The organism is Fontibacillus forbon (assembly GCF_046559655.1).
Classification (GTDB): Bacteria; Bacillota; Bacilli; order Paenibacillales; family Paenibacillaceae; genus Fontibacillus.
On sequence record NZ_JBKGFV010000003.1, the window covers coordinates 1 to 56312 of the forward strand.

Annotated in this window: 67 protein-coding genes, 1 tRNA gene and 1 rRNA gene (2 of these 69 only partly in view); 52 read left to right on the forward strand and 17 right to left on the reverse strand. The window is 48.6% G+C overall.

Translation table 11 applies throughout. The annotated features are described in order from the left end of the window. The 3 genes from ACLB09_RS12010 to gyrA form a co-directional block, all read right to left on the reverse strand. Positions 1 to 330: ribosomal RNA gene (locus ACLB09_RS12010) — 16S ribosomal RNA — on the reverse strand; the annotation flags it as partial. Between the two features lie 300 nt (positions 331 to 630). After that, positions 631 to 1746 (reverse strand): HD-GYP domain-containing protein, encoded by a 1116-nt coding sequence (locus tag ACLB09_RS12015; RefSeq protein ID WP_410770079.1) that lies wholly within the window; start codon positions 1744 to 1746, stop codon positions 631 to 633. Between the two features lie 184 nt (positions 1747 to 1930). After that, entirely contained in the window at positions 1931 to 4474 is a 2544-nt protein-coding gene (gene gyrA / locus ACLB09_RS12020; RefSeq protein WP_410770080.1) for a DNA gyrase subunit A, read from the reverse strand. A gap of 372 nt (positions 4475 to 4846) precedes the next feature. Between gyrA and ACLB09_RS12025 the strand changes: the two genes are divergently transcribed. Continuing rightward, on the forward strand, positions 4847 to 5620 hold the full coding sequence (locus ACLB09_RS12025) for a YheC/YheD family protein (RefSeq protein ID WP_410770081.1): 774 nt from the start codon (positions 4847 to 4849) through the stop codon (positions 5618 to 5620). A 71-nt stretch (positions 5621 to 5691) separates the two neighbouring features. Here ACLB09_RS12025 and gyrB read toward each other — a convergent pair whose 3' ends face one another. The 10 genes from gyrB to gnd all read right to left on the reverse strand — a co-directional run bounded on the left by gyrB (position 5692) and on the right by gnd (position 17331). Next, positions 5692 to 7596 carry a DNA topoisomerase (ATP-hydrolyzing) subunit B gene (gene gyrB / locus ACLB09_RS12030; RefSeq protein WP_410770082.1) on the reverse strand — a complete coding sequence of 635 codons (1905 nt, stop codon included), beginning with the start codon at positions 7594 to 7596 and terminating at the stop codon, positions 5692 to 5694. Between the two features lie 43 nt (positions 7597 to 7639). Next, positions 7640 to 7888 carry an extracellular matrix regulator RemB gene (remB, locus tag ACLB09_RS12035; RefSeq protein ID WP_410770083.1) on the reverse strand — a complete coding sequence of 83 codons (249 nt, stop codon included), beginning with the start codon at positions 7886 to 7888 and terminating at the stop codon, positions 7640 to 7642. A gap of 14 nt (positions 7889 to 7902) precedes the next feature. After that, complete coding sequence (gene recF / locus ACLB09_RS12040; protein ID WP_410770084.1) at positions 7903 to 9015, reverse strand: DNA replication/repair protein RecF; 1113 nt, start codon at positions 9013 to 9015, stop codon at positions 7903 to 7905. A gap of 51 nt (positions 9016 to 9066) precedes the next feature. After that, positions 9067 to 9288 carry a S4 domain-containing protein YaaA gene (gene yaaA / locus ACLB09_RS12045; RefSeq protein WP_410770085.1) on the reverse strand — a complete coding sequence of 74 codons (222 nt, stop codon included), beginning with the start codon at positions 9286 to 9288 and terminating at the stop codon, positions 9067 to 9069. 13 nt (positions 9289 to 9301) lie between these two features. After that, a complete protein-coding gene (gene dnaN, locus ACLB09_RS12050) occupies positions 9302 to 10444 on the reverse strand; it encodes a DNA polymerase III subunit beta (RefSeq protein ID WP_410770086.1) in 1143 nt (380 codons plus the stop codon). A gap of 385 nt (positions 10445 to 10829) precedes the next feature. Next, positions 10830 to 12176 carry a chromosomal replication initiator protein DnaA gene (gene dnaA / locus ACLB09_RS12055; protein WP_410770087.1) on the reverse strand — a complete coding sequence of 449 codons (1347 nt, stop codon included), beginning with the start codon at positions 12174 to 12176 and terminating at the stop codon, positions 10830 to 10832. Positions 12177 to 12664: 488 nt separating this feature from the next. Then, a complete protein-coding gene (gene gntK / locus ACLB09_RS12060; protein WP_410770088.1) occupies positions 12665 to 14212 on the reverse strand; it encodes a gluconokinase in 1548 nt (515 codons plus the stop codon). A 36-nt stretch (positions 14213 to 14248) separates the two neighbouring features. Continuing rightward, entirely contained in the window at positions 14249 to 15607 is a 1359-nt protein-coding gene (locus ACLB09_RS12065; protein WP_410770089.1) for a GntP family permease, read from the reverse strand. Between the two features lie 123 nt (positions 15608 to 15730). Beyond that, positions 15731 to 16411 carry a GntR family transcriptional regulator gene (locus ACLB09_RS12070; RefSeq protein WP_410770090.1) on the reverse strand — a complete coding sequence of 227 codons (681 nt, stop codon included), beginning with the start codon at positions 16409 to 16411 and terminating at the stop codon, positions 15731 to 15733. Between the two features lie 20 nt (positions 16412 to 16431). After that, positions 16432 to 17331 carry a phosphogluconate dehydrogenase (NAD(+)-dependent, decarboxylating) gene (gene gnd / locus ACLB09_RS12075; protein ID WP_410770091.1) on the reverse strand — a complete coding sequence of 300 codons (900 nt, stop codon included), beginning with the start codon at positions 17329 to 17331 and terminating at the stop codon, positions 16432 to 16434. A 361-nt stretch (positions 17332 to 17692) separates the two neighbouring features. Here gnd and rpmH point away from each other — a divergent pair, with 361 nt between their 5' ends. The 12 genes from rpmH to ACLB09_RS12135 all read left to right on the forward strand — a co-directional run bounded on the left by rpmH (position 17693) and on the right by ACLB09_RS12135 (position 29795). Beyond that, a complete protein-coding gene (gene rpmH, locus ACLB09_RS12080; protein ID WP_044481584.1) occupies positions 17693 to 17827 on the forward strand; it encodes a 50S ribosomal protein L34 in 135 nt (44 codons plus the stop codon). A gap of 216 nt (positions 17828 to 18043) precedes the next feature. Beyond that, positions 18044 to 18394, forward strand: coding sequence for a ribonuclease P protein component (gene rnpA / locus ACLB09_RS12085; protein WP_410770092.1), 351 nt, complete (start codon positions 18044 to 18046; stop codon positions 18392 to 18394). A gap of 75 nt (positions 18395 to 18469) precedes the next feature. Then, positions 18470 to 19357: a YidC/Oxa1 family membrane protein insertase gene (locus tag ACLB09_RS12090; protein ID WP_410770093.1), complete on the forward strand. Its 888-nt coding sequence runs from the start codon at positions 18470 to 18472 to the stop codon at positions 19355 to 19357. Continuing rightward, a complete protein-coding gene (gene jag, locus ACLB09_RS12095) occupies positions 19354 to 20076 on the forward strand; it encodes an RNA-binding cell elongation regulator Jag/EloR (protein WP_410770094.1) in 723 nt (240 codons plus the stop codon). The genes ACLB09_RS12090 and jag overlap by 4 nt, the downstream gene beginning before the upstream one ends. A 731-nt stretch (positions 20077 to 20807) precedes the next feature. Then, positions 20808 to 22187 (forward strand): tRNA uridine-5-carboxymethylaminomethyl(34) synthesis GTPase MnmE, encoded by a 1380-nt coding sequence (gene mnmE, locus ACLB09_RS12100; protein ID WP_410770095.1) that lies wholly within the window; start codon positions 20808 to 20810, stop codon positions 22185 to 22187. Between the two features lie 192 nt (positions 22188 to 22379). After that, positions 22380 to 24266, forward strand: coding sequence for a tRNA uridine-5-carboxymethylaminomethyl(34) synthesis enzyme MnmG (gene mnmG, locus ACLB09_RS12105; RefSeq protein WP_410770096.1), 1887 nt, complete (start codon positions 22380 to 22382; stop codon positions 24264 to 24266). 6 nt (positions 24267 to 24272) lie between these two features. Continuing rightward, complete coding sequence (gene rsmG, locus ACLB09_RS12110) at positions 24273 to 24995, forward strand: 16S rRNA (guanine(527)-N(7))-methyltransferase RsmG (RefSeq protein ID WP_410770097.1); 723 nt, start codon at positions 24273 to 24275, stop codon at positions 24993 to 24995. A gap of 409 nt (positions 24996 to 25404) precedes the next feature. Beyond that, positions 25405 to 26223, forward strand: coding sequence for a nucleoid occlusion protein (gene noc / locus ACLB09_RS12115; protein ID WP_410770098.1), 819 nt, complete (start codon positions 25405 to 25407; stop codon positions 26221 to 26223). 172 nt (positions 26224 to 26395) lie between these two features. Beyond that, a complete protein-coding gene (locus ACLB09_RS12120; RefSeq protein WP_410770099.1) occupies positions 26396 to 27157 on the forward strand; it encodes a ParA family protein in 762 nt (253 codons plus the stop codon). Continuing rightward, positions 27150 to 27989, forward strand: coding sequence for a ParB/RepB/Spo0J family partition protein (locus ACLB09_RS12125; RefSeq protein WP_114498598.1), 840 nt, complete (start codon positions 27150 to 27152; stop codon positions 27987 to 27989). Before ACLB09_RS12120 ends, ACLB09_RS12125 begins: the two co-directional genes overlap by 8 nt. Before the next feature lie 131 nt (positions 27990 to 28120). After that, the gene (locus ACLB09_RS12130; protein ID WP_410770100.1) at positions 28121 to 29275 is read left to right on the forward strand and encodes an aminotransferase class V-fold PLP-dependent enzyme; all 1155 of its coding nucleotides are present in this window, start codon (positions 28121 to 28123) and stop codon (positions 29273 to 29275) included. 19 nt (positions 29276 to 29294) lie between these two features. Continuing rightward, complete coding sequence (locus ACLB09_RS12135) at positions 29295 to 29795, forward strand: DUF4446 family protein (protein WP_410770101.1); 501 nt, start codon at positions 29295 to 29297, stop codon at positions 29793 to 29795. On the opposite strand, the gene yyaC is transcribed toward ACLB09_RS12135, so the two are convergent. Beyond that, positions 29767 to 30381 (reverse strand): spore protease YyaC, encoded by a 615-nt coding sequence (gene yyaC / locus ACLB09_RS12140; RefSeq protein ID WP_410770102.1) that lies wholly within the window; start codon positions 30379 to 30381, stop codon positions 29767 to 29769. The genes ACLB09_RS12135 and yyaC overlap by 29 nt on opposite strands. A gap of 153 nt (positions 30382 to 30534) precedes the next feature. Between yyaC and ACLB09_RS12145 the strand changes: the two genes are divergently transcribed. The 9 genes from ACLB09_RS12145 to ACLB09_RS12185 all read left to right on the forward strand — a co-directional run bounded on the left by ACLB09_RS12145 (position 30535) and on the right by ACLB09_RS12185 (position 35374). Continuing rightward, positions 30535 to 30783 carry a DUF3343 domain-containing protein gene (locus tag ACLB09_RS12145; RefSeq protein WP_410770758.1) on the forward strand — a complete coding sequence of 83 codons (249 nt, stop codon included), beginning with the start codon at positions 30535 to 30537 and terminating at the stop codon, positions 30781 to 30783. Then, a complete protein-coding gene (locus ACLB09_RS12150) occupies positions 30780 to 31685 on the forward strand; it encodes a mechanosensitive ion channel family protein (RefSeq protein ID WP_410770103.1) in 906 nt (301 codons plus the stop codon). Before ACLB09_RS12145 ends, ACLB09_RS12150 begins: the two co-directional genes overlap by 4 nt. Before the next feature lie 17 nt (positions 31686 to 31702). Further along, entirely contained in the window at positions 31703 to 31939 is a 237-nt protein-coding gene (locus ACLB09_RS12155; protein ID WP_410770104.1) for a DUF951 domain-containing protein, read from the forward strand. Between the two features lie 138 nt (positions 31940 to 32077). Beyond that, positions 32078 to 32168, forward strand: a tRNA-Ser gene (locus tag ACLB09_RS12160). Between the two features lie 138 nt (positions 32169 to 32306). After that, complete coding sequence (locus tag ACLB09_RS12165) at positions 32307 to 33338, forward strand: tyrosine-type recombinase/integrase (protein WP_410770105.1); 1032 nt, start codon at positions 32307 to 32309, stop codon at positions 33336 to 33338. A 614-nt stretch (positions 33339 to 33952) separates the two neighbouring features. Next, the gene (locus tag ACLB09_RS12170; RefSeq protein WP_410770106.1) at positions 33953 to 34123 is read left to right on the forward strand and encodes a hypothetical protein; all 171 of its coding nucleotides are present in this window, start codon (positions 33953 to 33955) and stop codon (positions 34121 to 34123) included. Positions 34124 to 34186: 63 nt separating this feature from the next. Then, the gene (locus ACLB09_RS12175; protein WP_410770107.1) at positions 34187 to 34312 is read left to right on the forward strand and encodes a hypothetical protein; all 126 of its coding nucleotides are present in this window, start codon (positions 34187 to 34189) and stop codon (positions 34310 to 34312) included. Positions 34313 to 34444: 132 nt separating this feature from the next. Further along, on the forward strand, positions 34445 to 34780 hold the full coding sequence (locus ACLB09_RS12180; protein ID WP_410770108.1) for a hypothetical protein: 336 nt from the start codon (positions 34445 to 34447) through the stop codon (positions 34778 to 34780). 93 nt (positions 34781 to 34873) lie between these two features. After that, complete coding sequence (locus ACLB09_RS12185) at positions 34874 to 35374, forward strand: hypothetical protein (protein ID WP_410770109.1); 501 nt, start codon at positions 34874 to 34876, stop codon at positions 35372 to 35374. A gap of 200 nt (positions 35375 to 35574) precedes the next feature. On the opposite strand, the gene ACLB09_RS12190 is transcribed toward ACLB09_RS12185, so the two are convergent. Together ACLB09_RS12190 and ACLB09_RS12195 are read right to left on the reverse strand one after the other, a co-directional pair. Further along, positions 35575 to 36072 carry a DUF3102 domain-containing protein gene (locus ACLB09_RS12190; RefSeq protein WP_410770759.1) on the reverse strand — a complete coding sequence of 166 codons (498 nt, stop codon included), beginning with the start codon at positions 36070 to 36072 and terminating at the stop codon, positions 35575 to 35577. A gap of 73 nt (positions 36073 to 36145) precedes the next feature. Continuing rightward, a complete protein-coding gene (locus ACLB09_RS12195) occupies positions 36146 to 36379 on the reverse strand; it encodes a helix-turn-helix domain-containing protein (RefSeq protein ID WP_410770110.1) in 234 nt (77 codons plus the stop codon). A gap of 141 nt (positions 36380 to 36520) precedes the next feature. Here ACLB09_RS12195 and ACLB09_RS12200 point away from each other — a divergent pair, with 141 nt between their 5' ends. The 22 genes from ACLB09_RS12200 to ACLB09_RS12305 all read left to right on the forward strand — a co-directional run bounded on the left by ACLB09_RS12200 (position 36521) and on the right by ACLB09_RS12305 (position 47633). Next, complete coding sequence (locus ACLB09_RS12200; RefSeq protein ID WP_410770111.1) at positions 36521 to 36736, forward strand: hypothetical protein; 216 nt, start codon at positions 36521 to 36523, stop codon at positions 36734 to 36736. 18 nt (positions 36737 to 36754) lie between these two features. Beyond that, on the forward strand, positions 36755 to 37255 hold the full coding sequence (locus tag ACLB09_RS12205) for a hypothetical protein (RefSeq protein ID WP_410770112.1): 501 nt from the start codon (positions 36755 to 36757) through the stop codon (positions 37253 to 37255). Next, complete coding sequence (locus ACLB09_RS12210) at positions 37221 to 37352, forward strand: hypothetical protein (RefSeq protein ID WP_410770113.1); 132 nt, start codon at positions 37221 to 37223, stop codon at positions 37350 to 37352. Before ACLB09_RS12205 ends, ACLB09_RS12210 begins: the two co-directional genes overlap by 35 nt. Continuing rightward, the gene (locus ACLB09_RS12215; protein ID WP_410770114.1) at positions 37349 to 37537 is read left to right on the forward strand and encodes a hypothetical protein; all 189 of its coding nucleotides are present in this window, start codon (positions 37349 to 37351) and stop codon (positions 37535 to 37537) included. The genes ACLB09_RS12210 and ACLB09_RS12215 overlap by 4 nt, the downstream gene beginning before the upstream one ends. Beyond that, the gene (locus ACLB09_RS12220) at positions 37530 to 37886 is read left to right on the forward strand and encodes a hypothetical protein (RefSeq protein WP_410770115.1); all 357 of its coding nucleotides are present in this window, start codon (positions 37530 to 37532) and stop codon (positions 37884 to 37886) included. Before ACLB09_RS12215 ends, ACLB09_RS12220 begins: the two co-directional genes overlap by 8 nt. 946 nt (positions 37887 to 38832) lie before the next feature. Next, on the forward strand, positions 38833 to 39294 hold the full coding sequence (locus ACLB09_RS12225) for a hypothetical protein (RefSeq protein WP_410770116.1): 462 nt from the start codon (positions 38833 to 38835) through the stop codon (positions 39292 to 39294). 59 nt (positions 39295 to 39353) lie between these two features. Further along, the gene (locus ACLB09_RS12230) at positions 39354 to 39773 is read left to right on the forward strand and encodes a hypothetical protein (protein ID WP_410770117.1); all 420 of its coding nucleotides are present in this window, start codon (positions 39354 to 39356) and stop codon (positions 39771 to 39773) included. A gap of 264 nt (positions 39774 to 40037) precedes the next feature. Beyond that, positions 40038 to 40811 (forward strand): hypothetical protein, encoded by a 774-nt coding sequence (locus ACLB09_RS12235; RefSeq protein ID WP_410770118.1) that lies wholly within the window; start codon positions 40038 to 40040, stop codon positions 40809 to 40811. Between the two features lie 107 nt (positions 40812 to 40918). Then, entirely contained in the window at positions 40919 to 41140 is a 222-nt protein-coding gene (locus ACLB09_RS12240) for a helix-turn-helix domain-containing protein (protein WP_410770119.1), read from the forward strand. 91 nt (positions 41141 to 41231) lie between these two features. After that, positions 41232 to 41621 (forward strand): hypothetical protein, encoded by a 390-nt coding sequence (locus tag ACLB09_RS12245; protein ID WP_410770120.1) that lies wholly within the window; start codon positions 41232 to 41234, stop codon positions 41619 to 41621. A gap of 156 nt (positions 41622 to 41777) precedes the next feature. Continuing rightward, the gene (locus ACLB09_RS12250) at positions 41778 to 41948 is read left to right on the forward strand and encodes a hypothetical protein (RefSeq protein ID WP_410770121.1); all 171 of its coding nucleotides are present in this window, start codon (positions 41778 to 41780) and stop codon (positions 41946 to 41948) included. Between the two features lie 4 nt (positions 41949 to 41952). Continuing rightward, complete coding sequence (locus ACLB09_RS12255) at positions 41953 to 42336, forward strand: hypothetical protein (protein WP_410770122.1); 384 nt, start codon at positions 41953 to 41955, stop codon at positions 42334 to 42336. Positions 42337 to 42340: 4 nt separating this feature from the next. Next, positions 42341 to 42544: a cold-shock protein gene (locus ACLB09_RS12260; protein WP_410770123.1), complete on the forward strand. Its 204-nt coding sequence runs from the start codon at positions 42341 to 42343 to the stop codon at positions 42542 to 42544. Then, complete coding sequence (locus tag ACLB09_RS12265) at positions 42541 to 42834, forward strand: hypothetical protein (protein WP_410770124.1); 294 nt, start codon at positions 42541 to 42543, stop codon at positions 42832 to 42834. The genes ACLB09_RS12260 and ACLB09_RS12265 overlap by 4 nt, the downstream gene beginning before the upstream one ends. Further along, positions 42831 to 43292, forward strand: a complete 462-nt coding sequence (locus tag ACLB09_RS12270; RefSeq protein WP_410770125.1) for a hypothetical protein — start codon at positions 42831 to 42833, stop codon at positions 43290 to 43292. The genes ACLB09_RS12265 and ACLB09_RS12270 overlap by 4 nt, the downstream gene beginning before the upstream one ends. Then, complete coding sequence (locus ACLB09_RS12275; RefSeq protein WP_410770126.1) at positions 43279 to 43896, forward strand: hypothetical protein; 618 nt, start codon at positions 43279 to 43281, stop codon at positions 43894 to 43896. The genes ACLB09_RS12270 and ACLB09_RS12275 overlap by 14 nt, the downstream gene beginning before the upstream one ends. Then, positions 43896 to 44510, forward strand: a complete 615-nt coding sequence (locus ACLB09_RS12280) for a hypothetical protein (protein WP_410770127.1) — start codon at positions 43896 to 43898, stop codon at positions 44508 to 44510. Before ACLB09_RS12275 ends, ACLB09_RS12280 begins: the two co-directional genes overlap by 1 nt. Beyond that, positions 44507 to 44740 carry a hypothetical protein gene (locus ACLB09_RS12285; RefSeq protein ID WP_410770128.1) on the forward strand — a complete coding sequence of 78 codons (234 nt, stop codon included), beginning with the start codon at positions 44507 to 44509 and terminating at the stop codon, positions 44738 to 44740. The genes ACLB09_RS12280 and ACLB09_RS12285 overlap by 4 nt, the downstream gene beginning before the upstream one ends. Positions 44741 to 44771: 31 nt before the next feature. Then, entirely contained in the window at positions 44772 to 45185 is a 414-nt protein-coding gene (locus ACLB09_RS12290) for a hypothetical protein (RefSeq protein WP_410770129.1), read from the forward strand. Further along, positions 45175 to 46902: a hypothetical protein gene (locus ACLB09_RS12295; protein ID WP_410770130.1), complete on the forward strand. Its 1728-nt coding sequence runs from the start codon at positions 45175 to 45177 to the stop codon at positions 46900 to 46902. Before ACLB09_RS12290 ends, ACLB09_RS12295 begins: the two co-directional genes overlap by 11 nt. Positions 46903 to 46975: 73 nt before the next feature. Beyond that, positions 46976 to 47362 carry a phBC6A51 family helix-turn-helix protein gene (locus ACLB09_RS12300; protein WP_410770131.1) on the forward strand — a complete coding sequence of 129 codons (387 nt, stop codon included), beginning with the start codon at positions 46976 to 46978 and terminating at the stop codon, positions 47360 to 47362. Continuing rightward, positions 47346 to 47633: a phBC6A51 family helix-turn-helix protein gene (locus ACLB09_RS12305; protein ID WP_410770132.1), complete on the forward strand. Its 288-nt coding sequence runs from the start codon at positions 47346 to 47348 to the stop codon at positions 47631 to 47633. Before ACLB09_RS12300 ends, ACLB09_RS12305 begins: the two co-directional genes overlap by 17 nt. A 1038-nt stretch (positions 47634 to 48671) precedes the next feature. Here the strand turns inward: ACLB09_RS12305 and ACLB09_RS12310 are convergent. After that, entirely contained in the window at positions 48672 to 48869 is a 198-nt protein-coding gene (locus ACLB09_RS12310; RefSeq protein WP_114498605.1) for a YjzC family protein, read from the reverse strand. Positions 48870 to 48998: 129 nt separating this feature from the next. Here ACLB09_RS12310 and ACLB09_RS12315 point away from each other — a divergent pair, with 129 nt between their 5' ends. Continuing rightward, positions 48999 to 50510: an RCC1 domain-containing protein gene (locus ACLB09_RS12315; protein ID WP_410770133.1), complete on the forward strand. Its 1512-nt coding sequence runs from the start codon at positions 48999 to 49001 to the stop codon at positions 50508 to 50510. Between the two features lie 143 nt (positions 50511 to 50653). Beyond that, complete coding sequence (gene rpsF, locus ACLB09_RS12320) at positions 50654 to 50938, forward strand: 30S ribosomal protein S6 (protein WP_114498607.1); 285 nt, start codon at positions 50654 to 50656, stop codon at positions 50936 to 50938. A gap of 44 nt (positions 50939 to 50982) precedes the next feature. After that, positions 50983 to 51474, forward strand: a complete 492-nt coding sequence (ssb, locus tag ACLB09_RS12325; RefSeq protein ID WP_410770134.1) for a single-stranded DNA-binding protein — start codon at positions 50983 to 50985, stop codon at positions 51472 to 51474. A 21-nt stretch (positions 51475 to 51495) separates the two neighbouring features. Next, the gene (gene rpsR / locus ACLB09_RS12330) at positions 51496 to 51765 is read left to right on the forward strand and encodes a 30S ribosomal protein S18 (RefSeq protein ID WP_082207605.1); all 270 of its coding nucleotides are present in this window, start codon (positions 51496 to 51498) and stop codon (positions 51763 to 51765) included. A gap of 721 nt (positions 51766 to 52486) precedes the next feature. Next, positions 52487 to 54223 (forward strand): ABC transporter substrate-binding protein, encoded by a 1737-nt coding sequence (locus tag ACLB09_RS12335; protein ID WP_410770135.1) that lies wholly within the window; start codon positions 52487 to 52489, stop codon positions 54221 to 54223. 122 nt (positions 54224 to 54345) lie between these two features. Further along, positions 54346 to 55317 carry an ABC transporter permease gene (locus ACLB09_RS12340; protein ID WP_410770136.1) on the forward strand — a complete coding sequence of 324 codons (972 nt, stop codon included), beginning with the start codon at positions 54346 to 54348 and terminating at the stop codon, positions 55315 to 55317. Between the two features lie 5 nt (positions 55318 to 55322). Then, positions 55323 to 56312: the 5' portion of an ABC transporter permease gene (locus tag ACLB09_RS12345; protein WP_410770760.1), read on the forward strand. The gene runs 21 nt beyond the window's last position; only the first 990 of its 1011 coding nucleotides appear in the window; its start codon is at positions 55323 to 55325; its stop codon lies off the right edge, out of view. Next, positions 56300 to 56312, forward strand: partial view of an ABC transporter ATP-binding protein gene (locus ACLB09_RS12350; RefSeq protein WP_410770137.1) — the start only. The gene runs 1016 nt beyond the window's last position; the window shows 13 of its 1029 coding nt (coding positions 1–13); its start codon is at positions 56300 to 56302; its stop codon lies beyond the right edge, outside the window. The genes ACLB09_RS12345 and ACLB09_RS12350 overlap by 34 nt, the downstream gene beginning before the upstream one ends.

The window sequence follows — 56312 nt, forward strand, 5'->3', positions numbered from 1 at the left end:
CCCAGTGTGGCCGTTCACCCTCTCAGGTCGGCTACGCATCGTCGCCTTGGTGAGCCGTTACCCCACCAACTAGCTAATGCGCCGCAGGCCCATCCGTAAGTGACAGATTGCTCCGCCTTTCATTATCCCGCCATGCGGCAAAATAAATTATCCGGTATTAGCTACCGTTTCCGGTAGTTATCCCAGTCTTACGGGCAGGTTGCCTACGTGTTACTCACCCGTCCGCCGCTAACCAACGGATTCCCGAAGGAATCCGTTAGTCCGCTCGACTTGCATGTATTAGGCACGCCGCCAGCGTTCGTCCTGAGCCAGGATCAAACTCTCCAATAAAGATGGAAGGATCTACTCTCCTGAAAGGGAGTGGCTTTCCATCAAAGTGTTTGACTTGCTCATTTTGAAACTGACGAGAAAATTAATTCTCATTTTAATACTCACTCGTTGTTCAGTTTTCAAAGATCAACTTCATTTTCGGGTTGCCGTTGTTTCAGCGGCAACTCTTATAATATATCACTTACTGCGGAATCTTGCAAGTCTTTTTTCAAAAAACTTTTTCATCAAGATTTTAAATCTCGAACTGCCTTCCGCAGCAGCGAATATTAATATACCCCATAACCAACCTAAAAAGCAACCCTAGGAAAGAACTTCCTCAATATGCAGATGTCTTGCCTGCACGAGATTGACGATTTCACCCTGTACTGAAACCATGGGACGCGTTGGATACTGACGGTCGGAAAAGACGATTTCTCCCACGCTATCGTTGCTGAGACGTACCCGCATGCCATTGTGAAACTGGGTCACTTTTTCCACAAACGTTTGGACAATCCCCGGATCAAGCTTGCCGAAGGCTTCCGATTTGATTTGCTCAAGAACCAGATAAGGAGACTGTGCCTTGCGATATCTCCGGTTTAAAGTCATTGCATGAAAAATATCGGCAACAGCTACAATTTTAGCATAGACATGAATTTTGTCTCCGCTTAGGCGGAATGGATAGCCTGTACCGTCCATTTTTTCATGATGCTGCAGTGCCGTAAGTCTTACACCCTCATTAATGGCTGAAGTTTTACGGAGTTGCTGATAACCGTAAGTGGTATGCATCCGCATTTCTTCCGACTCATCATCCGTCAAAAGGCCCGGTTTGTAGAGGATTCCCGGATCTATTTTTGTATTGCCGATATCGTGAAGCAAGCCCGCAAACGCCACCTGCATCCAGTCTTTTTGCGGCAGGCCGTACCACTTTGCAATCTGATAGGAAGTTAGTGAAGACAAAATAGCATTATGGAACAAATAATCATATTCATTCATATTACGGGGAACGAAAGTGAGTATATTAAAGTGTTTCAACTGCTTGATCAATGCTTCTAATTGATGGCGCAGTTCATAGATCGGGAGTTCGGAAGCCAGAACCGATTGGAATGCGCTTTTCGTCAAATGCAGCATCCGGTCATACTCTTTGTAAAGAGGGCCGGCAGGCGATTGTTCGCTTTCATATTGAATCACTACTGCAGCAGCCGCATTAACGCCCCGTCCCGACTTTCCGGCAGATTCGAGGGCATCTACGGATTCCTCCCGCCCTTTGGATTGCGTCTCCTCGATTTCTACCTGTTGGACCATAAATGCGCGTAATATATCTAAATCTCTGGGCAGCAACACTTTTCCTTTATGCAGCAAAAGACTGCCCAAGGGAGTATGTACATGATTGACAATTTTCAACCCGGGTTTAAGTTCCAATACAGGGACACTAGCCATAATTCACTCTCGCTCCTCAATCTTCCAATGTTTAGGGTAGGTGCCCTATCTAGTGAAATAGTACTACATAATGTCATTATATTACGAGACCACCTGCCCAACAATCCTTTTTGCAACCCATAATATATTGAATTTTAAAAAAACCGGACCTCCTAAAAAGGAAGTCCGGTTTAATCGTGTTTTCTTATTCTTCTAAACCCTCAGGTCCTTGTTCTGCCACTTCTTGCGCATTCGTATCACTGCCCTCGGAGGAGGCTTGTACTACCTCTCCGTCTCCATCCAGTGATTCTTCTTCCGGTTCTTCCTCCGTCTTATCCGAGCGGCAAACCGTAGCTACAGAATCATCCTCACGGATATTAATCAGTTTTACGCCCTGCGTATTCCGGCCCATGGTCGAAATACCCTCCATGCTCGTCCGGATCAGGGTACCGCTAGAAGTAATGATCATAAGATCCTCTTCGTCTTTAACGACTTTCAGACCGACTACAGGGCCGTTCTTTTCCGTTACATTGATCGTCTTAATCCCTTTACCGCCCCGGCTTTGGATCCGGTATTCCGAGGCCGGTGTCCGTTTGCCGTAACCGTTGGTCGTAACAATGAGAATATCCTGTTCAGGTACAATGACATCCATACCGATCAATTGATCCTCATCGTCCAGCGTAATGCCTTTGACCCCGGTAGCCGCTCTACCCATGGAACGTACGTCGCTCTCAGGGAAGCGGATGGACATGCCTTGGGCCGTCCCCATAATGACCTCTTGATGGCCATCCGTGAGTTTGACATCGATCAGGATATCATCCTCGCGCAGATTTACGGCGATCAGCCCACCCTTACGGATATTGATGTAGTCTTCGATCGGCGTTTTCTTCACGACCCCTGAACGGGTAGCAAAGAACAGATACTTATCTTCATCGAAACGCTCGACCGGAATGACCGCATTGACGGTTTCCCCTTGCTCAATCTGAATCAGATTGATAATCGGAGTCCCCCGCGCTGTCCGGCCAAGCTCAGGAATCTCATAAGCTTTAAGCCGGTAGGCTTTACCGCGGTCGGTAAAGAACATGAGGTAGTGGTGCGAGTTCGTTACGAACAGATGCTCCACGAAATCATTGTCCTTGGTATCCATCCCGACAACGCCCCGTCCCCCGCGTTTTTGGCTGCGGTAAGTGGTCAAAGGCAAGCGCTTGATGTATCCGGTATGAGTGATCGTAATAACGACCTCTTCCTGCGGAATCAAGTCTTCGTCCAGAATGGCTTCTTCTCCGACCATAATTTCGGTCCGACGCTCATCGGAGAACCGGTCACGGATCTCTTGAAGCTCCTCGCTGATGATTTGCAGAACGAGTGCTTCATTAGCCAAAATCTCACGGTATTCCGCGATCTTTTGCATCAGCTCCTGGTACTCGTTCTCAATCTTCTCGCGTTCCAAACCGGTCAGACGTTGCAGACGCATGTCCAGAATCGCCTGGGCTTGCTCTTGGCTCAGCCCGAAGCGTTCCATCAACCCGGTCCGGGCGCTGTCCGTCGTTTGCGATCCGCGAATAAGCGCGATTACTTCGTCCAGATGATCGAGCGCAATACGCAATCCTTCCAGGATATGTGCGCGGGCTTCCGCTTTTTTCAATTCAAATTCCGTCCGGCGACGAATAACTTCAATCTGGTGCTGCAAATAATGATGAAGAACTTCCTTGATCGTCAGAATCTTCGGCTCATTATTAACGATCGCCAGCATATTGATGCCGAACGTGCTTTGCAGCGCCGTATGCTTAAACAAATTGTTCAGCACGATGTTAGGGTTCACGTCCCGGCGCAGTTCGATCACTACGCGCATACCGTTCCGGTCGGATTCGTCCCGCAAATCCGTAATGCCGTCGATTCTTTTCTCGCGGACCAGTTCGGCGATCTTTTCCACCAAACGCGCTTTGTTGACCTGATAAGGGAGCTCGTCCACAATAATCCGGGCCTTGTTGTTATTCTCCTCGATCGTCGTTTTAGCACGCATTGTAATGGAGCCGCGCCCTGTCGTATAAGCTTGACGTATTCCCGAACGCCCGATGATGTAACCCGCCGTAGGGAAATCCGGGCCTTTGATATATTCCATCAAATCCAGCGAATCCAGATCAGGATTGGCAATCAAAGCCTGAACCCCGTCAATGACTTCGCCCAAATTATGCGGCGGAATATTGGTCGCCATCCCGACCGCGATCCCTGAAACCCCGTTGACCAGCAGATTTGGATAACGTGCCGGAAGTACAATAGGTTCCTTCTCTTCGCCGTCGTAGTTCGGCATGAAATCTACCGTTTCTTTATTGATATCGCGCAGCATTTCCATAGCAATCTTGGAAAGGCGTGCTTCCGTATAACGCATCGCTGCGGCGAAATCGCCGTCAATCGACCCGAAATTACCATGACCGTCGACAAGCATATAACGCATGGAAAAATCCTGTGCCATCCGCACCATCGTTTCATAAACCGCAGAATCACCATGAGGGTGATACTTACCGATGACTTCGCCGACGATTCTCGCCGATTTCTTAAACGGCTTATCAGGATGCATGCCAAGCTCGTTCATAGCGTACAAAATACGCCGATGCACGGGCTTCAGTCCATCCCTTACGTCTGGCAAAGCACGGCTGACAATAATACTCATGGCGTAATCCATAAAGGATTCGCGCATTTCCACATTAATGTCCCGGTCTATAATTTGCGAAAATTTTTCTTCCGCCATGCTGGACCTCCTTCAATAATCTATCCAAGTGCCTATGTAAACGGGATAGAATTCTGAAAAAACCAAGTTGATTCCCCGAAAAACCGCTATGATTCATTATATTACTTTCACAAATCATGCACAATTAAACATATGGGTTTCGGTCCCCATTTACAGCAGGCACAAAATAAAATGGGGATGTGTCCATTCCCATTGCATCCACTCTTCATACACTACAAATATAGGCATTTTGAGAGGTTGTTCCAAAAAAGATTCAAAAAACTTATAAAATCCCCATATCTTATAATTATACCATTGTTTATCTCTTCTGTCCTATGTTTTTCATGCCTGAAACAATAGCAGCCCGGGGTGATGGAAAGGAAGGATTCTCAGTTGGCGATTCAGCGCATTGCGAGCAAATGGGAAAAAACGGTCATTCTAAAACAAAAGGAGCTGATCCGCACCTACATTCCCGAAACGCGAAAATATACGTTCGAACATTTGAAAGATATGATTGATAATCACGGACTGGTCTACGTCAAACCGGACCGGGGAACATACGGTAACGGGGTCATGAGCATTGAGCCTTGGAACGATGAATTAGAACCGGAAAGCCCAGTTCAATATAAGCTCCGCTTCGGAATTCAAAGTGAACTGTATTCTACGCTAGAAGACCTGCACGCGGCCATATTGGAGAGGATCGGCAAGAAATTTTTCCTGATTCAAAAAGGAATCCATCTGCTGACCTTTCGCCGCCGCAAATTCGATATTCGCGCACTAGTACAGAAGACGCCGCAAAAAACTTGGGAAACGACAGGCTTTATCGGTCGCGTGGCCGCACAGCAAAAAATCATTACCAACTATCACGGCGGCGGCTCGGTCATGCCCATCGAAGATTTGCTCAGCCCGTATCTTGAACCCAAAGAATATCTGCAGATGTATAAAGAGATGAAGCAGGTAGGCGTTCTCGCAGCGTCCCAGCTAACCCGAAAGTTTCCCAACCTCAAAGAAATCGGTCTTGATATCGCTATAGACGAGCAGTTTAATATCTGGATTTTGGAAGTAAACACCCTTCCCGCGCTTTTTCCCTTTAAGAAACTGCAAAACAAGGATATTTATAAAAAAATCCACCGTTACGCGGTCGCCTACGGCAGATTAAAGAAATAGACGAAGGACCGCATCATTCGCAGATCAAAAAAACCCCGCCATTCGGCGAGGTTTTCTTAATAGTCTTTGATTTAGATATCCAAATTTTTTACGGTTCTGGCATGCTCGTGAATAAAGTCGCGCCGCGGCTCAACATTATCACCCATCAACGTATCGAAAATCGCATCCGCCTGAATGGCGTCGGAAATCGATACCTGCTGCATGGTCCGGCTTTCGGGATCCATCGTGGTCTCCCATAGCTGATCGGGATTCATTTCCCCGAGACCTTTATACCGCTGTACGTTGAATTTGGCGTTTTCTCCGAATTCGGCGATAATTTCGTCGCGCTCTTTCTCGGAACCGGCGTATCGAACCACCTTGTTCCGCTCCACTTTAAAGAGCGGCGGCTGAGCGATGTAGATGTATCCGGCTTCGATGATCTTCCGCATGTAGCGGAAGAAGAACGTCAGCAACAGAGTACGAATGTGCGCGCCGTCGACGTCGGCATCGGTCATAATAATGACCTTATGATAACGGGCTTTGGCAATGTCAAACTCTTCACCGATCCCGGTGCCGAGCGCGGTAACGATCGCCCGGATTTCCGCGTTGCCGAGAATCCGGTCCAAGCGCGCCTTTTCCACGTTCAGGATTTTACCCCGCAGCGGCAAAATCGCCTGGAAGTGACGATCCCGGCCCTGCTTGGCCGATCCGCCTGCGGAGTCGCCTTCGACGATGTACAGCTCACTTATGGATGCATCCTTGGAGGAGCAATCCGCCAGCTTGCCCGGCAAGGCGCTGACTTCCAGCGCACTCTTACGACGGGTCAACTCGCGTGCTTTACGCGCCGCTTCCCGTGCACGGGAGGCTTGCAACCCTTTCTCCAATACCCGACGGGCAACCGAAGGATTTTCCTCCATGAATTCCTGGAGCTTCTCCGCGAATAAGGATTCCACGATCCCGCGCACTTCGCTGTTGCCGAGCTTCGTCTTCGTTTGTCCTTCAAACTGCGGCTCAGGAATTTTGACGGAAATGATCGCAGTCAAGCCTTCACGCACATCATCTCCGGTCAGATTGGAGTCGTTTTCTTTAATCAAGCCGTTCTTGCGCGCATAATCGTTAATAATCCGCGTCAATGCGCTCTTGAAGCCGGACTCATGAGAGCCGCCTTCATGCGTGTTGATGTTATTGGCAAACGAAAAAATGTTTTCCGTATAGCTGTCGTTGTATTGCAGCGCAATTTCAACCTGAATCATTTCGCGTGCGCCTTCCACATAGATCGGCGTTTCATGAAGAACTTCCTTGTTCTGATTCAGGAATTTGACGTATTCCATGATGCCGCCCTCGTAATGGAACGAGTCGGAGGCACCTGTCCGTTCATCGGTCAAAGATATATTGATCCCCTTGTTCAAAAACGCCAACTCACGAATCCGGGTCAACAGGATATTGTAATCAAAAACGGTCGTTTCCGTAAAAATCTCCGGATCCGGATGAAATGTTGTCTTTGTTCCGGTGATGTCGGAATCGCCTACTTGCTTAACGTCATATTGCGGAGCCCCGCGATGGTACTCTTGCTGATAAGTGTGGCCATCCCGGTTAACCTGAACGACGACTTTTTCGGAGAGGGCGTTAACAACCGATACGCCTACCCCGTGCAGACCCCCGGACACTTTGTATCCGCCACCGCCGAATTTCCCCCCGGCATGAAGCACGGTCATAACGACTTCCAGGGTCGATTTTTTTAGTTTCGTATTTTCGCCGACCGGAATTCCGCGTCCGTTGTCAACGACGGTTACACTGTTATCTTCGTGGACGGTAACATCAATTTTGTTCGCATAGCCGGCCAAAGCTTCGTCAATACTGTTGTCGACGACTTCCCAGACCAAATGGTGCAGACCACGGGCACTGGTGGAACCGATGTACATCCCGGGGCGTTTGCGAACCGCCTCTAAACCTTCCAGTACCTGTATCTGACTCTCATCATACGATTGCTCGTTCATAGACAATGCCTTCACCTACTTCTATAGATTCTATGACAATGGATTACACCATAGATTGAATGTTCGTCTTCTTCTTCAGCGTCGCGGAGGAAATCGGCGAATAGTACACCGTATTCTTGGTCACTACAATCGATTTCGGCTCTTCTTCTCCGATCCGCATCACTTGCTTTTCTTTGATAGCGTGACTTACGAATTGCTTGGAAATTTTGGACGATTTCTCAATCGAAATATCGAAAATCGCCACAAGTTCCGAAGAGAGAATCACCTTCTCCCCGCCCAAATGAATGTACATCGCCTTCCCCCGTTCTACTTCTGGACTCGTCCTTCTTGAACATGAAAAATGCTGGCGTCCTGAAGACGGCTGGCATTAAGACTTTCAATCCCCGTAGCCGTGATGAACGTCTGCACTTTGCTTTGAAACGTTTCGATCAATTGAGTCTGGCGGTACGGATCCAATTCGGACAATACGTCATCAAGAAGCAAAATGGGATATTCCCCGATCTCCTCGTGGATCAGCTCGATTTCCGCCAGTTTAAGTGATAACGCCGTTGTCCGCTGTTGGCCCTGGGAACCGAAACTTTGCGCTTCATTCCCGTTGATATGAAAAGCCAAATCATCGCGATGAGGGCCCGAAAGGGTCATCCCGCGGCGGATTTCCTGATCTTTCGTTTGTGATAACTTTATCATAAATTGCTCCAATAAGACAGCTTCATCTTCTTCGTCGGCCTCGCCGAAGGACGGAAGATAGGATAATTTCAGGTTTTCGCCGCCTCCGGTGATGCCTTCATGAATCTGCTGGGTCCATTTTTGCAGTTTTCTTATAAATTGTTTCCTTTTCTTGATGATTTTAACACCGTGCTCTACGAGTTGCGCATTCCAGACCTCCAGCATCGTCCCGCTGTCCTTGCTTGTGCCCCAGGCTTGTTTGAGCAGGTTGTTACGCTGGACCAACACCTTTTGATACTGCTGAAGGTGAAACAGGTAGCTTGGCTGTACCTGGCCGATTTCCATATCAAGAAAACGCCGCCGGACTCCCGGCGTGCCTTTGACGATCTCCAAATCCTCGGGTGCGAACATGACGGCATTCAACACTCCGACAAAATCGCTCAGCTTCCGCTGCTCCAGACCGTTCAACTTCGCCCGCTTTCCTTGGTGGGAAAAACGCAGCTCAAGACCGACGGATCCGTACTTTCGTTCCACCTCTGCGGCCACCGTGGCATGATCGCTGCCGAAGGAAATCAATTCCTTATCCTTGGACGTACGGTGAGACTTGGTCAGCGCAAGCACCAGCAACGCCTCCAGCAGATTCGTCTTGCCTTGAGCATTTCGCCCGATCATCAGATTAACGCTCCCGAAGGAATCCAGCGACAGTGTTTCATAATTCCGGTAGTTCATGAGTGATAATGATTTAACAAACACGTTATCCCAGGCCCTCCTCGTTTCCCCCCGTCGTCCAGGTTCAGGGAGCCTTTACTCCTCGCCGCGCTCTACTTGAAAAGAACCGCAATCGGCCACTTCAATCAGGTCCCCGGGATACAGCTTCCGTCCCCGGCGTTCTTCCGGCTCCTGATTGACCTTTACGGCTCCCTCTTGCAGCAAAGCTTTGGCCATGCCTCCCGTAGAAACGCAATCGGCCAACTTCAAAAATTGATCCAGTTTAATATATTCACTGGAAATTCTAACGGTTTTCATAAATCTACCTCGCTTAGTTAGTTGTTCTGTAAGGCAGAATCAGGTAGAGGCTTTGCGTGTCGTCGATCGGCTTGATGATAATCGGGCTCATCGCTCCGGTAAAGCCGATGTGTAACTGCTCGCTCTCCACCACTTTTAATACATCGAGCATATATTTTGAGTTAAACGAAATCCGCAGCGGATCGCCCGTAAATTGAGCCAATTCCAGTTGCTCGGTAACTTTTCCCAATTCGGACGAACTGGATGAAATTTCGATCGTTCCGTCTTCCATGGTCTGCAAACGCACGATATTCGTCTTTTCCTCACGGGACAGCAAATAAGCGCGGTCAATCGATTCGCTTAATTTTTTCGTGTCCAAAACAAGTTCTGTTTTGTAGCTTGTCGGAATAATCTTGGAAGTATCCGGATAAGTCCCGTCCAAAATCCGGGAATAGAACAACACCCGGTCAATTTTAAACAATACCTGATTATCCGCCACGACAATATCCACTCGCGTGTTTTGGTCGGGAATGATTTTACTAAGCTCGTTCAGCGTTTTGCCGGAAATAACAATATTGCTAAAGCGTACGCCTTCGGCATCGTCAAGTTCAGCTATGCGGCTTGCCAGACGATGGCGGTCGGTCGCGACGAATTTGAATTGGTTATCGTTCAAATTCCATAATACCCCCGTTAAAATAGGCGAGTTTTCATTGGAGGATATGGAGAACGCCGTTTGTTTCACCATATTTTTCAGCAGATCGCCTGGAATGGAAATGACCTGGTTCTCTTCAATGCTTGGAAGCACCGGGAATTCCTCCGGATCCAAGCCGACCATCTGGATATCGGTAGAGCCGGAACGGATTTGCGTTTTGAACCCGTCCAGCACCTCCATCTCGATTTCGTTGGAAGGGAGCTTTTTGATAATTTCCACAAAAAATTTCGCCGGGAGCACAACGCTACCAGGGCGTTCTACTTGCACGATTTGTTTGTCTTGATCCTCAGCAGGAATAAACGCTTGAATGGAAATGTCGGTATCGCTTGCGGTCAGCGTCATCCCCTGAAAGTTAACTTCCAGCTTGATCCCCGTCAAAATAGGGATGGTAGTCCGGCTGGAGATGGCCTTGGCCACATATTGGATGGATTCGTTCAAATCATGCTTTAAAACGCGGATTTTCATAAATTCAACTCCTAAAAGTTTTATGAAGCATAGCCTCTATGCTTGGTTATGAAGCCTTCGCTTCTTAGTTATCTCTTCGTAAATAAACTCACTTCGAAATTCGAAAAATGTCATAATTCATCTCAAACTGCATAAACTTGATTTTAGCAACCAAATGCATTCGGGCGTTCCTCGTACCTATCTATTGTAACCGCAAATGAACCGTTAAGCATGCCCTGAATTTCGATTTTTTTCCAAGGCGGCATAGCCGCTATTTAGGATGATGTATATCTTTAAAATATATAGAAGAAGTAGTAGGGGCCCTGAATATGTGGATAACGCACCGTAATATATGAAATGAAGCCTATCCACATGTGAATATAATGTGCATAGGCTTATAGCTTATTCAGGATGAGTTTTTAATTTTCTCCGTGATATTGTTGATAACTTTATAGAGATCCTGGTCGGCTTTGAGCTGCTGGGTTATTTTTTCGTGGGCATGAATGACTGTGGTATGGTCACGGCCTCCGAAGGCATCCCCGATCTTGGGCAGCGAGAAATCGGTCAGCTCCCGCGATAAATACATGGCGATTTGGCGGGGGAAGGCGATGGCCTTCGTGCGCTTGCGCGCTTTGAAATCCTCAAGCCTCAGATTATAGTACTCTCCGACCTTTTGCTGGATGTCCTGAATGGTGATCATCTTGGGACGGCTGGAAGGAATGATGTCCTTCAGCGCTTCGGCGGCCAGATGCGTCGTAATATCCTGGTTAATGAGGGAGGAATAAGCGACGACACGGATAAGGGCGCCCTCAAGCTCCCGGATGTTGGTATCGATTTGGTTGGCGATATACATCATCGCTTCGTTCGGGATGTCCAGGTTCTCCGCTTTGGCCTTCTTGCGGAGGATGGCGATCCGGGTTTCCAGATCCGGAGGTTGAATGTCCGTGATCAAGCCCCACTCAAACCGCGACCTGAGCCGTTCTTCCAGCGTCGGTATTTCTTTTGGCGGCCGGTCACTGGAAATGATGATTTGCTTGCGTTCCTCATGAAGCGCGTTAAACGTATGGAAAAATTCTTCCTGGGTCGACTCCTTGCCGGCGATAAACTGAATGTCGTCAATCAGCAGGATGTCGATGTTCCGGTATTTGTTGCGGAAGCTTTCCGCCCGGTTGTCCCGGATCGAATTGATGAATTCGTTCGTGAATTTCTCGGAAGAAATGTAGACGACCTTGCTGCTGGGGCTATGTTCCAGGATGTAATGGCCGATGGCGTGCATCAAGTGCGTTTTGCCGAGACCGACGCCTCCGTACAGGAATAGCGGATTATAGGCCCGGGCCGGTGCTTCAGCTACAGCGAGTGAGGCTGCGTGAGCAAACCGGTTGCCTGAACCGATGACGAACGTATCGAACGTATATTTCGGGTTAAGCATATTGGAAACGCTTTCCTCTGCTTGGACGGGTGCAGGGGGCTCCTTATATACCTGAGTCTGTTCAGGCACGGAGGATTCCTCAATCACGAAGGAAACGTCGACTTGTTTGCCCAGATACTCATAAACGGTGGTGGCTACCAGTTTCGTATAACGGCTTTCCAACCATTCTACGGCAAACGTGGTCGGTGCGGAAATGACGATCGAGCGATCGCTTAGCGAAACGATTTTGGTCGCTTTAAACCAGGTATCGAAACTGGGTTTGCTGAGTTTGGTGTTGATGATGGATAAAATATGCTGCCATATATCGGAGGTATGGCTATCCACAGCGGTCACTCCTTTTAAATCTTCCAATTGTGGCATGAGCCATACAGAAAGGGGTCGAAAAAACATAAATAATGGGGAAAATTATCCCCATAAGTCAGAAAAGTGGAATCATTATAAACAAGAATAAATTCGAATTGTTCACAATGTTATCCACAGGCTGTTAATAATTTTGATGTTAAACTTAGATATTCACAACAAAAGCAATATAATCATAGCAAAAGAAGCCTTATTTTTCAATGCACTGCATGATTTTATCCACAAATTCAATAACTTGTGTATAATTTTAACCCACACCACTACATATTGTTTATAATATGTTTAAAATTCGACAGGATCCGAGATTTTATTGAAAAAATTATGCACAGGATGTTATATGTCCAAAAGTTGGCTTGCGAAGAATTTGTGAATATCGAAAAAGAGGGCTGCCCGGTTAAGCAACACAATATTGCTTATGGGCAGCCCTCTTCATATAGAAAAATCAGTGGCGGTTACTCCGCGGGCAAATTCCGCTGGAATTTGGCAATCGCTTCATAGTCTTCCTCCAGCTTGCGGGAAATGCGGATGTAAATGGGGAGGAGTTCTTTATAAATGGCAGCATGCTCTTTGATAGGGGTGTGTTCAAACGTGCCGCCGACCATGCTTGAAACTACGTCAAAAGAGTCGATTTTGCCGAGCGCATATAATCCGAGTACGACGGCGCCGAGACAGGAGCTCTCGAAACTTTCGGGAATTACGACCTCTTGATCGAAAATGTCCGCCAGCATCTGCCGCCACAGCGGAGAACGCGCGAATCCGCCTGTGGCCTGGATTTTTTGGGGCCGGCCGATCTGTTCTTCCATAGCAAGCAGTACGGTATATAAGTTATAAATGACGCCTTCCAGCACGGAGCGTATCATGTGTTCCTTCTGGTGATGCAGGGTCAGGCCGAAAAAGGAGCCACGGGCGTTCGGATTCCACAAGGGAGCCCGCTCTCCGGCCAAATAGGGGTGAAATAAGAGTCCATCCGAACCGGGGCGTACCTTTTCACCGATTTTGGTCAAAACGTCGTAGGGGCTAATCCCAAGGCGCTTAGCCGTTTCGACTTCCGAAGCGGCGAATTCGTCGCGTACCCAACGGAAAATAACGCCGCCATTGTTGACCGGACCGCCGATGACCCAATGCTTCTCCGTCAGCGCGTAGCAGAAGATACGGCCTTTCGGGTCGGTTTTCGGACGGTCGACCACCGTGCGGATCGCTCCGCTCGTTCCGATCGTGACCGCTACGACCCCCGGATCAATGGCGTTGACGCCAAGATTGGAAAGTACGCCGTCGCTGGCGCCGATGACGAACGGGGTGGAGGCACGAAGCCCCATTTGATCCGCATATTTGCCGGAGAGTCCCTTCATAATATGCGTGGTTGGCACCAGGGTGGATAACTGGTCCGGCGTTATGCCGGCGATCTTCAGCGCATCTTCGTCCCAGTCGAGGTTCTCCAGGTTCATCAGGCCGGTACAAGAAGCGATGGAATGATCCACGACGTATTCTCCGAACAATTTGGCAAAGACGTATTCTTTAATAGAAATAAACTTACTCGCTTTATTAAAAACTTCGGGCATATCATGGCGTAGCCAAAGCAACTTGGACAGGGGGGACATCGGGTGGATCGGGGTGCCGGTGCGCAAATAAATTTCATGTCCGCCCAGCTCATTTTTCAATTTTTCCGACCATTCCACGCTTCGATTGTCCGCCCAGGTAAGACACCGCATCAAAGGCTTCCCGTCCCGGTCGATGGGGATGACGCTATGCATCGCCGTACTGAAGGAGACGAGCATGATGTGGTCCGGAGCAACCTTGCTCTGATCCATCACGTGGCGGACGGCGGCCAGCATCGCGACGAAAATCTCTTCCGGATCCTGTTCAGCTACATCAGCCGTAGGGGTATATAACGGATAACCCTCGTTTGCCGTCGCAACAATGTTGCCGTTCTCTTCAAACAATACGGCCTTGGTACTGGTCGTTCCTATATCAATTCCGATCATATAAGAAATTTGTTCCATCAGATTAACCTTCTCTCCCTGAAAATTTCTGTTTGATTAAAAGACACTGATGAGAAGTATCAGCGCCAAGCCTACGACGGATAGGATCGTTTCCATCACCGTCCAGGACTTTAATGTTTGCGGGACCGTCATATTGAAAAATTCTTTTACCATCCAGAACCCGGCATCGTTCACGTGAGACAAAACAATGGAACCCGCTCCGGTAGCGAGTACGACGAGCTCTACGTTGGCGCCGGGAGTGAGGGCCAGCACGGGCGCTACGATGCCGGCAGCGGTCGTCATGGCGACGGTAGCCGAACCGGTGGCGACCCGAATCAAGGCGGCGACGAACCAGGCAAACAGGATGACGTTGACATGGGCGCCAGTGGCGATCTCCGCAATTGCGCCGCCTACGCCGCTGTTAATCAATACTTGTTTGAAGGCGCCGCCCGCTCCAATGATCAGAACGATCGTGGCGATCGGTGCGAGACATTCGCTCGTAAAGCGGGAAATTTCATGTTTCGTAAACCCTCTCGAGAAACCGAGGGAGAAGAAAGAGAAGACAACGGCTATTAACAAAGCCATAATTTCATGGCCGATAAATTCGCAGAACAGCGTAACGTTACTGGTAGCCTGCGGATCGATAATGTCGGCGATCGAGCCGATCAGCATCAAAATGACCGGCAGCAAAATCGTAAACAGCGTAATCCCGAATCCCGGCAGCTTCCGCGTACCTTTTACCGCAAATTGATCCGCAAGTTCAGCCGGCGGTTCCAGAACGATGCGCTTGCCGATAAATTTGCCGAAGAGGGGACCGGCGATGATGGCGACAATAATTCCTACTATAAGAGAATATAAAATCGTTCGCCCCAGATTTGCCCCATAGGCTTCAATGGCGATCATCGGAGCCGGATGCGGCGGAACAAGACCGTGCACCGTGGACAAACCGGCCAGAATCGGAATGCCGATTTGCAGCAGCGACATTTTTGTTTTTCTCGCGACGGTAAAGACAATAGGGATGAGCAGAATCACTCCGACTTCAAAAAAGACGGGAATCCCGACGATAAAGCCGACGATCATCATGGCCCAATGGACCCTTTTTTCTCCAAAACGATCGACAAGCGTGTTGGCAATCTGCTCCGCGCCGCCGGATTCGGCCATCATCTTGCCGAGCATGGTGCCCAGCCCGATGACGATCGCTATCGTGCCGAGGGTTCCTCCCAGTCCGCTCGTGATCGAGTTGACCACGTCCAGCGGCTGCATGCCGGCCAGCAGGCCAAGAAGCAATGCGGATATTAACAAGGTAACGAACGGATTCCATTTATATTTGGAAATCAGAACGATAAGAAAAACGATGGTCACCAGGGTCCAAAATAACAAGGTGGCGTTGTGGCTCATGTTGAATAACGTGCTCATGGTGCTCCTCCTTTTATTTACCCCGTGTAACAGGGCTGCAAGCGAAGATGAAGGTTTCTTGGACTACTTAACCTTAGTATGAAGCAAGGATTGAAAATTCATGAATGCGGTTGTCAATGAGCTTTAGATGGATTCCTTCATACTCGTATGCAACGTATTGCGGGAATCCGCGAAATATTCTTCAATTCTTGTCGAGATGACGGCGGGTTCTCTGGACTCCAGCCCTTTAAGCAGTTTGCGGTGTTTATCCACCACATAATTGATTTTGTCTTCTCCTTGAGATAAAACATCTTCCGTAGTAATCAGCATGACGGTCATTACGATTTGCCGGATGCTGGTCCATAAATGCAAAATGCGCGTGTGATTGGCGGAAGTGATAATTAACTCGTGAAAAGACAGGTCTTGATAAGCAAATTCCACGACATCGCCGTACTTGGCGGCCAATTCCATCTTGTCGACGATTTGCTGAAGGCTAGACAGCAACGGAGCCGGATCTTTCTCGGCCAGACGCTGCCAGGCAAAGCTCTCTATGAGATAGCGAACATCATATAATTCTTCAATCTCTTTCAATTGAAGGCCGTTTACGACGGCGCCCATCCGCTGCAAAGTAATTAGAGCTTCGCCGGATAGCGTTTTCAACGCTTCGCGAACCGGGGAACGGCTCGTTCCGAAATCCGCGGCAATGCGGTTCTCGGACAGAATTTCCCCCGGCTTGATGGTGCCGTTAATAATTTGAAGGCGCAGCTCGCAGGCGATGGATTCGCCCAAGGAACTGCCCTTCAGCCAGGAAGCAGGAAACTTCATATATAGTTGACTCTCCTATCTTATTTTGCGGATTCGACCGCGTGGCCGCCGAATTCGTTGCGCAAGGCGGCAACCACCTTGCCGTGGAATGTATCGGATTCTAGGGAACGGTAGCGCATGAACAGGGACAATGCGATCACCGGGGCGCTCGCTTGCAGATCCAGTGCGGTTTCGACAGTCCATTTTCCTTCGCCGGAAGATTTCATGACGCCGCGAATTCCTTCCAGTTTAGGGTCTTTGGAGAACGCATTCTCCGTCAGTTCCATCAGCCAGCCGCGAATTACGGAACCGTTGGACCAAACGCGGGCCACGTCTTCGAAATTGTAATCGAACGGACTTTTGTCCAGCAATTCGAAACCTTCCGCGATCGCTTGCATCATGCCGTATTCAATCCCGTTATGCACCATTTTCAGAAAATGGCCGCTACCGTGTTTCCCTGCGTACAAATATCCGCGGTCGACAGCGATATCTTTAAAAATCGGCTCGATTCCGCGGAATACTTCTTCATTACCGCCGATCATAAAGCAGCCGCCATGATTGGCGCCTTCAACGCCTCCGGAAGTACCGACATCGAAGAAATGAATGTCGTGGCCGGAACATTTTTCGGCCAGGGCAAGCGAATCTTTATAGTGCGAATTGCCGCCGTCAATGATGATGTCGCCTGGGGCAAGTAGCGGAAGCAGTGTATCTACTACCGATTGAACCGCGGGACCGGCAGGAACCATCACCCAAACAATGCGCGGTGTCTCCAGGGAGTGGACAAGCTGCTCCAGACTGGAGGCAGGAATGGCCCCTTCTTTCGCGGTATTCTGAACGGCTTCGCTGTTCATATCGAAGGCCACCACTTCATGGCGATGCTGGAGCAAATTGTGCACGAGGTTGTAACCCATCTTACCAAGTCCGATCATGCCTAATTTCATAAAAAACACCCTTTCATAAACAAGTATACTTGTATACAACTTCTACATTATTCATATTACCCTGTTGTCCGGCCACTGTAAACCTTAGTGAAAGCGATTTCTAATTGAAAACATAAGGAAACTGTCAGATTCAATTTACTTTTCCACATGTGTATAACTTTTATGCGAGGCGGGAAAGACAGAGCGGGCTGTGGAAAACTTTTTTGAAATTTTGTACACAGTGAGGGAGGGGGTGAAAAAAGAAATGCCGGGCTCGGTTGACTTTTCATGGGGGTTATGGTTAAATGTAAAAAGGCATTTTCTGTGGATATGAAAATGGTAAATATACAGTGATCGATTCCTGTTAAGGGGGTGCAATAAATTGAAACCGACTTTTAAACCAAATGTGAGCAAACGTAGTAAGGTTCATGGTTTCCGTAAAAGAATGAGCACGAAAAACGGCCGCAAGGTTCTGGCTGCTCGCCGTCAAAAAGGTAGAAAAGTATTGAGTGCTTAATGACTGTATGAAGACCACTACGGTGGTCTTTTTTTACATTATATTAAGATACCCTATAGATGATATTTCACGGTCCCCACAAAGTATAAGGAAGAAATACGGGTGTACAAGCCCGACTTTGTGGGGCTATTTTGCATCGTTTATGCCTTTTGGGATTGGTCTATAATTACAATAGTACTTTTACCCTTCAGGAGCTCAAATCGAGGAGAAAAGCTCGTGCATAGAAAGCTTAGATTAAGAAATCGCGCAGACTTCAGCCGGGTTTACCGCTACGGGAAGTCTTTCGCCAACCGCCAACTCGTCGTTTACTATTCGGCCAAGCCCGAGATAGAGCGTTTCCGTCTCGGTGTTTCCGCCAGCAAAAAGATCGGCAACGCCGTCGTCCGCAACCGGATGCGCCGGATGCTGAAGGAGATCGTTCGTCTGCATGAATCCGAAATCCGGGATCATCTGGATTTGATTCTGATCGTTCGTAACGGAGCGGTTGGAATGGAGTATAAGGAATTGGAGAAAAGTGTGCTCCACGTGTTGCGCAAAGCCTCGCTGCTCAAGCCTTCCGGACGGTAAGCATGCTGGTTTCTTTGTCCATATAAATATGGTATGATTTACAATGATGGATAGGTTTAAGAGAGGGGTTTTGAAGTGTCGCGTATTACGAATAACAAAAGGAAATGGCTTCTCCTCATCCTCGCAATCGGCCTGATGACTTTGCTGGCCGGGTGCGGTACGCAAAGCGCCAATTTTTCAAGCACTACCGAGGACATGGCGAAGAGCGGTTCCTGGTGGACGGCGAACGTCGTTTATTATTTCTCGCTTGCTTTGGATACGTTTGCGGACTGGTTTGGCGGAGCATATGGACTGGCCATTCTCGTCATGGTGCTGATCGTTCGGACGTTGATTTTACCGCTTACCTTGAAGCAGGTCAAGAGTTCGAAGGCCATGCAGGCGATTCAGCCGGAAATTCAGAAAATTCGTGAGCAGTATAAGGACAACCCGGAGAAACAACAGCAAGAAACAATGAAGCTGTTCCAGGAAAACAAGGTAAATCCGATGGCCGGCTGTTTCCCGTTAATCATTCAGATGCCGGTGTTCATCGCTCTATATAATTCGATTTATCACAACTCGGCGATCCGGGACCATTCCTTCTTATGGCTCCAGCTCGGTGAACCGGATAAATGGTACATCTTGCCGATTGTCGCTGCATTGACCACGTTCATTCAGACGAAGATGATGTCGAACATGAACCCAAGCAGCATGCAGGGTCCGATGCAGTTTATGATGTTTGTCTACCCGATTCTGATTTTTGTCATGGCGATGAATTTTGCCGCCGCGCTTCCGTTGTACTGGATTTTCAGTAACTTGTACACGATTGCGCAAAACTACTTTATTTACCGTAAAAAAGATCCCGTCCTTGTTACTAATACCATCGCAACAAGCTCAGGCTCCTCCGGAAAATCGAAAAAGGGCGGTTCGAATCTAAAAGCCGGTCATCCCGGCAAAGGTGCCAAGGAGGCCAAAAAATCGAAATGAAGAGTATAGTGACGTCAGGAAAAACCGTTGAAGAAGCTGTAAAACAAGGATTGGCCAAGCTCGGCACCACCGAGGACCAAGTCGCCGTGAATGTGTTGGAGCAGCCATCAAAAGGATTCCTGGGGCTGATTGGGGTGAAGGAGGCCAAAGTCGAATTGACTTTGTTGTCCGAATCCAAGCCATCCGCTCCGCCGCAAGGAATCTCTTCGGAAGAACGTACGCCTGTGATCCGGAAGGAGAACGGGGGTAATGTTCATGCCGGACAGGATCCTTATGAAGTGGCGGCGTCATTTATCAGGGACGTCGGTGAGAATATGGGCCTCCAAGTAGACGTGGAGATTGTCCATCAGAAAGACAACACCGTACTGAACATTTCAGGCAGTGATCTTGGCGTACTGATCGGCCGTCGCGGACAAACCCTCGACTCGCTTCAGTACTTGGCGAACATTATCGCTAACCGTTATTCCGAGAACTTTATCCGCATTATTCTGGATGCTGAGAATTTCCGGGAACGGCGGAGAAAGACGCTGGAAGACCTGGCAGTAAGATTAGCCGGACGGGTCATTCGTACCCGCAAGGAAGTTGCTCTTGAACCGATGTCGCCGCAGGAGCGCAAAGTGATTCATTCCAAACTTCAGGATCATCCGGAGGTCAAGACCTACAGTAAAGGCGAAGAGCCTAACCGGAGGGTCATTATTACACTGAAGCAGAGCAAATGATGCATGAGACGCAATGACGTTTTGCCTTGGCAAATGTCATTGCTTTTCTTTTATTGTCTTGGGGATCTCAACTGGGATCCCTCCCAAACCGGTGACTCAACCCTCCCAAACCCTCCCTTACCGTAAGGGAGGGCCCCCCGAGAGCCTGCTGCCCTAGGGGATCACCCGCAAACTGCGGGAACGTGGGAGAACAAGAGGCACTCCTTTGCCGCTGTCCCCTTCGGGGATGCGCTTTTGTTGGGCGCGTGGCACGCTTTTCCCCCTTCGGGTACGTCTTACTTTTGGCGCTCCCGGGCTACCTGGCTTGGTGGAGGCACTGCTGCTTTCGGACGCACCCGGGCGGCTTGGCGGAAGGAGTCGCTTGTCGCCCCTTTGGGGCACGCTATACGTAAGCGCGCCTGCATGGGAGCGGGGGGATCCTCTGTGGTTTTTGACTGCTACATGGGCTAAAGAGGCGCTGTTCCCTTCGGGAATGCGCTGGACGGTGGCGCAAAGAGGGCGCAGTCCCCTTCGAGGATGCGCTAGCTAGGTTCTACACATGGTGAAATCGTTAGCTTAGCAAGGCCGTTTGAATTCGGAGAAGCGTTAGCGTTCGCCTTTGCAGCCGGATTATGACCATTTTAGAATTTATAAGATCAAATAATCCGGCTGCAACAGCGATCGGAGAATCAAACGGGTTGCGGAGCGGCCGAAGATTCACCTATAACTTTTAATATTCGAGGTGACAATATATGCTTAGCGACACGATCGCCGCGATTTCAACCGCGGTAGGGGAGAGTGGGATCGCCGTCATCCGGGTCAGCGGACCCGAGGCAATTGCCGAAGTGGGGCGCTTGTTCCGCTCCAAGATGGCTTTGCCGGAGGCGGAGAGCCACACGGTACATTACGGATTTATCATCGACCCGCAATCGGGCGAGAAGTTGGAGGAAGTCCTCGTCTCGTTGTTCCGGGCGCCCCGGTCGTTTACCATGGAAGATGTGGTGGAAATCAGCACCCACGGGGGCATTATTTCGGTGAAGCGCGTGATGGATTTACTGCTGCAACAGCGGGATATCCGGCTGGCGGAGCCTGGGGAGTTCACGAAGCGCGCTTTTTTGAATGGGCGGATCGACTTGTCCCAGGCCGAAGCGGTCATCGATTTGATCCGGTCGAAATCGGACCGGGCGTTCTCGGTGGCGTTGAAGCAAGTGGAAGGCGAGTTGTCGCGCAAAATTAACGTGCTGCGTCATACCTTAGTAGAAACGTTGGCGCATATCGAGGTAAATATCGACTATCCGGAGCATGATGTGGAGTCGATGACCACGGAGTTTATAAAAACCAAATGCGCAGAAGTGACGGAAGGGATCGATGGATTGCTCAAAACGGCCAACCAGGGGAAGATCCTGCGCGAAGGGATTACGACAGCCATCGTAGGGCGGCCAAATGTCGGCAAATCCTCGCTGCTGAATGCGCTGGCCCGTGAAAATAAAGCGATCGTAACCGATATTCCGGGGACGACTCGCGATGTCATCGAGGAATACGTTACGATTAACAATATTCCTTTGAAGCTGCTGGATACGGCCGGGATCCGAGAGACGATGGATGTCGTCGAACAGATCGGGGTGGAACGTTCCAAAGCGGCCGTATTGGAAGCGGATTTGATTTTGTTGGTGCTGAATAGCGCAGAGCCGCTACACGAAGATGAATTAAAATTGATGGAGCAACTGAGCGGGCGGCCTACCTTGGTGCTTTTGAATAAAATCGATCTCCCACAGCAATTGGACAGAGCCAAGGTAAGTCATTATTTCCCGGAAAATGCCGTAGTTGAGCTGTCCGTGAAAACCCAGGAGGGCTTAGATCATCTGGAAGAGGCAATATCCCGGTTGTTCTTTGGCGGGAAGCTGGAATCGGGCGATTTAACGTATGTCAGCAATGTGCGGCATATTGCCCTGCTTAAGAAGGCGAAGCAGTCTTTGGCGGAAGCATATGAAGCTGCGGATAGCGGAATACCAATTGATATCATGCAAATTGATGTAAGGCTGGCCTGGGAACAGCTAGGTGAAGTTATTGGAGATTCGGCGCCGGATGCGTTGATTGACCAAATCTTTTCCCAATTCTGCTTGGGGAAATAAAAATTGCGGTTGAGAGTCTCACGGACCGGAGATCATGGTATTATGATGGAGACCAGAACCATGGTTTAAATTTTAATTATACGTGTGCGGACACTACACATAGAGTTCACCACTTTTATTGGCATTTACACCGATACGGGTTTGAGAAAAACTCAGGTGGGATCGCCTAATCATTTTTAGGAGGGAAATCGGATGGGTTATGTTGCCGGAAACTATGACGTTATCGTCGTCGGCGCAGGCCATGCGGGTTGTGAATCGGCGCTTGCCGCAGCCCGGATGGGCTGCAGCACGCTGATGATTACGATCAATCTGGATATGGTTGCCTTTATGCCGTGCAATCCGTCGATCGGCGGTCCGGCAAAAGGACATGTAGTGCGCGAAGTGGACGCCCTGGGCGGCGAGATGGGCCGTAATATCGATAAAACGTTCATCCAAATGCGGATGCTGAATACCGGAAAAGGACCGGCTGTTCATGCGCTACGGGCGCAAGCGGATAAATTCTCCTATCAGCATACGATGAAGGAAACGATGGAGAAGGAACCGAAATTGACGATGCGTCAGGGTCTGGTGGAGGAATTGATCGTCGAAGACGGAAAATGCGTCGGCGTCATTACTCAGACTGGGGCGGAATACCGGGCGAATGCGGTCGTGCTCACGACCGGTACTTATTTGCGCGGGAAGATCATCATGGGTGAGCTGATGTATGAAAGCGGCCCGAACAATCAACAGCCTGCGGTAAAACTGTCGCAAAATCTGAAGGAGCTGGGGTTTGATCTGGTCCGGTTCAAGACGGGAACGCCGCCTCGGGTGCATAAGGACAGCATTGATTTTTCTCAGACGGAAATTCAACCCGGGGACGAGAAGCCGAAGTTTTTCTCCTATGAGACGAAGGGATCTGACAACGAGCAATTGCCTTGCTGGTTGACCTATACTTCTACTGAAACTCATGATATCATCAATGCCAATTTGCATCGGGCACCGATGTTTTCGGGGGTCATTGAGGGAACCGGACCGCGCTACTGTCCTTCTATCGAGGACAAAATCGTTCGTTTTGCCGACAAGCCGAAGCATCAGATTTTCCTTGAACCGGAAGGCAAGAACACGGCGGAGTACTATGTTCAAGGGTTCTCCACGAGTATGCCGGAAGATGTTCAATTGCAAATGCTGCGCTCCATCCCGGGCCTGCAAAATGCCGAAATGATGCGGAATGGCTATGCGATCGAATATGACGCGGTCGTACCGACCCAGCTGTGGCCTTCGCTGGAAACAAAACGGCTTCCGGGCCTGTTTACGGCCGGCCAAATCAACGGAACTTCCGGTTACGAGGAAGCGGCAGGTCAAGGGATTATGGCCGGAATCAATGCGGCACGCAAGGTTCAAGGTAAAGAAGCGGTGATTCTCGACCGTTCCCAAGGTTATATTGGCGTTCTGATCGATGATTTGGTGACCAAAGGGACGAATGAGCCGTACCGGCTGCTGACTTCCCGTGCGGAATATCGTTTGCTTCTGCGTCATGACAATGCCGATTTGCGGTTGACGCCAATCGGGCATGAGATCGGGCTTATTCCTCAAGAGCGGTACGAAGCTTTCCTTGATAAAAAGGAGAAGGTGGAGTCTGAAATTCAACGGCTTCGGGAAACCAAAGTGCGTCCGACCGAAATCAATACCATGCTGGAATCGATCGGTTCTGCACCGATTCAAGACGGAAGCAACCTGTTGACAATTTTGCGGCGTCCTGAAGTAACTTATGCACATGTGGGTAACTTGTATCCGGCCGATCGTGCACTTGATGACGAAATGAAGGAGCAGGTCGAGATTCAAATCAAATATGCAGGCTATATCGAAAAGCAATTGCTGCACGTTGAACGCTTACAAAAAATGGAAAAGAAGAAAATTCCCGAAAATATTAAGTATGAAGATATTCAGGGGTTGGCCATTGAAGCTCGTCAAAAGCTCACAAAAATTCGTCCGATTTCAATTGGCCAGGCTTCACGTATTTCCGGGGTAACTCCTGCTGATATTTCCATTTTATTGGTATATCTTGAACATTATAACCGGGTAACTGCGGCGGGAGGGTAATCGATCTTGGATCAGATAGAAACTCAATTTCGTGAATTGTTAAGCGAACGGGGAATTGAATTAACTCCTGAGCAATTGCAACAGTTTGAAGTATATTACCAGGAACTCGTTGAGTGGAATGAAAAAATGAACCTAACGGGAATTACGGAACGAGAACAGGTGTACATCAAACATTTCTATGATTCCGTAACGCTTTCCTTCTATATTAATATAGAGGAGATTGACAGCTTGGCCGATATTGGTTCAGGTGCAGGGTTTCCCGGTATTCCGCTTAAAATTTGTTTCCCGCATTTGAAGCTGACGATTGTGGACTCCTTGAATAAACGAATTCACTTCTTACAGAATGTAGTAGACAAGTTGGGATTGGATCAAGTGAACTTGCTCCATGGGCGTGCGGAGGATATGGCACGAAATGAGAACTTACGCGATTCATATGATTTGGTAACGGCTCGTGCTGTTGCTCGGATGGCTGTACTGAATGAGTTTTGTCTTCCGTTCACCAAACCAGGTGGAACTTTTGCCGCAATGAAAGGCAGCGATCCTGGGGAAGAAATATCTGAGTCCTCTAAAAGCTTAACAGAACTTAAAGGAAAACTTCATCAGATCCATCATTTTTCATTACCGATGGAAAATTCGGATCGCCATATTATACTGGTGAAAAAGACCGGTCCAACACCAAAAAAATATCCGCGTAAAGCGGGAACACCACTAAAGTCGCCTATTTTGTAACATGCTATTACAAATAAGTTCCTTAACAAATTGTTCCACGTGAAACAACTTTGTTAAGGGGCTTTTTTTATTTATCTGCAAATCCTTAATAGATAATATCAAAATTCGTATTTAAGAGAATAGGATTATGGAGGAAAAAGTGGTAGAATAGAGTTATCGCTAATTAAATGTCGGGGCAATCGCTTCAACGATGGCTTATCCTAATATTTGCTAGCCTAAAGGTGAGAGTTAATCTTTTGCACAACCGCTGTCTGGAGATTTTATTGCTTTATGATAACGGTTAAAACATAGGGAGTCTTGCCTTAAGCTGGGGTTTTACAGCCCGAGTGCATCACATTTTTTATTTGGAAGAAAATGTGTTTATAAGGTATACCCTATGTCACTATGAAATTAGGTGGTAATCTGCGGAATGAAAGAACAATTTTCTAAATTGTTTGGTTTAACCGAACGATCGAACGGTGATGAAGTGAAACAAATCCCGGTAGGGGATATTGTCGGCAGCCCTTATCAGCCCCGTACTATATTTGATGATGAGAAAATCGATGAACTATGCCAAACGATACGTACTCATGGCGTCATTCAGCCGATTGTAGTCCGCTTCCGGAATGAGAAGTATGAGATCATTGCCGGGGAACGGCGCTGGCGGGCAGTCAAAAAGTTGGGCATGGAAACCATTCCGGCTATTCTACGGGATTTTAACGACTCCCAGGCTGCCTCGATTGCTTTAATCGAGAACTTGCAGCGTGAAGGCCTTACGGCGATTGAGGAAGCGTTGGCTTATCAAAACCTCATCGACTTGCACCAGTTGACGCAAGAAAGTCTGGCTCAAAGATTGGGGAAGAGCCAATCTACGATTGCAAACAAAATCAGACTTTTGCATTTACCTGAGACTGTAAAAACGGCACTCATGGAACGGAAGATAACGGAACGTCATGCTAGGGCATTACTTTCTCTGGATTCCGAAGAGCTTCAACTTAAAGTATTGGAAGAAGTCATCTCCAAGGAATTGAATGTTAAACAGACGGAAGCGAGAATTGCTTTCTACAAAGAAGTAGCTAAAAACAAAAAGGCATCCAAACGGATCTCTTTCACCAAAGATGTTAGACTTGCCTTAAATACCATTCGTCAATCGATAGACATGGTTTCGGGTTCCGGCCTTGCGATCAAGACTGCGGAAAAGGATCATGAGGATCATTACGAAATCGTTATCCAAATTCCAAAAAGATAAAGAAGTTTCATGCCACTGACCATATCTGGAACAGCCGAGGTCAGTTTCTTTTTGGGTGCTTCATGATAAGTCGCCAGGAACGTTGTGGTCTTTTTGTAGCATCAACTTGGTGGACGCTTGCATAATTTAAAATCTACAAGAAGATTCTTCTATTATATTGAGGTGAAATGGATTGTCTAAAATAATTGCCATAGCTAACCAAAAAGGGGGCGTCGGCAAAACGACGACTTCCGTTAATTTGGGAGCTGGACTTGCATCTATCGGTAAGAGAGTACTTCTTATCGACATTGATCCGCAAGGAAATACAACCAGTGGGGTAGGGATAAACAAGGCTGATGTAGCCAACTGTATTTATGATGTTTTAATCAATGAAGTGGATCCCAAAGAGGCGATTGCACCAACAGATATAGAGGGCTTGGACATTATTCCGGCCACCATCCAGCTGGCAGGTGCGGAAATCGAACTGGTTCCGACCATCTCACGGGAAGTCCGTTTAAAGAAATCTTTGCACCAAGTTAAGCACTTATATGATTATATTTTGATAGATTGCCCGCCGTCGCTCGGAATATTAACGATTAATTCCCTGACGGCTGCGGATTCCGTACTTATTCCGATTCAGTGCGAATATTATGCGTTGGAGGGCTTGAGTCAATTACTCAATACGGTACGCCTTGTCCAAAAACATCTCAATACTTCTTTGCAAATCGAAGGGGTACTATTGACCATGTTTGATGCCCGTACAAATTTGGGGATTCAGGTCATTGAGGAAGTGAAGAAGTACTTCCAGCAAAAAGTGTATAAAACCGTTATTCCACGGAATGTCAGACTTAGCGAAGCACCGTCTCACGGTCAGTCGATCATTACATATGATCCAAAATCGAAGGGCGCTGAAGTGTATTTAGAGTTGGCAAAGGAAGTGGTTTCCTATGAATAAACGTTTGGGAAAGGGCTTGGATGCTTTGATTCCGTCGCTTTCTGTTCAAGACGACGACAAGGTCATTGAAATTCCTCTGAAGCAGCTTCGTGCCAATCCTTACCAGCCGAGAAAAACATTTGACGAAGATGCCATTCGTGAACTGGCGGAATCGATTCGTCAGCACGGAGTCATTCAACCGATTATTGTACGCAGTGTTTTAAAGGGATATGAAATTATCGCCGGGGAACGTCGTTTCCGTGCTTCACAATTTTGCGGAAATTCCACAATTCCTGCAGTAGTGAGATCATTCTCCGATCAGCAGGTCATGGAAATTGCTCTCATTGAAAATTTGCAGCGGGAAAATTTGAATGCGATGGAAATCGCTGTAGCTTATCAAGGCTTGATGGATCAATTCCAATTAACCCAAGAAGAGCTTTCCCTGAAAGTAGGAAAATCGAGATCCCATATTGCTAACTTCTTAAGATTGTTGTCACTCCCTGAAGAAGTTAAAGAATATGTTTCACGTGGAACATTATCAATGGGTCATGCAAGAGCACTGGTTGGTCTCAAGGATGCTGGAAAGATTAAGCAATTGGCAAAGCAGTGCATTGATCATGAATGGAGCGTCCGGGATTTAGAGGATGCAGTCCAACAACTGGATCGGAATAAGCAAGACAAAGTAAAACCCGTAAATAAGAAACGTGATCCTTATATGGACGAAGTTGAAGAAAACTTGCGCGAACGTTACAAGACAACGGTCAAGATTAAGGCGAATAAAGAAAAAGGCAAAATCGAAATTAATTTTTATAGTAAACAGGATTTGCAACGATTGCTCGATTTGTTGAATTGACAATGACATGTGACATACTCGGCTTTCCTGGAGTCAATGAAAGGCTAGTGCCTTTTATTAGGGAGAAGGGTATGTCATTGTAGTCTAGATGGGGAATTTAGGTTGCCGGCAGGAGAAAGAGGGTAATCAATATGAAACAGCAGTCAGCGATCTATTTGGATCACGCCGCAACTTCGTGGCCAAAACCGGGGAGTGTAGGAGAGGCCATGTTGGAAATACTAAATGGACCTTCAGCTAACTCGGGACGAGGGAGCTATGGAATGGCATTACAAGCCGGAAGGAAAATATTTCAAACTCGAATGTTGCTAGCTCGCCTTTTTCATATTGAAAATCCTAACGATATTGTCTTCACTTCGAATACGACGGAAGCGCTCAATTTGGCAATCAAAGGCATCTTGAAACCTGGAGATCATGTAATTGCCACAATGGTGGAGCATAATTCCGTTAGACGCCCGCTAGAGTACTTGAAGAGAACCCGGGGGATCGCCGTAGATTATCTCACCTTGAATCAGCAAGGCGAAATCGACCTGGCGGAGCTTGGAAGGAATTTTCGTCCGGAAACAAAATTGGTCGTATGTGCCCACAGCTCAAATTTGCTTGGAAGCATACTTGCCGTTGATGAAATAAGCCGGATTGCGCATAAACATGGGGCGTTATTGTTAGTTGATGCGGCACAAACCGCAGGAGGATATCCTATTGATGTCCAGTCAATGGGGATTGATCTTCTGGCGTTCCCCGGTCATAAGGGGCTATTGGGCCCGCAAGGAACCGGTGGCTTATACATTCATCCTAATGTTGATTTGGATCCATTGCATCATGGAGGCACAGGCAGTCAGTCTGAAGCCTTGGAAATGCCGCAAGTACGGCCTGACCGCTATGAAGCTGGAACGTTAAATGCCGTGGGCATAGCTGGTTTGGGGGCAGGAGTCAAACATGTACTGGAACTGGGCGTAGAACAAATTTATAATCATGAATGGCAGTTGACGCAACAAATCATGGCTCGTTTAGGAGACATAAATGGAATTTCACTACTGGGCCCCGAGCTTGGCGATCCAAGAACCGGAATCGTTGCGTTTACCGTTCAAAATTTTGATGCATCGGATGTTGCCTTTCAGTTGGACCGTAAATTTGGAATTGCCGTGAGAGCGGGATACCACTGCACCCCTCTGGGACATATAACGGCTGGAACAACAGCGGGTGGAGCTGTGCGTGCAAGCGTGGGATTTACGACGACGACGGGGGACATCGAGGCACTCGTTTCGGCCATACAATTCATCACAAAGTGACACATAGGGGAGAGCAGGCATGCAGGAGTGGAATGAACTCATCTTAGATCAGTTGGTCTGGATTATAGGTGGATTGGCGGTTCTTGTTTTATGGCTGCTAATCTGGAATTTTGTGCAGGGTGGGAAATTGAGGAAATTGCGCAAAAAATACGAATTGATGATGGCTGGAACCGGCGTTGATGATTTGGAAGGCTTGCTGATTGATTTGAAAAACGGACAAGGCAAAATAGAAGATATCCAGTCCGAGCAACAGCAGCAGATTGCTAAAATCAATGCCTTGATGCCCAAGCAAAAGGCGAAGGTTGGAATTAAACGATATAATGCTTTTGGTGAACGCGGAAATGAACTGAGTTTCTCCGTGGCCTTCGTGGACGATCAGAAGGATGGCGTCGTCATAACCGGATTATACAGCCGCGACGGATCCTACGTTTATGCCAAGTCTCTGACCAGAGGTGAGTCAACGCATGCACTTTCACCGGAGGAGATCGAAGCTATTTCTCTCGCCGGACTAGGGGAATAAAGCCTTTATTCCACTCTTTGATCGCTGTGTGAACGCTACTGGAAATTATTTCCGATAACCGCATGACGAGACTGAGCCTGGTGTTTTGCAGTACGAAGTATTCCATAAAGCCGCCGACATTGACGATTCCAGTGACATGGATATCGCCGACCGGCGGTAGTTCTTTATTTACGCCCGCACCCGGACGAAGAGGCCCTTGCACGACCTGAATGGAACCTACGCTTGCAGTTTGACCAAGGCAAGCATCGATTCCTATAATGAAAGGATTCGTGAAAGAGTTATTGATTTTTTCCAGCGTATCTTTTAAATTCATGGCATGAACCGGTTCTTCAAGTGTTCCGTAGAGGTGAAAATGCCCGAAATGATTCAGCTTGGAAAGTGCCGTTCCGACAAGCGGGCCGAGGCAGTCACCGGTGGAACGGTCGGTACCGATGCATACGATCACCATATCCTGGCCGGGGGACACCTTGGCAAAATGCAAGAGCAGGCGATGAATGATGGCAGAATGAATGCCTGGCTCGGTATGTGGTATTTTCAAATAGGGGATATCTTGTTGTCCCGGTACTGTAGGCTGTATTTGCGACATATAATCTTCCTTTCCTGAATGAAGAAGTGATTATTTTGGGTCGATGGGTTAAACTTTGAAATACTAGTAGTTAGTATATGGAAATTAATGAATTTATATACTCGGACTAAAGTCGCACAGAAGGGGGGAATCGGATTGGACGATTGGCTGGTCATGGCATTTGATTCGACGCAACAGGCGCTGAGAGCTGAAATGCTACTGGAATATGCGGAAGTGGAGATCGATTTGTGTCCGACCCCCAAGGAAATTACGGCAGGTTGCGCCTTATCCATTCAATTTCCGCAGGAATCTCTTGAGCAAGTAAGAGAGATTGTTATCGGTGAGACCGTGGAGATCCGGGGTATTTTTTCCCGCGTAGACGGAGGCTATGATAGCATCGGGTTGGAGGAGGAGACGAGATGAGAGGTTGGCTGATTGAGCAGGGCACAGAGGACGCTATTGAAGCTGCGATTACCTGGAAAGATAAAATGTGGGACTGGTTTACGAATATGGATATGTGGGAACGGTTGATGTTCTCCGGTCTTCGGATTATTCTTATTTTTTTGTTGACGAGATTATTTGTAAAGGTTGTCTTCCGGATTATTGACCGGTCCCTGGAGCGACGGGAAAAGGGGCGTCTGCAAGTGAATCCCCGCAGATTCGTCACGGTAGGGGAATTGCTGAAAAATGTAACTTCGATTACGAGTAACTTTATTATGATCATGCTAATTTTGGGCGAGGTCGGGGTTAAGTTAGGTCCATTATTGGCTGGGGCCGGCGTACTTGGATTGGCGATCGGGTTTGGCGCACAAAGTTTGGTAAAAGATGTGATTACCGGCTTTTTTATCATTCTGGAGGATCAATTTGCGGTGGGCGACGTGATTCAAACCGGTACCTTAAAAGGAACGGTTGAAATTATCGGTCTCCGTTCCACACGGCTTGTCAGCTGGACAGGCGAAGTGCATATCATACCGAACGGGATGATTACCAATGTGACCAACTTCTCGATTGGCAATGCCTTAGCCGTGGTAGACCTTCCATTCAGCAATACAAGAAAGCTGGAGGATACACTGGAATTGTTAAAAAAGGCCATGTTGGAGTTGAAGGAAAGCAACGGGGAAATTAGCCAGGTTCCGAGTGTGATGGGTGTACAATCGCTTACGGCGAGCGAGTACGTCATACGGATCGCTGTGGAGTGTCTGCCGGGCGTCAGGGCGAACGTGGAGCGTCAGATCCATTTGTACGCTAAAGAGGCTCTGGAAGAGGAAGAAGACCTCAGACTGGCTGCGGAAGTCGGGAAACAGCAAGATCAGCAACCGGGATAATTAAAGGAGGGGAAGAGATGGAGCGGAAATCATTTCAATTGGGCGATATTGTATTAATGAAGAAAAACCATCCATGCGGAAGCAATGAGATGGAAATCATCCGAATGGGCATGGATATCCGGATTAAATGCGTGGGATGCAAACACAGTGTACTCGTTCCCCGGGCCAAGTTTGAAAAAAACATGCGCAAGGTTCTGCGATCCGCGGTTCAGGATCCAAACCAAGCAGGCGGAACGGAAGATAGACATAATTAATTGGCCTAGCCGGTGGAGAGGGGGCGCCCACTTCAGTTCAATCTGAAAAAAAGCCCCGCTACCGGCTGTTTTTTTGCTTTTAAAGTTAGGGTATTGCAATCGGCAAAAAATCATGTTACAATCATTCTTGCTTGCTGTGGAGAGGTACCCAAGAGGCCCAAGGGGGTTGACTCGAAATCAATTAGGCGTCGCAAGGCGTGCGTGGGTTCGAATCCCACCCTCTCCGCCACTAATTAAAAACCGCGTCATTATCACGTTTTCAGTACGTTATGTGTACGGAAACTGGACGCAAGTGAGCGCTAACTGATTTGTACATACCTGAATGATTCGACCTTCTACGTTAATAACGCGTAGGAGGTCTTTTATTATGGATAAACGGACGGGGAAGAAGACGCTGACCCAGCGGACGCCCATTGCGGAGGTAGGACTGCCGTCATTTACGCTTAATGAGGCAGTTGATTTCGTAGTGAAGATTAAACGTGCAAATAACCTGAAAGAGAAAACAATCGAGGACTACGTTAAGAACATGCGTTACTTTATGGAATGGGTCGCGGATCAGCAGTACGAAGACATTACGATTCAAGACGTAACCGCGGACATGCTTCGCGATTATGTTATTTGGTGCGCTAATGAAAAGGAGTACTACGCCGGGCATCCGTTTAAGTCGGAGTTTAAGAAGGAGCAGCGCGGACTATCACCCGCATCCGTAAACGTCCGTATTCGCGTTCTAAGGACGTTCTTTAACGTTCTCCATACAGAGGAGGTCATAGATCGGAATCCAGTCGCTAACCTGTCCTTAATGCGCCAGGATATCGATACAGTTACGCCATTGACCGAGGAGGAACTTCGGCGGTTTATGAATGCTCCGGATCGGCGGCAATGGGCACAGTGGAGAGATGCGGTAATTATGACGCTAATTCTGGACACAGGTCTGCGTCTGAATGAAATCTGCGCATTAGAGAAATCCGAGATTGATTTTGTCCGGAAACTTATTATGCTACCGGCCGTGAAAAACAAGAATCGGAAATCGCGAGTATTACCCCTATCTACAGAGACTCTGCGGCTGCTTAAACAGCTAATTACGGAGTCGGAGCAGCATTTCGAAACAACATTCGTATTTACAACCAATTATGGTGACCCGTTGAGCGAAAAGACGATTCAAAAGTCATTCGATAAGTATGCGGAAAAGGCTAAGCTTGGCCGGAATGTATCGCCGCACGTACTTCGCCATAACTTTGCGACAATGGCCGCGGAGAATGGTATGAGCATATTTCACCTTCAAAAGATAATGGGACACGCAGATATAGCCACGACACGAAAGTACGTTCAGATAAGTGAGGAAAGTATTGCGGATGAACACCGGAAGCACTCACCGCTTACGAGAATTATGAAACGGTAGGGTGCGAGCTAGTAAGCCCGATATATAATGGCTGGGGGGTTGAAGAATAAAAAAATTTGAAAAATTATGATATAGGGGGTGATTATGATGCGACAACGAGATATTGTCTGTTATAATATGAATAGGCAAGGTAAGCGGCCCGGCGGTGAAAAATATAAGCACTTATGAAGTGATAACATTAATATTCGCGTCAATGATGTTTACTTTAGCATTCGCGAAGTTTGTCCTTGATTTAGTTAAGATGTTGGAAAAGAAAAAGTAGCCGATTTCTCCACCACAGAGATCGACTACTACTGGCCTTACTGTCTAAGTTTGTTTAAAATTCAATACCCTTACCTTGCGGACAAGCCGGTAGCGATAATTTCGTTATCGGTCTTGTCATTTTCATTTTACACTTTGTTGACGAGGGTATCAATACTTTCTTCGGCATTTTTGCGCTTGCGCCTCCATAAATTACGCGCATGTTTCGTCTGCGTTTCGCCGGTTCTACGTCAAATAAGCTGCGCTAATCGCGTCCGAGGGTTACCGGTAGGGCCGGCCATATGGACGCTATTTTCACATGAAACGCGCAGTAAAGGTACACGTAATGTATACTAAAACAAGGCGGTGAGCGGATGGTTGCAGAGGAACTTGATTACGTGTTAACACGGACGGGACGTAAGGGAACGATTGTATTAGTTCATGGCGCACACGAGGCGTATGAAATCGAATATTACGATGACGGCGAATGGGAGCTTGAGACGATACTACCGACCGATATCGCGGAAATTATTGTAGCGTATTAAGCGCTGCTCGCCGCGCTCGCTACGTCGGTGCTAACGGCAGCCGGCGCGGGTGAGTCCGTAACGTTGCAGGTGACGGCCGTGATCGGCGCGGTCGGTGCGTGCGTTGCGTATATGCTTGCGGAAGGGTTGGCGGACGGAGCGAATAAGGAGAGCGGAGAGATTGCGGACAGCGGAGATAAAACTGAATAAGCGTCAATAACGGAACCCCTCGACGGGTCATTGCGTATCAAACGTAGTGGCTGCTTTGAGGGGTTCTTTTTTCGTTTAATTCGCGGCGGAAGTATAGTAAAATATAACCAATAATTAAGAGGGGGCAAAAAGTTGGAGGGTAATATGATGCCAGGACCACAACCGGCGCGAAAAAGTGGTAAGGGGCGCATCGGCGCGTTTGTCGTTCTATTATTAGTTGTTATACTCTTTGCGGTGACAAATCCGTCGACGACTGACTTTAGCGACCACATGGTAAAGAAGTTTTCGGACGAGAGTGACAACGTTTTGACCAGGGGGATCGTGAATACGCTAGGAAGAGGATACATAGAAGCTGCTACTCAACGAAGTAACTACGTTTTATTCTCAACGTTCACCATGACGGACGGGGAACTATCCGCCAAATATATCGGATTACTTAACGGTATCTTTATACAAGTCTCAAAGTAACTAAATACATAATAAAAGGAAATTACGGAGGATCGGGGATGGGCGGTATCTTCGTGCGGTGTGTACGTTTAAATATGCGGGGTGATAGATTATATGAATGTTGATTCACTTATTAGCGCGGCTTCAGGGCTTGTCGGTAGCATAATTGGCGCGGCGGCAACTTATTTTGTTACCCGCAGTTCCCTCAATAGACAACACGAAAACAATAAAATAATTCTTCAAATTCAAGAAGATAATGCAAATCTGATTGCCCTCAAGTCAGTAAGAAATGAGATAGAAAGCAATATAGTTATGATTGGCCAAGTCGAAAAGGTAATGGAAAAACTCCAAATTGATTTTATTAACCTAAAAGCCAGCGGAATTGAGTCGGGGATAAAGGATTCTAAATGGGAGAAGCATAGTGATAGACTTGATTGCGTCTTAAGTGAGGACCAAATGAATCAGATTAACACTTTCTATTTAAATCTATCAGTAGAGCTGATTAATCAGGCTTTTAGTAGTGATAGGGTTGAGAAACTTATATCCAGTGGCTTAACTGCGGAAAAGTTACTTGATGGGGAGATAACAAAGCGCGGCAGGGGCACTAAAAGATAAACCCCTCAAACACTGGCCTCCGCAGCATCCCCGCGCGAGTCCAGTTTCGCATATTTACGCTTGACTTTAATAGACGGCTTGAATAATTTGTTTTCAGAGAAATTTTTATTGTAAGTAGCTCCTTAACCCAGTCGTTATGCAAAGAAAATCAGCGTTTTGTTACGTCAGTTATTTCGGAACCCCTCCGTAAGCTGGCGTTTTTATTTGCGTAAAAATAGCCCTTCAACTCCGCTACTCATCCGTTTATACTCCTCCGCTCCCAGGATCGCTATTTCCCCGTAAATTTCGCGGTAAAAGCACGGTAAATACTTGCGTGCTTCCGCCTGTTCTCGCGCCTCACGTTCTTCCTTTAGCGCCACTTTGACTTCGCGCAGCTCGCGTACGGTCATTTCGTCTACCGTTTTGATCGCGCCGGATGACGGGATTGTGTGCGACCTAGATACGAAGTCGGCGCGGTCGATGTCGGATGGGAGCGAGAGCATTTCGAAGATTTTTCCGACTGGCAAATGCGACGACGTCGTCGCTTTTCCGAATTGATCATATGCCGCCACAAAACGTTGAGCAGTTCGCGGTTCAATATCAACGTCACGCAACCACTCCGCATACTGTCCGTGGGTCAAATCGTTTTCCTTGACGTGTTTGAGACGGCGCCCAATTTCGAATATTGCTTCGCCTGCGACGCGCTTATATGCGTTAATTTCGGCGGTAAGCGTTGTGAGGTCGGTCGCGGGTTATTGTCGGAAATTCCGATAATAGAAAAAGACCGCGGACTCAACGGTCGGCGGCCGGTATGTATTCGATAATATCGTTCAGCGCGTAGCTGCGCCCCGTCATCGCATTTAACGTATCGATTATCGTGCTTAGCGTTTCGAGGTCGATTCTTTTCGTTTTCCCCTCGCACATATCATATATCAAATTTGGCCGGACCTTCGCCTCGCGTGCAAGGGCATTTCTTGTCACGCCGGCGTCACTTAACGTCTCTTCTAACTTTAATCTAATTGACACGCAACCACCACCTCAAATTAAGTATACCCTCCCGATAAATATTTTTAAATAATCTATTGACGTTTAACGTTAGACGTTATATTATGTAATTAACGATAGACGATAAACATAATACGTTAAACGTTACGGGAGGTTTCAATTATGAAACGAACTACTAGGGAGCAATTAAGCACAGCAATTACCGAAGAACTTATGGCGAACGGACAGGCTCGCGTTACTTTTGAACAAACCGGAATGAACCGCGCTGAAATGTCTCAATTCATCGATTCGTATCTTTGCGCTTGCACGCAGAACTATGAAGGCGGCAATGTTTACGCAGACCCAACCGTTGATGGCTGTATCGTTTACGAAAACTAATATATAGGAGGCTGTTATATGCCAACCGCAATCATCATCCCAACTGCAACTGTCGGATTCTACCGCAACTGCCGCACGCACCTTATCGAAGTCACTCTCGGAACAGGCCGCACCGCCAAACGCACCACCGTACATCCGACGCTATTCCTTACCGTATTCCCCGCATTGGATCGGCGTTGGACAGGCGGTACCGTCGAAGCGAACGCGGACCAACTTTACGCCATCGGCCTCGGACCAAAGCCGCGCCGCAAAACGGTTGAACTCGCCGACATGCCGCATCAGGTCCGTTATGTCTACGCACCCCACATCGGTTCCGGCCGGATCGTCGCGCGGCTTCTCGGCACATCGCAAGAGCTTTCGTCCAATCCGCGTCATTTTTGCAAGGTTACCGGCGTGTCCAGTCGTGCAGTCCTCGGTTCCGTTTCGTTGACGGCAGCCCAGGCGCGAGAACTCGGCTTTATTATCGCGGAGGGAGGGGTCGACAATGGCTGCGTACACGCCGAACTACTACCGGCATAAATCCGTTAATCCGCGGATAAGCAAACGCAGAATTAAAACGCTAATCCGCGCGCTTGCCTGGTTTATCGCGCTGCTTGTGAAGGAGGTCGCGTCATGAAGCCCGTCCCGGATCGTATCGCATATTTTACGCGTAAGGCGAACCAATACGGACGGGCCCGGTATGACTTTCTCCGCGGCCAATCCGCTACCAGGCCGCCGGCTCTCCGGTATAAGCGGCTTTACGACTACAAGGCGGCCGTCGCTCGCCAGATACTCGCGGAAAGGGGCGTTATTAATGGGTAATATCACCTTTGCAGTTATGACGGAGGTCGCGCTCGTTCGCGGCCCCTACGATAGTTCGTATGACTACGAAATAACATCGGGCTACCTGGTCGATGGGCCGTCTGACAGCGGTCCGGCCTACGTAATGTACGCGGAAGGGGAGGCGGTTTACTTCACGCTTGCGAACAGACTGCTCGACTCCCTTTACGCAGTCAATCCGCTCTCCAACAGTGTCGATTTTATTCACGATGAGGAACGCGAACCGGTCGCTGTAATCGCGGAGATCGTCGGCAGGCTGCGGAGTATGTCCGCGCTCGACTACATGCGCGAGTTAGTAAGGACGCCGGGCGACCACGTCATTTACGTTTGATTTCGCGCCTCCGATGATGCCGTCCGGCTGCAACCGGCCGATAAGCGGAGGAGACGCGCGTTAGACCCTGCCAGGTCATTGTTTCAATCCCGTAGTATTCGCGGCGCCAAACGTGAGTACATCGCCATGCGGGACGCTTCAAACGTTCCGACGTCGGAACACCGTGGTACGTACCACACTGTCATGCGCTGGGTAGCGCCAAATGCTCGGCAATGTATACCCGGGTATACACCTCTATCCGGTCGGTAACGCCAATTATCGACCGGGTACGTAAATTCCTGCGGCTCGGAGCGGCAACTCCGGAACGTGAAAGCCGCGATTATTGATAAGGAACGGAGAGGGTGGCGGATGATTCCGCTCGGGCACGCCTTTTCCGTTTTTGTTTTATACGAGAATATACGTTCGTGTTTTAAGATGGTTTCAATTATTTGTCCCAATCTTGAATTTTATTGTGCGTATATGAAGTAGAGTGTCCCAAACTTGAGAGTATTTGTGCCTATTAATAGTAAAGGGATGTCCCAATTTTCAATTTTTCTGTCCGTATGGTTTATAGATGTCCCAATTCGACAGATTTTTGTCCTTATATAGATTAGAGGGGGGGGGAAATGAAAAAAGTTGAGACTAACATGTGCCAACTGAATGGTTAGGGGGCAATAATACTATATCCGGTGAAATTTTCCGAACGTTGTGCGAGGAATGGGCAGCCCGTCGGATATATAAGAGCCGCAAAAAAGTTGGTCCTGGATGTGAAAAACAGCCGACAACGGCAACATAGTAAGTGAAAGGTGACGCGGAAAGTGTGCGAAAGTCGGTTGAGCAGTGTCGGTATAAGTGACAGCCGCGAAATAGTTGACCGAAACTGTGCGAAACGGCGACCATCGGCAACATAGTCAGTGAAGGCGGAATTTCCGCTCTCTATAAATTAACCAAAGGGAGACGATGAAAAATGGAAAGTAGAGCTATCAGTTTAGACCTTATCAATCAGCATGGACTTGAGTACGCGCGTTATTCGTTGCTTCTAGGGGGCGAGGTGACGACAATTCTTGACGCTATAGAGAAATTAACTTCAGCTCCGAAGCTTTTGGAAGAATCTAATCTAACGCAAGAGGGACTGTTTCGATTGATGAATGCGGATCACCAAAAGGTGAAGAAAACACTTGAAGCGTTGGGGGCTATCGAGGTGCCGTATGGTTACAAGACAAAACATGATCAATTAATTAAACTCCTGTCAAAGGTGAGTTTTAAACTTGGCTTAGTCAATCAAAATCTTTATTCAACGATGCTTCCCGGAATAATGGAAGCCCTCGTAAGAGATTTCAGTAAAATGAGGCATCACGGTGTTAGTTTATTTGAAAAATTAGACAAAAAGGTTCGAAGAGAGCTTCTGCAGGAAGGAATTGAAATCTAAACAAGCGCGGGGGCTCCGCCGGCTGCTGCGCATACACAACACTAAAGGGAGGCGCAATCATGAGCGAAATGAAACGGCTGGCGCAAATCGCGATCCAGCAGAAGGAAACCGTATTAGATCGGGGGAGGGGCGGATACTCTCCGTCTCTTCACGACCTATTCCGCGTTCAGTTGCGGGAGCTTGGCGCAAAGTACGATAAGGGGACGGCGCGGGATGCGATATTCTTGCTTCTGTATCTCCACGCGTATGTGAACGGGACGGAGGCGAACGACTACTATATGTGGGCGTTTCCGACCGTGGCGCAGATTCGCAAGGATACCGGGATTCATGGGGACCGGATTAAGCCGTTATGTAAAATTCTCGAAACCGAAGGGCTTCTCATAACGAAAATGATCTCCTGGGATAAGAACGTAAAGAAGGTATATCTGCCGTTATTCTACCCGATTGAGGAAGCGATTCCCGCAGACGGAGCGGCCTAATCCGTTTACGGGAACCATCTCAATCCGTTTACGGGAAAGTAATAAGAACGAATTAACAAGAACGAATTAACAAGAATAAATATACCGCTTCGGTTAAGTTCACTAACGTTCACTGAACCTTGCGGGACTATTGATTATAAAGATATTTGACGCGGATAAGAGTGGAGGATATTAATAGATTTTCTTCGCGTTAAAGAGAGATAAACAATAATAAAGGAGCCCGCGATCCGTTTGCGGGAATCAACTTATACGGGGGTGCCAATTATGACACGAAAGGAAGCACGTAAAGCAGTATGGGAGTTCATCGTTGAGAACAGCGATAAACCGACGGCCTGGCGCGCCGAACTTGTCCGCCAATTTACGGACGAGCTATTCGAAAAAGGATGCCCGCGGCTGGCGTTCTGGACGTGGAAAATGACGCATCCGGCGCTAATCCGGAAAGGCGCGCCCCACCAAACAATCGGCGATATTCTCGCGGATTACATAATGAACGTACGCGAGATCCCCGAACGTAAGGCGGAGCATCCGGTTAGTGGTCCCGAACGTAATCGACGCGAAGCATTAAAGCGTGGCGCACTCGAATCGCAGTTATTAACGGAGCGGCCGGGCGAAGGCGATCCGATTGAAATCGGCATATACGAAGATACGTTTATCACAAACAGGCCCGTTGAAGCCGCGTTATTTGACGAGCCAGTTACGATGACCGGCGACGAACTTATCGGACGTCTGACGCGGATCAAACGGAATCCGGACGCGTTTATTCAGAAGTATGCGGATGGCAGCGCTTGGAACCGTGAAAATGCGGTCAAGCGGCGGACACCGGATAACGTGAGAATGGCGATAGATATGCTTGATTTACGCCGCGTCCGGACGTGTGTGTTTTGCGGCAATGCCTTCTATTCGCATAGTAAGCAACCGGGCCGCGTCAAGCTGTGCGAGATTATGGTTCATCCGTTAGACAAAACGAAGTTCTTCTGCCAAAAAGAACGGGATCGGGTGCTGGCGGTTCTCCGGAAGCACAAAAAGGTAGCCGCGTAATCGAACCAAATTCCAATACTATATAGACGGGTTAATACCGTCGGCTAATACAACTTTTTTATTTGGGGTCAAAGCGAAGAATACAAAGAAAAGGAGAGTGAAACAGAATGAACGGGTTTGCGATCAGAGCGATTAGAATCAGCAAAGGGATGACACAGCCCGAATTTGCGAAGACGTTGGGCATCAGCCCTACATGGTTGTGCGAGATAGAGAAAGAGCGTCGGCCGGTGTCTGATAGAGTCCGCATCCGGGTCAGTCAACTTTACGGCGATGATGATGCAGTTGAGATGATTCGTCGTGCGAAGATGTCCGATCAGCTCACAGTATAAGAATATTAAGCCGCACGAGGCGGCAAATCCTCGGGCAAGACGCAGGGAAAATTCACGGCAAAACTGCTAGGCCGCTGATAGGATGAATTTCATGGCTGTATCAATTAGCCAAGAGGGACACGTTACAATCGTCAACTACGCGGAAGGAAAACGCCCGCTCAAAGTCGCGCCGTACATTGCACGTAACGCAGCGGATCGCGGCATATTATGGGAGATACTCACCTTTGTCGAGCGTGAGTCGAACGAGCCGCACCACCTCGCAAAAATGGAAGATGCGAAATTTTACGCACTGGTTGAGCGTCTGGCAACGCTGGCCTGCCGCAAGTTCTCGCCTATGACGAAGTGGGGCGTCACTAAACCGGAAATCCGCGGCATTGTCTTATTCACGTTGCGGGCCGCCGTCGCTGCCGGTACTTGGCCGGAGTCGTACGAGGTCACGCGCACAACCTTCGTTCGAAATGGAGGCTACGCCGGTGAATAACGGCTTAACTTTATCGTAGAAATTGCGCAGTTTTAGCGCCTTTTAATCCCGGAGGATGTAATCCCTAGCCGGGCTTTTTGTCGTGCTTGAAATCGCGGAAATTGTGCAAAAAAGGGTACCGAATATGCGCTGATTTCACGGAGGGGAGGTTGCCGGATGAATGAGAAACAAGACGACGCAAAACGTTACTGTCCATATTTTCGCGGGGATCATGGCTGCGTTCTTTTGCAGGCGATGAATAAGGCGGATGTCCGCTGCAAGGTTTGGCGCGGTGCCGATTCGATCCGCTGCCGCTACTTGGATACGCAAATTTGCCGGAGGGGATGACGAAATGAACGTAACCGTTTATCAGTACGTATTCACGGACCGGGATAAGACGCGCGTACATACAACGCTCGTAAACGATGCTGGCGCGGTACTAGATAGGAATATCGCGATGTATGATGCGTATCCACTCAAGCAGATTGCGGACGAGCACGCCCAATATATGCTCCGCGTACTCAAGCGCAGCATGTCGCTGGATCGCGTTATTTACGATTGTAACGTTCGCGGCCGGTTCGAGTATACGCCGAAAGCGAGCGGCTTTACCGGTGAAATGACATATCATCCGCGTTTTGGGGATGTCGAGAAAGTGCGCCTGCAATGGACGGACCCTCTACCGGAAGACCCGGACGATATGGACGACGACAAAGACGCAGAGGAAACGGAGGAGTAATTTTATGGAGGGCATTGTAAAACGGTATTATACGGATCGAGGTTTCGGATTTATTAGCGTACCTGGCCAAAAGGACATCTATTTTCACATTAGTGAAGTGGGCGACGCATCCGACACGCTAAATTTTTACGTAGGTGATCCGGTTTCTTTCGAATTAGGCCGGGATAAAAAAGGCCAACTAATGGCGCGAAATGTGGTGCCGCTATGATTACGGCTCGCGGAATGAAAGGCGAAACGTCCGGCGTTATCACGCGCCAAGTAGCGCAGCCTCAGCCGAAACAGCCAGCGCAGGCCATTACGGTCCGTCATAAGGTCACGATGCCGGTCGGGGATATCCATGCGACGGTTACACTCGAAGCCGTTGACGAGTCGGCCGGCGTTGTCGTGCGTTTAGAATCGTTCCGAGCCACGCAACCACTCATGAATAGTACGATTATCTTCCGCAAAATGCAGTTCTGCGACGCACTGACGGCGGACGGGTATGCGGTGAAGATATGAGACCGATCATTGTCGCGGATTTTATCCGCCTCGAAGGTGTTAAGCCGCTCCTAGCTGTGCAACTCTACGATAAGCGCGGGGATTATCAAACTTCCGTCGTTTGTCCATGCGTAGACCCGGTCTTAGCCGTCCAAATCGCGCTCGAAATGGTGGAGTTTGCCGGCTATTACGGGCTGATCGACTTTCAAACGTCGGATCGCGGACTATTTGCGGCGGCAACGGCAGAGCCGGACTTGAATACGACGATTTTGCACCCGTCAGATATCGCGCATCTCCATCGGATTGTTGCGGACGGTGTCGATGCTTACCGCGACTTTTACCCGGCGGAAGAAGTGCCGGAGCCGCCGGAAGAGAAAAAGCCGGAGTTGACCGGTTGGCGCGCGAAGGTTGTTAGGTATTTACAATTCTTAATTTCAAAATTAGATAATACGGGGGAATGTAAGGATGAAGAAATTTGAAGCGCTCGAAACCTATAAAAAAATGAGTTCCGAAATCGGACAACGTCGGGCGAATTTGGAGCACCGCCGCAGATCAGCGCTCGAAGAAGTTCAGGCGCTAAAGGCGGAGTATACTGCTGCCATGAAAAAATCGATACTTGAAGGCGCGGATAATGCCTCGGAAATCGAAGAAATTGATAAAAAGGTCGAGCAAGCCGAACGCACTTTCAGGCGTGTTGACGCGGAGGTTACCGCAGGGCTGAACATCTCCGGGGCGGTAGGCGGTCAAGATAGCGTCGTTACCGCGTGGAACGCCGATTATTATCCGAACACTGTAATGAAGGAGACGCTAGAGCCCGCTCTAGCAAAGTTGAACGCCGCGGCCTGTGCGTATGCAGACGAGTTTCAGCGTGTCTTATCAATTATCGATGAAGTGGACGCGTTATATTACGACGCAAAGACCACTCTTGGCCATGGTTACGAGTACAAGATGCGAAATTTAAAAGCAGAGGTTCGGCACGTTGATAATCCGGTAACTAAAGCGGCCATTACTCCAGATGACTTGGCGCAGCTTGCGCGCGGTGAGCGTCCGACAAAATTACCGAATACCGGAGGTAAACAATAGTGAAACTCGGAACCACATTCGCACAGCTTGAAGAAATGAAAGTAATGGCAGCCGGCCATCCGGAGAAAATCGCTAAATATAGTCAGGCCAAAAAGCAATACGACGAAATGATTGCGGAGTTCTTTAACGAAGAATCCGGCGTCAAGTTTATTGCGCATCCGTTGGAGTCATACGTTGCAGAGATTGAAGCTAAAGCGGAAGAATCTGGCGATCCTGGCGACAAGGCACGGGCGATTATTATGCGCGACCGACTTAATCATTACGAAAAAGAGAAAACAAAGCACGTCGATTGGCGCACATCCCGCGAACGTCTCCGCAGTTTGATCGATATTGGTGCGAAAATATCGGACAAGGACATTCGCGAAGCGGAGCGAGTCGCCCGGCATAATCCATCAGCAGAATCCCGCGTACTATATGCGCGGCTGAAAACGGTCAAACAGGCGCAGGAGGACGGCACGTATACGCCGCCAGCGCCGCCGGAGACGCCGAAAGTTACGGCGGAAGACGTAGAGGCTGCGCTAACAAAGGCGCAGAAAACGAGTGCGACACGCGATATTGCAGAGTATTCGGCATTGAAACGAAAATTTGAAGCACAAGAGGGGGCGATTGAATGAGAATCATTAAAGCGGACGGAGTAACGGTAATTGACGAGGATAACGACGTATTGGATCGATTGGTTGGCGCTGATCATGCGACATTTAAGTCGGTAGATATTTCGCGCTTACGGCTAAACGCGGACAATCTCGCGGTACTTTACGATAAGGCGCAACGCACAAAGACGCCGGAGGATGCGGGCGCGTATAAGCGGTTTAAAGAGAAATTTCTAGCGTGGGTGAATGGGTAAGTGAGCAAGCATAAGCAAAGGGGCGCCTCAATTGGCGTCTCTTTTATTTTATAAAGGGGGTCATTTTATCAAGATCACAGACGAAGAAATCGCAGCCGCCGAGTGCGTCGTCCCGGTCGTTCGCCTTATCGAACAGATCGTAACGTACCGCCGCCCCGGCGCCTATCAATTCGCGGAGGATTTCCCGGACGAGTCCGCAACTTGGCGCGAAGTATCGACGTTATTTCGCAAGTCACCGGTCAAAGAAGTTCGCGACTTCGGCGAGCTCATGGCGGAGATGGGCGGAGGCCTTATGACGGTGGACAAGGTTGCGCAAGAGGGCAGTCCGAAGGAACTCAAGCGCGCGGTGGCGGCGTTATGCCGGTCGGCCAAAGCGCTCAATAAGGCGTGGAGCGCGTTCAGCGTGCAGATGATACGTGAGGCGGTGGCGGACAATGGCATTTGATCTTGTCGCAAAGTTAAAGCTGCAGGACAATTTTTCCGATCCGATGCGTAAGGTCGAACGTCAGACCAAGGCGGCACAAAAGTCAATGGACTCGTATAAAACCGTAACCGCAAAAATGGACAAGGCGCAAACCGGAGCAGCCAAGGCGGTAACTCGCACGGACAAAGCGCTCGCCCGCGTCAAGACGGCGACACAAAAAGCCGGCTCCGCGTTTACGGTGTTTGGTAAAAACGCTAATAACGCAATGAACCGAGCGGCGCGTGGAACTGGCGGACTTGTCAGGAGTATTGGCGGAGTAGCTGCCGCATATATGGGAGCCCGAGCAGCAAAAAGCGCCTGGGACCGTACCATTGGCGCGGCTGCGGAATACGAAATGAGAGAGGTAACGGTCAAAGCCATGTTTGGCGGTGATTACGCAAAGAATGCGCAAAAGTACCTTGATTTCGTGGAGGGCCGCGCAGCCGTTTCGCAGTATACGACGGACGATTTTCTGACCGCGGGGAAATCGTTTATTCCGACGACGAAAGATAACGACAAGCTTGCGAAAATGGTGAACCTGGCGGAAAGGCTCGGCGCAATCGATCCAGACCAGGGTATAACCGGCGCAGCATTTGCGTTGAAAGAATTCTTTAGCGGGGACGCTGTGTCGCTCGTTGAAAGGTTTGAATTGCCGCGCAAGGTAATGAACGACTTGAAAAACCTTTCGCTCGATAAGCAGTTAAAGGAACTCGACAAGTACCTCAATCAGATAGGCGCGACCAACGAACTTATCGAAGCGCAAGCGGCCACAGCAACCGGGGAGTGGCGGAAATCGACGGCAAAACTTACGAAGGCGCTCCGAGAAATGGGAATGGAAGGACTGGAGAAGATAAAACCGCTGCTCCGGGACTTCAATAAGTGGCTGGAAAGCCCGAATTTTCAAAAGTTCAAGGAGGCCGGAGTTAAAGCGTTCTCGGGTCTGTTTGAGGCTGCAACAAATACGGTACGGAAAGTCGCGAACTACTTGGATACTAACCTTTTTAGCAATCCGGCCTTTCAGCAGATTCCGACTATAGAGGGCAAAGTTAAATATGTATTTGATACGCTTCAAAAAGACTTCGACGCTTGGTGGAACGCAGCCGGCAAGACCAAAATAGAAGGGATAGCGCAGGAGTTAACGAACACCCTCGGAAACGCCCTGAAAGCATCTCAACCTATCCTGGACGCCGCGACTAAAATCGGTTCACAAATCGGGAAAAGTATCCTAAGTGGAATAGGTGATTCCCTTGTTTTGAGTCAGGCGGACAACCCACTTGATAAATTTCTTTCAAACCTATGGGGAGAAGAGGCGTGGGGGATAGGTTACGACGAGAACGGAAAGCCGTATAAGTATGAGGATAAAGCGGCCGAAACAGTCAGTAATATCAGCAACCCCGCCGTCAGTAAGTATGTTATCGATAACCACCTCAATCGTATACAGCTAAAAGGCGAAGAAATCTCCGGCTCCCACGCCGGCGGACTTGATCGCGTTCCATATAACGGTTATACCGCGCGTCTCCACCGTGACGAGACCGTACTCACACGTACAGAAGCGCAGGAATACCGTGAGAATCAGCGCGGTGCCAGCCGGGGAAGTCGCGGAGGAAACGTCATTATTACGGGTAACACGTTCCATGTTCGCGAAGACGCTGACATTGACCGGATCGCGCGTCAATTAGCGTACGTATTGACACAGTAATATACGGTAGACAGGCGGAGTCTAGGCGTTATGGTTGCGCTGCGGCTCCGCTTATTTAATCGGAGGGAAAAATATGAATGCAAAACAACTCATTGCGATCCAACACCTAGCCTTGCCTGCGTCAGAACGTCCGTCAATGGACGAAATTGCGGAAGCATGCGAGGTAAGCCGCTCAACCTTGTACGAATGGCGAAAGAATCCGGCATTCATCGAGGAATTGAAAGCGCAGATTGTCCGCAATAACGTCGATACTCTTCCGGACCTGGTCGCCGCCTTGCCGCGTATTGCGATCGAAGACCGGTCCGCTGCGATGGCTAAGCTTGCGCTACAAGTAAATGGAATGCTTACGGAGAAGGTTGACGTACAATCATCCGCCGGCGCGAACGGTCCGGATATTGAGGCGTTGAAATCACGTATCCAAGCATTAAAGGAGCGGACCCGTAATGAAGAGGAAGCGTAGGAAACGCGCAAACGTTCCGTTAGATGCCCGCCATTACTTGGCCGCTGCTTTAATCGCGTCCGGTGACTACGGTTACGGAGTTATCGCGTCAATGGTCGGCGTCGACCGGCGGACTCTCCTGCGCTGGCGTAAGCGTAAGGACTTCGACAAGGAGCTACGGAAGGCACGCGCAAAGATAGCGGAAGATGTGCGCAAGTCATTCGGCGACCGGAAGCGGCTGAAAACAAGCGCGGATATATTCGAATACTTCGGCGCAATGGGGATCGCGTAAACCTTGCGTCCGATTTGCGTACGATACGGTTGATGGTCGCGGAAGTCTGCGCGGGGCTTGCGGTAGAGGCGCGTTTATACCGGGACTTATAACGTCCCATTATCGGACTTTAGTTTACGCATTCTGCACGCAGGGGGAGACGCATGGCCCTCCGGAAACTTTTCACGGGCTGGCGGCTCGGACCGGAAGGCCTCGCAAATCTCACGGGGTCTTACGCTCGATTTCGGTAGAATAGTGCAAATAACGGCCGATCCTGCGCTCTATATACGCGGTCAAACGCCGGGATCGTAGACGTGGCGCGGGATTTCGGTTGTGTCAGCTATCCCTACATGATTACCAATCAGCTAGGTATAACTGTTGAAACTCTGCGGTAACCGTCACCCCCAAGGCACCCCCTCGACGATCCCTCATCAGGCCCCCGGAATTTCCGCACAGCAAAAATAACTCGTGGGTAAAATATGGTATTTCTACGCTTGACTGAATTTTATCTTCTATTATAATAGTAGATAATCTAAACAACGTAGAAGTATCGGAGTCAGTCCGGTATGTGTGCGCAAACTGAACGTTGATCTATCGGGCAATTTCCGATATCAATGCGCAGATATGTGACTCGAAATCAATTAGGCGTCGCAAGGCGTGCGTGGGTTCGAATCCCACCCTCTCCGCCACTAATATGAATGTTGAAACCTTCTGCGTGAATAACGTGGAAGGTTTTTTTGTGCTTATGGGAAAGCAACAACAGAAAAGGACCCTTGCGGGTCCTCATTCTGGTCGACGGCGTGCTTATTTTGGAATTCTTTTCTCACAACCCCAGAAACGGTCGATGTGTGCGTAGGCAGCCCGGACTAAAGAAGAGGGGTCTTCACTAACCCGAGATCTTGGCTTCTTAAACGAAGTGAATAAGACTCCTGAAAAATGTTGCTCGCTGATACCTCCAACGGAACCACACCTCTCTTTGGCAACGCCGTCTGATTGTATTATGTGCAGGTTCGGAAGTTCTATACACGGTTTCGATATTTAATTTTGAAGGCGCGAAAATTAGTGTACACGGGCCTTTTCGGCTTTTTTCCACTTCCGGTTCTTTTTCGAGGTATCCGGGAAAGTATCGCCTCGCTCCAGCGTCACGCGCTGGGGATCCTGGATTTGGGTATGGAAGCTGCGCGCTTCGCCAACCTCCACATAAATACCGGGGTTAGGCGCTTTGTCTCCCGGTTCGAATTCGGTTTGTTCGCCCATCTTTCTACTCCTCCTTTCCGTCCCCAAAGAGGGAATCAAGCATATTGTTTGTAACGCGGACTTAATCATGTACCGATTCGAACCGATAATTATTTACAGACATAAATGATGTAGGGAGGATGATGGAACATGGGAAAGCGCATGAGGGGATTAGTCATTATGGTCGTCATGGCGCTCATTTTTCCATTTATGCCTATATCGGTTCATCCGGTTCAGGCCATTGGAGAAAGAATTGAAATTTTCACGCAACGAAATGAAGATAACACCGTCTTGGTAGAAGGATTGGCTGGAGCTTCGTCCGTAAAAATCGAGTTAAGGGACGAGGATGAAAAAGCCTTTTTTTCCGCTACGGTTCAGGTGAATAAGGAAGGGTATTATCAATTGATTACGCCTTCCTTTAATGAAGAGGTATTCAAGGAATCCAGGTACTCCAAATACAACTATGGCGTGGGCGTTTACGTGAGCGTGCCGGGAGGCGCACAAGCGGCCACTTCCTTGCAGGATTTTCGGAATCGCTACGAATCGCCAAGTCCTTATGAAAAGTATCACGAGGGCTACCAGGAACCTAAACCGGTGAAATTTGAACAATATGGCGTCGGATCACAAGCGCCCGTCGCCAAGGACCCAATCCAGTTAAAGGCTGTAACTTTACCCGTATCCGTTGCCGCAAGCGAAACCCATACCTTGGCTCTCGGAAAGGATGGCAGGCTTTACGGCTGGGGGAAAAACACGAGTCGCGAAATCAACGAAAGCGAAATGCCGGTGCTGCCGCCGACGCTGATTACGACCGACAAAACGATTAAGAAAATCGAGGCGGGGGAGAAGTTTTCCCTATATATTACGACGGACGGAGAGTTATACGGTTGGGGCGACTTGAATCATTTGGGCGTCAAAACCATTACCGGAAAACCTACCAAAATCACTTTGATCAGCGAGCCGATTACCGATATGAACGCTTTTAACCGTGGAGTCGCACTCTTGACCAAATCCGGGAATGTTTATCAACTGGGCGGGGTTGGCTGGGCCAATGATGAGGCTCGCGAATTCGTCCATAATCATTACAGACAAATATTGCTGAAGGATGCGATTGCGGTATCTATGAGCAATATGAAGGGCTATGCGCTGAAAAAGGATGGAACCCTATGGAGTTGGGATAATTCGATCGTGGAAGGGCAGACAACCCTAGCCGAACAAATCGCCGGGTTCAAGGACATCCAAAAGTTCGATGCAGCGAATACGAATGATGAATATATCATCGCGATAGACAGCAAGGGCGAATTGTGGGGATACGGGGACAATTCGGCGAGACAACTTGGACAGAAGGTTCCTTCCAAATTGGGCAAACCGACGAACATTACGACTATGGCGCTTAGGTACAACAAGCAAACGGGTTGGAGCGCGGCCGGCAAGAAGCTGAAGTACACGGGCCTTTCTGTGAACGTGAACGGCGTTCTGCTGTTGACCGAGAACCACGAGATGTTGACCTATAATACATATCCGCGTCTGGGCGACTTGAATAAAAACGTAAGTTATATCGAAAATACGAGTCGGAACATTTATTGGATCAGCGGCGGGAAATTGTGGGTGTGGGGATATGGTAACGAATACGGTCAGCAAGGAATCGGAGTTAAAGTGAAGTAGATAATTAAAGCGAATTGCAGTATTATTTGGGTTCTTGCGCGGCGGCTTTCGATTTGATATACTACTATGGTGCGAGTTTAGACTCGTTCCTTGCTCCCAAGGCTATCAAGTTGGGGGCCATAGTCCACAAGGAGGTGAACCAGATGCGCAAATATGAAGTGATGTACATTATTCGTCCTGACGTTGAACAAGAAGCTGTTCAAGCTACAGTCGAAAAATTCCAAGGCATCATCCAAAACGGCGGTGAAATTACAAAGCATGATGTAATGGGCAAACGCCGGCTTGCGTATGAGATTAACAAGATCCGTGACGGAGTTTACGTACTCGTGAACTTCACAGCTACTCCAGAAGTAGTTGCTGAGCTCGAGCGGATTCTGAAGATTTCCGACGAGGTTATCCGTTATCTCATTACAAAAGACGTTGCCTAATCTTCAAGTTTTGTAAAACAAGAAGCCCGAAGGAGGGGATTTGATTGTTGAACCGTGTCATTCTGATCGGACGTCTTACCAAGGATCCGGAGCTGCGTTATACGCCATCCGGTGTAGCGGTCACTCAGTTCACGATTGCCGTGGACAGACCCTTTACCTCGCAAGGCGGAGAACGCGAAGCGGATTTTATCCCGGTTGTAACCTGGAGACAGCTTGCCGAGACGTGCGCAAACTACTTGCGCAAAGGTCGTCTGACGGCTGTGGAAGGACGTATTCAAGTACGGAATTACGAAAATAACGAAGGTAAGCGGGTTTACGTTACCGAAGTCATTGCCGATAATGTCCGTTTCTTGGAGTCGAACCGCGAAGGCGGAGCAGGTGGCGGAGGACAGCGTGAAGAAGCAGCTCCATTTGGAGGTGGCAGCGGCGGTGGCAACACCGGACGCAGCAGCAATTTCTCGCGCGGCAATCAAAATGATCCTTTCTCCGATGACGGGAAACCGATCGATATTTCGGATGACGATTTGCCATTTTAATAACGGAAAGGACTGAAAAGCATGAGCTTCAAACAAAGAGAAGGCGGAGACGACAAAAGACCGGCTCGCCGCGGCGGCCGCAACAAACGTCGTAAAGTGTGCTACTTCACTGTGAACAAAATTACTCACATTGATTATAAAGATACTGAGCTGTTGAAGAAATTCATCAGCGAACGCGGCAAAATTTTGCCACGTCGTGTAACAGGTACAAGCGCGAAATACCAACGTCTTTTGACTGTTGCTATCAAACGCTCCCGTCAAATCGCATTGCTTCCATACACTACGGAGTAATCGTTAGACGCCAAGAGAGACAGCCGAATCCTAATGGATCCGGCTGTTTTTGCATTTTACGGACAAAAAGTTCCGCGGGCCAGGCCTATACAGTATAAGGAAGGGGATAGAAAATATGGGTATATGACGAATTATGTCACGTTGAAAGGAGGTATAAAATGCCTTAAAAAGATATTGACGTAAGGTTAATTAACATGTATTATTTACAATAATCAAGTTGGAGATTTTCCCCAGCTTACAAGGGGTTCGACTCACTTCTCTTATTAACCAGTGGTTTATATTTTGACGCTTTGACGCTTTATCTCATTAACATAAGTTATACACTATGGTTAATCTTCTTTCATTTTCCTCATAAGTTCACATATATGATAGGTTAAACAGTAATTACCAATATAATGCTGAATTTTCCACATCACATCACAATATCACTTCTAAGATTCTAACATCTAATGTATGTCGTACTATTTCCAGAAACAATCACTATATTTAAATCTATACCGCTTCTTGTTTTTCAGAGGTTTATTTCGTTGGAAACTACGCCTAAGGTTACGTCGGATTTCGTGTAGGAGATCGCTGTACCGACCCGTGGCGAAAGTTATATAAAGAAGCAAAGGCCCGATTTTACAAGGGGGGATTCAGGAGAGGAACAGGTCCAAGTTCTATCGGCAAGACGGCTTTACTGTAAATAGCAACTACATATTCTGAAGGAGGAGTCTTGGTAATGAAGGGTAAAAAGATGAATTGGTGGTCTGTTCTGCTTATAGTGTCTTTGATTGGAATTTTATTTACGGGCTGCAGCACGAATAACAACGCAGCTAATCCTGCTCCGGCGGAGAATAACAAAACCAATGAGCAAAAAACAAATACAGAGGCCCCTCCAGCGGCTGATGAGCCGGTTGATGGTGGAACGATTACGCTTAGTACATTTTCTGATATCGTAAGTCTTAATCCTATTTTTATTAACGATACTTCTTCCGGCGACGTGGCTCAATTCCTCTTCGCGAAACTGTATGATTTGAACCGTGAGGGGAATGTAACTGCAGAGCCTTGGTCACTGGCTGCGGAGCTTCCGCAAGTTTCGGAAGACGGTAAAACTTATACCGTGAAATTGAAAGATTCGGCGAAATGGAGCGACGGTCAACCCGTAACGGCGGACGATATCATCTTTACGTTCGATACGGTCCGCAACCCGGATGCGGGTGCTCCTGGGATCAGCCTTTTCGATAAAGTAGACAAAGTAGAAAAAGTCGATGACAAGACCGTTAAAATTACGTTGAAACAAGTATACTCACCGTTCCAGTATACGCTTGTAACTGAACTGGTACCTGCCCATGTATTGAAGGATATTCCAGTAAAAGAACTTCAAGCGAATGCCTATGGTACGGATCCTGCGAAGACAGTAACAAGCGGACCATGGAAATGGACATCATGGAAAGCCGGGGAAAGCCATGTCATGGATGCTGACCCGAACTACTGGGGCGAAGTGAAGCCGCATATCGCGCAAATCGTCTATAAGATTTATGCGGATCAAAACACCGAGGTTCAAGCGCTTCTGAAAGGCGATACCGACCATATTAGCGCCATTCCTGTAACCCAAGTTGATGCGGTTAAAGGTAACGATCAAATCGATATTATTCAAAAGCCGGGCGCGCAGTACGAATATCTCCAATTCAACTTTGATCCGAAGAACTTCCCGGATAATTACGGATTGTTTGAAGGACAGAAGACAAGACAGGCGATTGCTCACGCGTTGAACCGCCAAGGCATGGTCGATAACATCCTGAAGGGCGTCGGCGCTCTGATGAACGCACCGTTCCTGCCGGATACATGGGCCGATCCGAAAGAAGCAGCCGTAAACTACGATTACAATGCTGAAACGGCTAAGAAGCTCTTGGCTGAAGACGGATGGGTTGCCGGCAAAGACGGCATTCTTGAAAAAGACGGCCACCGGTTCTCGTTCGAGCTTCAATATAATGCGGGTAACAGCCGTCGTGAACAAGTAGCGGCCGTTATTCAACAAAACCTTAAAGATGTAGGTATCGAAGCAACACCGAAGGCCATCGATTTCGCGGCCTGGATCGACCAAAATGTAACACCGGGTAAATATCAAGCATTGCTGCTGGCTTGGTCGCTGAATACGCCGGATCCGGATTCGGAGAGCGTGTTCTCGTCGAAATACTTCCCGCCGGCTGGACAAAACAGCGGCTGGTATAAGAACGAGAAGCTGGACCAATTGTGGGTGGACGGATATTCGACCGTCGATCAAAACGAACGGAAAGAAATTTATAAGGAAGTGGCCAAAGAAATCTCCACCGACCTGCCATACGTATTCCTCTATCAATATGGTCAGGCAATCGGCACAGGACCTAGAGTCCACTGGGCGGAAGAAGACCGTCCGGAACCATCACTCGGTTACGGACAATACTTCCATGCGATTAAATGGTGGGTAACCGAATAACGAACGGATACAGGAAATAGAATCACCGGAGGGGAAAGAGAAATGTCTCTTTCTCCTTCTCCTTTAGGAGAAATAGTCATACGGAGATTCTATACCTTGCAATTTATTAGGAGGATAGAACGATGACAGAATATCTGGTCCGTCGCCTGTTACAATCGGTGTTGGTCATTTTTTTAATTACGGTCGCCACTTTTCTTCTTATTCATGCTGCTCCCGGCGGCCCCACGCAAGTGATGCTTTCTCCGGGTTTATCACCGGAAGCGATGGCCCAACAAAAAGCAAACATGGGCCTGGATAAGCCTCTGCCTGTGCAATATGCAAAATGGGTGGGCAACCTGCTCCAGGGAGATCTGGGGCATACCTTCAAGAATAACATTCCGGTAGGCGATTTGTTGTGGCCGCGGATGATGAATACACTGATTTTGATGGGGGTTGCGTGGTTTGTTTCGCTGGTGATTGCCATTCCCTGGGGCATTTACAACAGTACGAGGGAATACGGATTATCCGACCAGACCTCGTCCTTTATTTCTTATTTGGGTTTTGCCATGCCGAGCTTTTGGTTCGGGATATTGCTTCAGCAGTGGCTGTCGTTAGAGCTCGACTGGTTCCCGCTTTCGGACATGCACTCCAGAGGCAAAGAAGGCGACATCGGCGATTTGTTCATGCACCTGGTATTGCCGGTTTCGGTGCTTGCCTTAGGATTCCTAGCTTCTTATATGAAATACGCGCGCGCCAGCATGCTGGAAGTGCTTGATCAGGACTATATCCGGACGGCCCGTGCCAAAGGGGTTAAAGAACGGAAAGTAGTCTTCCGCCATGCGCTCCGTAACGCGTTGATTCCGATCATCACCGTAATCGGGCTGGATTTGCCGATTCTGGTTGCGGGAGCCGCACTGACGGAGAATGTGTTTAACTGGCCGGGCATGGGAAGGTTTTACGTGGAGAACGCCCTGGCTCGCGAATATTCCGTATTGATGGCGATTACGATCGTTACGGCTGTGATTGTTATTATCGGTAACCTGTTGGCGGACATTTTGTATGCCGTGGTCGATCCTCGAGTTAAACTCGGCGGAAAAGGGGGGAAAGCGGCATGAGTGAAATGAAAGTGGAAGTTCCTGCAGGAACTGGAAGCGCCCCTTTGTTTTCCGTTCCAGCCGGCCTGCCCCCGGAATCAGGCGAACCTTCGGCGGTAAACCTATCCAAGCGCCCGCCGGGTCCATGGAGAATGCTGTGGAGTAAATTTTCCCGAAATCCTTATGCGATGACCGGGCTTGTAGTACTGCTGTTTTTTGTGGTAATGGCATTATTGGCTCCTTTTATTACGAAATACGAACCTTCCCGGATCGATATGATGTTTCCGAACCTGAAGCCTGGGACGGATGGGCATTTGTTGGGTACGGATGAACTGGGCCGCGATATATTTACGAGGCTGCTTTACAGCGCACGCATATCCCTGTTGATCGGGTTTTCCGTAGCGCTTGCGTCCGTTGTCATCGGCTCTATTGTCGGAGCCATCTCCGGCTATTTCGGCGGATGGGTAGATACCATTTTTATGAGAATCGTCGATGTAATGAACTCGGTACCTACTCTGTTTTTAAATATTCTCGTACTGGCGATTTTCGGTTCGCAAATCAAATATATGATAATGATTTTGGCACTTACGAGTTGGATGAGCATCGCGCGCCTGGTACGCGGGACCTTCCTGCAGCTTCGGGAAATGCAGTACGTGGAAGCCGCCCGGGCCATCGGGGTATCGAGCTGGGGCATCATCTTCCGCCACTTGCTGCGCAACGCGAGCTTTCCGATTATCGTAAACGCCACCTTGATGGTAGGCAGTGCCATTTTGAGTGAATCGGCATTATCCTACCTTGGTCTCGGCATTCAAGCTCCCGCGACAAGCTGGGGGGTTATGTTGAGCAATGCGCAGGAATTTATGCTGGTTGATAAATTGCAGGCCGTATATCCAGGCCTATGTATTCTGTTAGTCGTGCTCGCGGTCAACTTTATCGGTGACGGGATCAGAGATGCGCTTGATCCTCGGCAAAGCATGAGCAAAACCCGGAGGAGGCTGAAACAATGGCGGAAAAAT

Excerpts from the sequence above, each read along its gene's own strand:
- ACLB09_RS12015 (WP_410770079.1), bottom strand. The coding sequence starts at position 1,746 with ATGGCTAGTGTCCCTGTATTGGAACTTAAACCCGGGTTGAAAATTGTC.
- gyrA (WP_410770080.1), bottom strand. The coding sequence starts at position 4,474 with ATGGCGGAAGAAAAATTTTCGCAAATTATAGACCGGGACATTAATGTG.
- gyrB (WP_410770082.1), bottom strand. The coding sequence starts at position 7,596 with ATGAACGAGCAATCGTATGATGAGAGTCAGATACAGGTACTGGAAGGT.
- remB (WP_410770083.1), bottom strand. The coding sequence starts at position 7,888 with ATGTACATTCATTTGGGCGGGGAGAAGGTGATTCTCTCTTCGGAACTT.
- yaaA (WP_410770085.1), bottom strand. The coding sequence starts at position 9,288 with ATGAAAACCGTTAGAATTTCCAGTGAATATATTAAACTGGATCAATTT.
- dnaN (WP_410770086.1), bottom strand. The coding sequence starts at position 10,444 with ATGAAAATCCGCGTTTTAAAGCATGATTTGAACGAATCCATCCAATAT.
- gntK (WP_410770088.1), bottom strand. The coding sequence starts at position 14,212 with ATGGAACAAATTTCTTATATGATCGGAATTGATATAGGAACGACCAGT.
- ACLB09_RS12065 (WP_410770089.1), bottom strand. The coding sequence starts at position 15,607 with ATGAGCACGTTATTCAACATGAGCCACAACGCCACCTTGTTATTTTGG.
- ACLB09_RS12070 (WP_410770090.1), bottom strand. The coding sequence starts at position 16,411 with ATGAAGTTTCCTGCTTCCTGGCTGAAGGGCAGTTCCTTGGGCGAATCC.
- gnd (WP_410770091.1), bottom strand. The coding sequence starts at position 17,331 with ATGAAATTAGGCATGATCGGACTTGGTAAGATGGGTTACAACCTCGTG.
- jag (WP_410770094.1), top strand. The coding sequence starts at position 19,354 with ATGAAGAGTATAGTGACGTCAGGAAAAACCGTTGAAGAAGCTGTAAAA.
- mnmE (WP_410770095.1), top strand. The coding sequence starts at position 20,808 with ATGCTTAGCGACACGATCGCCGCGATTTCAACCGCGGTAGGGGAGAGT.
- mnmG (WP_410770096.1), top strand. The coding sequence starts at position 22,380 with ATGGGTTATGTTGCCGGAAACTATGACGTTATCGTCGTCGGCGCAGGC.
- noc (WP_410770098.1), top strand. The coding sequence starts at position 25,405 with ATGAAAGAACAATTTTCTAAATTGTTTGGTTTAACCGAACGATCGAAC.
- ACLB09_RS12125 (WP_114498598.1), top strand. The coding sequence starts at position 27,150 with ATGAATAAACGTTTGGGAAAGGGCTTGGATGCTTTGATTCCGTCGCTT.
- ACLB09_RS12130 (WP_410770100.1), top strand. The coding sequence starts at position 28,121 with ATGAAACAGCAGTCAGCGATCTATTTGGATCACGCCGCAACTTCGTGG.
- ACLB09_RS12135 (WP_410770101.1), top strand. The coding sequence starts at position 29,295 with ATGCAGGAGTGGAATGAACTCATCTTAGATCAGTTGGTCTGGATTATA.
- yyaC (WP_410770102.1), bottom strand. The coding sequence starts at position 30,381 with ATGTCGCAAATACAGCCTACAGTACCGGGACAACAAGATATCCCCTAT.
- ACLB09_RS12145 (WP_410770758.1), top strand. The coding sequence starts at position 30,535 with ATGGCATTTGATTCGACGCAACAGGCGCTGAGAGCTGAAATGCTACTG.
- ACLB09_RS12150 (WP_410770103.1), top strand. The coding sequence starts at position 30,780 with ATGAGAGGTTGGCTGATTGAGCAGGGCACAGAGGACGCTATTGAAGCT.
- ACLB09_RS12155 (WP_410770104.1), top strand. The coding sequence starts at position 31,703 with ATGGAGCGGAAATCATTTCAATTGGGCGATATTGTATTAATGAAGAAA.
- ACLB09_RS12165 (WP_410770105.1), top strand. The coding sequence starts at position 32,307 with ATGGATAAACGGACGGGGAAGAAGACGCTGACCCAGCGGACGCCCATT.
- ACLB09_RS12170 (WP_410770106.1), top strand. The coding sequence starts at position 33,953 with ATGGTTGCAGAGGAACTTGATTACGTGTTAACACGGACGGGACGTAAG.
- ACLB09_RS12185 (WP_410770109.1), top strand. The coding sequence starts at position 34,874 with ATGAATGTTGATTCACTTATTAGCGCGGCTTCAGGGCTTGTCGGTAGC.
- ACLB09_RS12200 (WP_410770111.1), top strand. The coding sequence starts at position 36,521 with ATGAAACGAACTACTAGGGAGCAATTAAGCACAGCAATTACCGAAGAA.
- ACLB09_RS12205 (WP_410770112.1), top strand. The coding sequence starts at position 36,755 with ATGCCAACCGCAATCATCATCCCAACTGCAACTGTCGGATTCTACCGC.
- ACLB09_RS12210 (WP_410770113.1), top strand. The coding sequence starts at position 37,221 with ATGGCTGCGTACACGCCGAACTACTACCGGCATAAATCCGTTAATCCG.
- ACLB09_RS12215 (WP_410770114.1), top strand. The coding sequence starts at position 37,349 with ATGAAGCCCGTCCCGGATCGTATCGCATATTTTACGCGTAAGGCGAAC.
- ACLB09_RS12220 (WP_410770115.1), top strand. The coding sequence starts at position 37,530 with ATGGGTAATATCACCTTTGCAGTTATGACGGAGGTCGCGCTCGTTCGC.
- ACLB09_RS12225 (WP_410770116.1), top strand. The coding sequence starts at position 38,833 with ATGGAAAGTAGAGCTATCAGTTTAGACCTTATCAATCAGCATGGACTT.
- ACLB09_RS12230 (WP_410770117.1), top strand. The coding sequence starts at position 39,354 with ATGAGCGAAATGAAACGGCTGGCGCAAATCGCGATCCAGCAGAAGGAA.
- ACLB09_RS12235 (WP_410770118.1), top strand. The coding sequence starts at position 40,038 with ATGACACGAAAGGAAGCACGTAAAGCAGTATGGGAGTTCATCGTTGAG.
- ACLB09_RS12240 (WP_410770119.1), top strand. The coding sequence starts at position 40,919 with ATGAACGGGTTTGCGATCAGAGCGATTAGAATCAGCAAAGGGATGACA.
- ACLB09_RS12245 (WP_410770120.1), top strand. The coding sequence starts at position 41,232 with ATGGCTGTATCAATTAGCCAAGAGGGACACGTTACAATCGTCAACTAC.
- ACLB09_RS12250 (WP_410770121.1), top strand. The coding sequence starts at position 41,778 with ATGAATGAGAAACAAGACGACGCAAAACGTTACTGTCCATATTTTCGC.
- ACLB09_RS12255 (WP_410770122.1), top strand. The coding sequence starts at position 41,953 with ATGAACGTAACCGTTTATCAGTACGTATTCACGGACCGGGATAAGACG.
- ACLB09_RS12260 (WP_410770123.1), top strand. The coding sequence starts at position 42,341 with ATGGAGGGCATTGTAAAACGGTATTATACGGATCGAGGTTTCGGATTT.
- ACLB09_RS12265 (WP_410770124.1), top strand. The coding sequence starts at position 42,541 with ATGATTACGGCTCGCGGAATGAAAGGCGAAACGTCCGGCGTTATCACG.
- ACLB09_RS12270 (WP_410770125.1), top strand. The coding sequence starts at position 42,831 with ATGAGACCGATCATTGTCGCGGATTTTATCCGCCTCGAAGGTGTTAAG.
- ACLB09_RS12275 (WP_410770126.1), top strand. The coding sequence starts at position 43,279 with ATGAAGAAATTTGAAGCGCTCGAAACCTATAAAAAAATGAGTTCCGAA.
- ACLB09_RS12285 (WP_410770128.1), top strand. The coding sequence starts at position 44,507 with ATGAGAATCATTAAAGCGGACGGAGTAACGGTAATTGACGAGGATAAC.
- ACLB09_RS12295 (WP_410770130.1), top strand. The coding sequence starts at position 45,175 with ATGGCATTTGATCTTGTCGCAAAGTTAAAGCTGCAGGACAATTTTTCC.
- ACLB09_RS12300 (WP_410770131.1), top strand. The coding sequence starts at position 46,976 with ATGAATGCAAAACAACTCATTGCGATCCAACACCTAGCCTTGCCTGCG.
- ACLB09_RS12305 (WP_410770132.1), top strand. The coding sequence starts at position 47,346 with ATGAAGAGGAAGCGTAGGAAACGCGCAAACGTTCCGTTAGATGCCCGC.
- ACLB09_RS12310 (WP_114498605.1), bottom strand. The coding sequence starts at position 48,869 with ATGGGCGAACAAACCGAATTCGAACCGGGAGACAAAGCGCCTAACCCC.
- ACLB09_RS12315 (WP_410770133.1), top strand. The coding sequence starts at position 48,999 with ATGGGAAAGCGCATGAGGGGATTAGTCATTATGGTCGTCATGGCGCTC.
- rpsF (WP_114498607.1), top strand. The coding sequence starts at position 50,654 with ATGCGCAAATATGAAGTGATGTACATTATTCGTCCTGACGTTGAACAA.
- rpsR (WP_082207605.1), top strand. The coding sequence starts at position 51,496 with ATGAGCTTCAAACAAAGAGAAGGCGGAGACGACAAAAGACCGGCTCGC.
- ACLB09_RS12335 (WP_410770135.1), top strand. The coding sequence starts at position 52,487 with ATGAAGGGTAAAAAGATGAATTGGTGGTCTGTTCTGCTTATAGTGTCT.
- ACLB09_RS12340 (WP_410770136.1), top strand. The coding sequence starts at position 54,346 with ATGACAGAATATCTGGTCCGTCGCCTGTTACAATCGGTGTTGGTCATT.